The following is a 57,671-nucleotide window of genomic DNA, read 5'->3' on the forward strand; positions in this document are numbered from 1 at the left end:
TCCCTTTCCCCTATCCAGTTATAGAAAGGCACTGGACGCTCTTTATAAGGAGTTTCTTCTATATGTGATGAATTTTCAACTTTCTATTGGAACGCTTTACAGCCTTACTATATGCCCCTACAAATACGGCTCTTATTAATGTGGGAGATAGATAAAATATAAATGAGGATAACAAAATGAACAATTAGAACAAACAACTCAAGAATTACTGGAAGCTGGTTATACAATTGAGGAAATTAAAGCAGCCTTTGAGGAAGTAATTGAACAAGCTAAACAATCCAATACGGAGCATGAAACAGATAACTAACACAGTTATCTGTTTTTTAATTTACTGACACATATTAGGTAATTATTTGAATCTAAAAAGAACGCTTGTAATTACTATGATTACCGGGCGACTACTAACAACTTTTAGTTTTATTATTTTTCCTTTTATTCATAAATACTTTCCCATCGAGTATTATATTCCGTAGTCTAATTTTAAGGAGGACTATATTTTATGAATAAAGAGTTAAACGAAAAAGAAAAGCTCATTAAAGAAGAACAGTCAAACAATAAAAAAGCTTCAGTAGAGTCATAACAAACACATGTTCATGAATTCTTGGCAAGTACCTGAAGAAGGAGATGACTGACATAATCATCGTTTTGCAGGAGTTACAAGTGAAGTAATTCCTAAGGGAAATAGTCATATACATGTACTTATGACTAATACTGATTTTTTAGATCATCATCATGAGGTTGCAATAGAAACAGGCCCTGCTATCCGCGTTAGCGATGATAAACATGTACACTTTGTCAAAGGTACTACTACACTTGATGATGGGCATGTACATCAACTAGAATTTGCTACATTAATTCAAAAGCCTCTCGTATAAAAGGTATAAAAAAGCTGATTTTCTGTATGTTCAGAAACCGGCTTTTTAATTTCTCTTGTTCAATTACAATTTCCCTCCACCAGATGGAAACCTAATCGAAGTTTCCAACTACTATGTTCTAGTAATAAAAAAGCCCATGCTCAAATTAATTGAGTACTTGGGCATTTTTAGAGAATCAACCTATACAACTTCTTAACAAACGGTAAATTTATGATTGAATTCAACAGGTACCATACTTATTTTAATTACTTTTTATCATTTTTTCGCTGCTGAATCGTAATAAACAACCCAATTAAACGGTCAGTCGTCATTGGGGATGCACAATTTCCAAAAGGCTTTATCAAAAACAAATTTAAATACAACGTTGAGAGCTTATCGAAATTCAATCTATTATTAAAATTAGGCTGTAAAGATTGTTTCTATTAAAACAAAAAGGCAGTTGAAATTCAGATATCAACCAAACTTTCAACTGCCAAATTAAATATTAGATTTTTATCAGTACCCATTAAATATTCCAGTGTTGTTTTTTCCATCACATTTTTTAGTGAACTGCCTCTTTATTTGTTCTGTTCCTCAAAAAACTAAAGACTATTAAGGACTAGTAGGAGGAGTAAGTCCGAAAAGAACAGGCGTTATTACAGTACTACCAGCGCCAAGGCGGACTTGTTGAACTTGCAGTACTTTTACTGTAAGATCCAGAACAATTTTTTCACGCAATGTGCTGAATGTGCCTTCGGGTGCTGCCATAATTGGTGAAAAATCAAGTTCAAAGAAGTTTGCAGCGACTAACTCGCCAAATGGTTGTTCATTGTATTTAACGAGATTTTGGAAGAAAGCCTTATCCAATCGAGCATCCAATTGAGTTCTTTCATTCAGGAAGTTCGCTTCGGCAAACTCGGAAATTCCTAAGATTGGAGTAGTGCCTCCAGGTGTTTGTGGGAAAAAAAGTTCTGTAAAACCAGAAAACGGAACGTCTGCAATTCTATCTTGTAGTGCTCCATTACAAGCCGCTGAAGCATATTCTATATTTTTGCGAATATGCCCTGCTACAAACAATTTAGCTCTTGTTACCCTAAAAAAGTCTGTGTTAGCAATACGTGCAAATCTAACAGGTACTAATTTAACTTGATTTAGGAAAACATTTTTTTTCACTCTTTTGATTTCAGTTGCAGCAGGATTCAGCGTAATATCTGATTCTACAACTATTTGAAGTGTAGGTTCTGCAAGTACAACTGGAATTTTAATAGTTGGAGCTGTAACTGGTGTAGCGACTAGTGGAGTAACCTCATTAGCTAATGGTACTAGTTCAGTTGATTCTACTGGACAAGGTAATATTTGATTTAGATTTTCTGATTGTTCACTCAAAAAAATTCCTCTTTTCATTTTTTAGTATTAGAGAGCGCTCTCTATATTGCTAGAATATGTAGCGAATAAATCTATGTATGGACGTGTATACTAGTTTTTTCTGATTTTAAAAATGAGATTTTTGAGTTAAGAGATAAGAATGAGCACAAAATGCTAGGTATTCACCATTTTTAGCCCATTATTTTTAACTTATTTCCAATTCTGACTCACTAAACAAAAAGAGTATCCCAATTTTACTCCTGATATTTTTTATTAGGATGAATATCTCCTTAAATTTCTACAACTATACATATTATAGAATATAGAAAGGAGGGAAAATATTATGTCTCAAGATTATGGTAGTAATTATGGCGGCTCTCGTTCAAACTTTGCGCTAATTGTTGTTCTATTCATTCTTCTAATTATTGTCGGCGTTAGTTTCATCAAATATTAATACCCAATACCGCCTCTAATGCTCATAACAAATAAAATAATACAAACTTACCCTTTCTTTCTAAATCTTATTTAGGGGTCACTATCCTCCGTGTGACCCTTTTAAATTTTTTCTTGCGTAATTTAATATAGTATTAGATTAAACATTTTTATTTTAATAAATGTAATTTCTTGAAATAAAAAGCCCAGGTACTCTCCATTTATTGAGTACCTGGGCTTCGTATTATTTACAACGTCTTTGCTGAATAGTGATATACAACCCAATTAAACGATCAGTCGTCATGGCACCATTCTGTAAATCCTTCAAGTGCGATTCCTGAATAACACCATCTTTAACCGCCTGTGCAATAAAATTCTCCGTTTCAGTTTTCATAGCTGGTGATTATAGTTTGGTCGCTTTTTGGTCGCTTCGTATTTTCAGGGTCCTCAATCTCAATTGTAACTAAACGTTTTGGGGACTTAAAAACAAAACTTTATTCACTCTTTCAAAAACCAAAATATGGCAAGAACGAAATCAACTAAAATAAAGAAAACTGCAGTAATTTAGCGATTTTATCACTAAATCAAGCAGATTTCTTAATTTTCATTACTTACGAATCGCTTCAAAAGTAACCAATCCACTTTCTATAGAAGGCTTCTTATTATAGATATACTCAGCTGAACAAGTTATATCAGAAAAACCTATATTTTTTAATATTTGCTGAAATTCTTCAATTCCATACCATCGCAATGGGAATCTCTGCAGTTCTGTATCCACTAATTTCCCACTTTTCCATTTTTCATATTTTAAAACGGTAAGAGTGGTTTGATTGATCCAATCCATCTCTACGGATTTACTTTCTAACGCTATTCCCTCAGTGTCTGATAGCTGATAATAGGAGGTAGAAATTTCTCCTGTACGCCAATGTAATGGCAGTAGCAAGTCCACTATTAGACGACCACCTGGAACCAAATGATGATATATACATGTTAATGCATCAATTGCTTCCTTCGATTGCTCAATTAAACAAAATGACCCAGTTGGCATGACCACAGCTTCATATTTGGAATGCAATGAAAAATTGCTTAGATTACCTTCATAAAGCCTTGCAGGTAATCCTCTTTCTGCACATCGTTTTCGACAAGAGGCTAGCATCTCTGGTGAGTAATCAATACCCTCCGCATCAAAACCCTTCTCTAATAAAGGAATAAGAAAACGACCGGAACCTACCCCTGCTTCTAAAATCTTACCATTCGTTCCTGTTAAACGATGAAGATAATACTCGATATCCCCACTTATGGAATGGCCTACTGGTTTCGTAAAATCATAAAGCTCTGTACTTATTGGACCATAATAACTATACATGTTAATTCCTCCGATTTTATGCGGAAGAATCTAATAAATTTTAGTTCTTCCACACCTCAAATTTGTTTGATAGAAAAATAGAGCTGACTGTCATCATAAATCCCTCGCTTTCAGTAAAATATAACAAAATTATACATTTAAATTCGACTGTAATCAACATTAGATTTTAAAGAGCTGCATTGTCTTGATTTTACTTCCCTTATATTTCTATCAACCATTCGCTCCCATTTTCATTTACAATATTAGCACAAATTATCAAAAGGTAATGTTCGATTGCCGTTATCATTATTGACAGGAAGGGGCTGTGATATGGATTATTTTGAAAGAATACAAAACGCTATTGAATATATTGAGGAGCATCTACAAGATGAATTAGTCATTACTGATATATCAGCAAAGGCTTATTTCTCTGCATTCCATTTTCAAAGACTTTTTCAAGCCATTACTGGTTTTTCAGTACAGCAATATAGTAGAAATAGGAGGTTATCTGAGGCAGCCATACTATTAGAAACTACCTCCAACAACATTTTAGACATTGCAATTGCCTTTCAATATAGCTCACAGGAGGCTTTTACACGTGCTTTTGTCAATTACATTGGAATGACACCTGCAAAATATCGAAAAGAAAAAAATGTCGTTCCCCTTCAAAGTAAACTGAACTTTTTGGATTATAAAATGAAGGGAGATTTCATCATGAATAAACCAGAAATGATTTATTTACAGAAAAAGTTTATTATTGGATATGAATACCAAACAACCTTACTAGATGAAAAATATTTTATAGATATTCCTAAATTTTACACTGATTTTGGAAAAAATCATTATTATGAGCGAATTCCTCATAAGCTTACTCCCAATTTCGCATATGGTATATCTACTAACTTTCATGACGATGGACAATTTTCGTTTATTATTGGTGAAGAAGTAACGGGCAATACGGAATCAGTGGACAATGGCCTTGTCAAATTTGAAATCCCTGAGGGCAAATATGCGGTGTTTTCCATGAAAGGAACTTCAGAGGCAATTCAAAATATACGACGCTATATTTATGGTGTTTGGCTACCAAATTCTAATTATGAAAGAAATGAAGGCCCTGATTTTGAAATAACAGATGTAGTCAATTCAGCTTATCCAAACGATATGAAAATGGAAATTTACATTCCAATTAAAGAGTAACAAAGGAGAGAACATTATGAATTTAACAAAGGTGTTTGAGGAATTTCCAATATTAAGCTCAACAAAGCTAGAGCTTAAAAAAATTGAGGATCGCCATTTACAGGAGCTATTTGATATTTATGATAATGAAAAAGTATTTGAGTTTTGCGGGATTATTCCAAAGCACAATCTTCAAACTGTTAGTAAAATGATTGGCCATTTTGATAGAGACTATCAGAAGAAAAGCAGAGTAAAATGGGGTATTTTCCAAAAATCTCAGAATGATACATTGGTTGGCATTATTGAAGCAATGGATTTTAATCAGAAAGTGGATATGGTAACAATCGGCTACTATTTAGCTGAGGCGTATTGGGGTAAAGGCATTGCCACTGAAGCTGTACATATGATTGTAAAATATTTATTTGAGGAGGTTGCCATTAATCGGATACAGGCTGAAGTGATGCCATTGAATGAACCGTCGAAAAAGGTACTCCTAAAAAATGGCTTCCTCAAAGATGGACTTTTAAGACAGGCTTCACTTTGGTCTGGTAAAGGTATAGTAGATTTAGAAATATATAGTTATCTTAAAGAGGACTATGGTGCCAGCAAATAAATTTCTTACAGCTAGAGTTCTAGTCATTTTTATTAAATACCTATTTCTAGTTCTTCCCCCAATTTTCAAATCCCAAATGGACATTGTACCAGTTCCACTGTGCCTTCATATCATAGACTAATTATAGAACTGGTAACAGCAAATATTCCAACAATAAGGGAGAACATAAGGTATGGAAGATAAACGTTATCTTGAGCGTATCAATTGGAATTTTGACAACTATCATAAATTTGATAAATGTTACTGTCAATCCAAAACATATTATTGTAATTATGACAAAGGCTCTACTGAAGATAATGAGTTTGATGAAGCTGATACTAATAAAATAAAATATTATAATTCTAAGGATGTTAAGCAAAAACAGAAAAATGACAACCGGAATAAACATCATGGTCAAGAAATAAATACCCACAATTGCAAGGACTGTGCTTGTCATCTTTTACAATGTCTTGACCCTGGAACATTAGTAGATGTGTTTCTTGCAAAAGGTGGTAATTTTTTAAATGTTTACTTCTTGTATTTTGATAAACCAACTAGCTGTGCGTACTTCATTCAAATAGGATCAGCAACTATGCCTATTATTATAGATTGTGAAAGAATTGAGGCTATTCGTAAAATTTAAGGTGGACTAAGTAGTAAAAATAGAGAAATTAATAGGGCTCTTCCAAATGAGCTTTATGCCAAAGTGATGTTGGTCTTGGTCTCCCAGGTGTTTTCATGGAGGAAAAAATCGATTTAATCTGATGAAAATATTCTATAAAAAATGAACCAGTTATTCTCATTCTTTAGAAAATAACTGGTCTTTAGTAATCAATTATTTATTATTAATCCAGCTGATTAACTCTCTATCAAAAGTTTCAGGTTCTTCATACATTGGATTATGACCACTCTTTTCAAAAATAACCTTTTTGACATTTTTGTCTAGTCCATCTAATGAATCCCAAAGCGAAACAGGTGCAACTAAGTAATCATATCTACCTAATCCTACAAGAACAGGTTTTTCAACATCTGCCAATAAGTGAATCAAATCGCGTTCAGCAAATGCTACTCCCCAAAGATAATCAATGATTTGCATATTCGTATAGACGCCTTCCCACATATCAGCAGCATCAAATGTATAATCATAGAAACTATGTGCTCCCATTCGAAGACACATATGGACAAAGCGTCTTTCAGGGTCATTCCGAATATCATTTTCTAAAAAAGCAATATCATGCTCAAATTGTCTTTTTCGCTCAGTATCTGCTGTTTCGTTAAAATAAGAAAAGCTTTGCTGTTGTCTTTCTTGACTATTTGTCGGTGCAGAATTCAAGAGTATAACCTTGTCTATATATTGAGGATATTTTTTAGCATAGGCTAAGGCCATAAATGCATGTCCAGAATGTCCTAATATAATAAAATTTTCTAGCTTGAGAAATTGTCTGGCAGCCTCAATATCTTCTACAATTTTATCTAATGTATAATCCTCTTGTTTTAGTTCTCGAGGTGATTTCACAAATCCTCGGTGATCTAAAAAATAAAATTGAAAATGTTTATAGAGATTTTCAGAAAATAAGCGAGGGTAATAAACACTACTGCCAATTACCACTATTTTCTTCTCCCCTTGTCCCTTTACACAATATGCTAAATCGAAGCCTTCACGATTGATGTTATTCATACTAATAGTCCTCTTTTCTAATTGTTTTAGAAGAGCTATTATAAAACTCTTCCTTCTATCACTCCCTTTCCATTTTACATTCCCGTGTCTTTTCCATTGAACGTTCAAGCATTCATGCTCACCTCAAGCATTTTTATATCTATTATACACATTTAATTTTGACAAGCTATAATAGAAATTAAGATTTTTACAAAAAATGAAGAGGATAGAAAATGGATAAACAATTAAAACACATAATATCTCTGAGAGAAAATGGGCATTTAGAAGAAGCTAATCGACTCATGATAGCTCTCCTTAAAGAAAAACCTGAAAATGGGTTGTATCATTATCATTGTGCATGGACTTATGATTTATTGGGAAAGGAAAAAGAAGCTGTGCCTCATTATGAAAAAGCCATACAATTAGGGATGGGCCATGAAGATTTAGAGGGTACTTATTTAGGACTAGGAAGTACTTATCGCACATTAGGTCAATATGAACAATCAAGGAAAATTTTAGAACAAGCTATAAATGATTTTCCAGATGCCGAGCATTTAAAGATTTTCTATGCTATGACGCTCTATAACTTAAAGGATCATTCAAAATCAATGGAAATATTATTAAATACTCTCTTAACCACTTCGAATCATGAAGGTGTAAATGCATACAGCAAAGCCATTAAGTTTTATAGTGATAAACTTGATCAAATTTGGGAGTGATCAATAATGCATAGAAGATCAGGTCCCAATATGTAAACCTGATCTTCTTCTAATTAGTTCGCAATATTTGTCTTTCTTGATAAAATAGCTACAAATAAAAATGAAATTATACCACTCAGGAAAAACAAATAACTTAATGGTATTAAAAAGAAATTTCTTTCCACAATTGTTCCATCTGCTATTAATTCATCTCCAATCAATCCCTTTGTAACTAAACATAAAATCCCTAAACAAATTGGCAAAGTAGCAAATATATATTTTTTCATCCTTTATCCTCCGTTGAGCTTTTGCTCCTCTATCAAATAGTAAACCAAAATTGAAATCAGTTTTTAACACTTGCTATTGATATAGTAGCTATATTTACATTCTAAGTCAATATTTTTTTATCGAAAAACAATAAATAAATATTGTATTCACCCTTTCGTTAAATCCATAAATTCGTATGAAAATAAGAACATGCATTCCCCCTTTTTTAAGTATTTTTACGTGAATTTATTTTTTGTATTTAATTTGTATGGTGCGAGTGTAAACGTAGAAATTAATAACTATAGTGTCGGATAATCTGTAATATTAATAAAAAATACGGCTACTAATTAAAGCAACCGTCGGTGTAATAAAATTAACTTTTTTCTCATTAAAGTTACAATTCATTCTATATTGCCTTAGAAGCTTGTTGAATTAGTGCGGCTACCATTTTATCCATCTGTGCAAATCGGTCATCCTTTGTTTGACCTTTTACATAGCGGTAGTAAATTTGCTGACAAATCACAGCTAATTTAAAGTAAGCAAATGTAATGTAATAATCTATAGCAGAGACATCACGTCCACTTTTCTCTGCATAACGCTGTATAAATTCCTGACGTGAATAAAAACCTGGCAAAATCGTTACTGGTGGCTCTCCTAATGCGTATAATAGCATTTTAGGATCATCTGCATGCATCCAGTAGCTCATTGCCACGCCTAAATCAGCTAATGGGTCCCCTACTGTCGTCATTTCCCAATCAAAAAGTCCAATCATTTCAGAAAAGTCACTGGAAAACATAGCATTATTTAGCTTGTAATCATAATGAATAATCGTTGCCTCACTGTTAGTAGGAATATGCTTCTTTAACCATGTTGTCAACGCTTCAACCTCAGCATACTGTGCTGTTTTTGCTTTGTCATAGCGTTCGATCCAGCCCTGTACCTGCCGCTCCATAAATCCATCTGGCTTGACCATTTCCTTAAGTTTTGTCTCTTGATATGGGATTGCATGCAGTGCTACAAGTGAATCAACCATCTTTTCAGATATCTGGCGTGCTAGTTGCTTGCTATGCTCAATGCCTTTAGGAAAATGTGTATCTAGCACGATGCCCTTCTTCCGTTCCATTAAGAAGAAATCACTGCCGATAATTTCTCGGTCTTCAACGTAAACAAACGGCTCCGGAACAGCAGCTAAAAATGGATGCAAGGCAGATAAAATCGTAAATTCACGTTTCATGTCATGTGCTTTTTTGGCGACTGGTCCATGAGGAGGTCGACGAAGAACGACTTCAAAATCACCTACTTTTAGGCAATAGGTCAAATTTGAATGGCCTGCACTAAATTGTGAAATTTCGATAATACCTTCTGGTAAATCTGGAAATTGCCTTTTTAAAAATGACTGTAATTTCACTTCATCAAGACGTTCACTTGCCCTTACTTGTATCGTATCCATCCAAACCCTCCTTTAAATAATTGAGCTCATGCCACCATCTACAACAATAACATCTCCTGTTACATAATCTGAGGCAGCTGCCGCTAAAAATAACGCAACACCTTTTAAATCATTCTCAGAGCCTAAACGCTTTAATGGTGTGGCACTCATTAAATACTCTTGTCCACGTTCAATTAAAACATTTGACATTTTTGTTGGGAAGAATCCTGGTGCAATCGCATTCACATTGACGCCATATGGCCCCCATTTTACGGCTAAATCCTTTGTTAAGGTAATAACCGCTCCCTTACTCGCGTTATAGCCAATAGTATCCATAAAATCTGGTAATGTACCGCCTAGCCCTGCAATTGAGGCGATATTAATAATTTTGCCACTTTTTTGCGCCAGCATTTTTTTGCCAACTGCTTGACTCATTAAAAATGTACCGTTTACGTTAACATCAAATACTTTTTGCCAAGCCTCATATGGCATTTCAACAGCAGGAGTTCCCCAAGAAGCTCCACTATTATTTACTAAAATATCAATATTGCCGAATGTATCGATAGTTTTTGATACCACGTTTGCTACATCGTCTGATTTTGTTACGTCGCAGGCAAGAGCCAAGGTTTGTACACCTAATTTCGCTAGCTCTGCTGCTACCTCTTCACATGCCTCTACCTTTCGTGAGCACAGCACTACATTGGCACCAGCCTCTGCAAAGCCTTGTGCAATTTGAGCACCCAATCCACGTCCTCCGCCTGTTACGATGGCTGTCTTTCCTTTCAGACTGAATAAGTCCAGTACCGTCATTTCACCAGCTCCTCTAATTTTTTACCATGTTTTTTCAGCTCCAACTTAGCAATGGTATTGCGATGCACCTCATCTGGTCCATCTGCTAAACGCAATGTACGAGAATTGGCCCACTGTGCAGCAAGCGTTGTATCAGGTCCAACTCCAGCAGCACCAAATGCCTGAATTGCTCGATCAATAACTCTTAAAGCCATATTAGGTGCAACCACCTTAATCATGGCAATTTCTGCTTTTGCTTCTTTATTACCCACTGTGTCCATCATATATGCTGCCTTTAGTGTTAACAATCTCGCCTGCTCGATATCAATACGAGACTCGGCAATTCGCTCACGCATCACACCTTGATCTGCGAGTGGTCGATGAAAGGCCCGTCGCTCTTGCACACGTATACACATTTCCTCTAATGCTCGTTCAGCAGCTCCAATAAGACGCATACAATGATGGATTCGACCAGGACCTAATCTTCCTTGTGCAATGGCAAACCCCTTACCTTCCCCCCATAATATATTGTCCACAGGGACGCGAACATTCGTGAACGTTACCTCCCCATGTCCTTCTGGTGCATGGTCATAGCCAAAAGCCGTTAGCATGCGCTCTATTTTTACTCCAGGTGTGTCCATAGGAACGAGAATCATTGATTGTTGCTCATGGATAGGTGCTTCAGTGTCTTTATGTTTTCCCATAAAGATCGCGACTTTACAACGCGGATCTCCAGCACCTGTTGTCCACCACTTATGCCCATTTAAGATATAAAAATCCCCATCACGTTCAATGCTTGCCTCAATATTAGTCGCATCGCTTGACGCAACTGCTGGTTCTGTCATGGCAAAGCAGGAACGTATTTCTCCACGTAATAACGGTTCTAGCCACTGTTTTTTCTGCTGTTCTGAGCCATAGCGCACAAGCACCTCCATATTGCCTGTATCAGGTGCATTACAGTTAAAAACCTCTGGTGCAAGTAAAGAGCGTCCCATAATTTCACATAAAGGCGCATACTCTAAATTTGTTAAGCCTGCCCCATATTCACTATCTGGCAAAAATAAATTCCATAATCCTGCATCCTTTGCTTTTTGCTTTAGCTCTTCCATTATTGGTGGAATTGCGCCCCAACGATCCTCCATTGCATCAACCTGTGCTGCATACACTGCCTCATTTGGATAAATGTACTGCTCCATAAAATTAGTCAGCTGTGCCTGTAAATCTACTACCTTTTCACTATAAGAAAAAATCATAGAAAAGCCCCCTTTGTTTGAACATCACAATCAATTTCGCCTTAGCGTAATTGCGTCCGGATTTTAAATTGTTCTGACACGATGTCGGTATTTCGGTAATGCCACAGAACGTGGTGTTTTTACCGATGCAGGTCAGTTTGCCGTTTTCGTAGGATGCGAAGATTTTAGGCAAACATCCTTTTATTCATTCCTTTGAAAATCCGTGACAACCTGAAGATAAAAATGAATGAATGTTCATTTTATTTCTTACATTAAATGTTACCGCTATATTTCTTGTAAATCAATCATCTATTTCAGAAAAATTTGAATGATAGAGAAAATTTGGTCATTAATCAGCATTTTAGATAGGTAGGGAAATTTTCAAAACAAAAGCATTACTTTTAGTGATTAGGGCTCAAAAAATTCCACTATATTTGCTAATAAGTGACGAATGGCAAGGGGTAAATGACGATTTTTTAGAGAAATTAAGTACACATTGCGCCGTAAATTTGGACCATCTATTTCTTTTTGTACAATAGTTTTTGCGGTAGGACCTTGTAAGTAATTTTCCGGTAGGATTGTAATCCCTAAATTTTCTCGAACAAGCGATACAGCCGTTTCAAAACGTTCAATTTCATATTGGATATTCATCTTTACGTTAGCCTGCTCAAACGCACTTAAAATATCAAGCCTAGTTTGAAATCCTTCTGTGCTAATGATAAATGGATCATTGCATAAATCAGCAAACGTCAGTCGATCCTTTTCTGCTAATGGATGATTTAATGGCAAAACAGCAACAAGACGCTCTTCATATAAGCTCTGAACTTCTAGCTCGTCATCATCCATCCGCTGATTAGTAATAATTACATGTGTTTTATAGCTTTTTAGTGATTTTTTAACCCGCTTACTGCCTAAAATATCTACTAAGTGAATCTTCATTTGTGGATAGTCTCTTTTATAGTTTGCAATAACTTTTGGTAGCCAATGCTTGATGGATTCCATTACACCTATCGTCACTTCACTTGTACCATGCACAATCACTTCATCCATTTCTATTTTTAAAACTTCCATATTTTTTAAGATAACTTTTGCTCGTTCATATAAAAGCTCACCTGCTTCTGTTAGTTGGAGATTTCTTGTATTTCTTTTCAATAAGGGTGAGCCAATCTCTTGCTCTAATTTCTTGATGGCATTGCTTAGGGAAGGCTGCGAAATATGCAATTTCTCTGCTGCCTTTGAAAAATTCATTTGCTCTGTAACAGCAATAAAATATTGTAACTGTTTTAAATCCAACATAAAATCACTCCTATTTATAGTTAAAAGCTATAGATTAATAATAATTATATATTAGTAATTATAATTATGTGAATATATAATAAATTTACAACATTATTTACACTACAATAATATTGGAAATGGGGTTAAAAGGGTTATGTATGCAATGACAGATCAAAAACAATGGGAAGGCCGTATAGATTCCACTACTAATACGAGTAGTTTTCGTTTACATCAAAAGGTAAAAAGAATTCCTATTAATGATGTAAGCGCTTCAGATAATCAGCGTGCTGCTATTGTTGGCTTTATTTGTGATGAGGGTGTACGCCGCAACCAAGGTCGAATAGGGGCGGCAAGTGGACCAAACGCTTTACGCGCCTCATTATCTAGCCTTCCTTGGACTTTCACTGAGGAACAGCAAGTAATTGATGTAGGCAATATTCTGTGCCTAAATCATGCATTAGAGGATGCACAAAGTGAGCTAGGCGGAATTGTTCAAACACTACTCACTAAAAAATGTCAATGTGTTGTGCTTGGTGGTGGGCATGAAACATTATATGGTCACTATTTAGGAGTTCGTGCAGCACTGCCAAAGGATGCCAAAATCGGCATCGTCAATATCGACGCACATTTTGACTTACGACCTTATGATGAACAGCCATCTTCTGGTACCATGTTCCGTCAAATTTTAGAGCAGGATCCATATACTGATTATTTTGTCCTTGGAATTCAGCGCTATGGCAATACTAATGAGCTATTTGAAAAAGCAGATGAATTGCATGTGAAGTATATATTAGAAGAAAATATGACAGCTGAAAATAAAGTGCAAATTCTCAATGATCTTCAGCACTACATGGATAATCATGATTATGTGCTGTTAACGCTATGTATGGATGTGCTAAATGCTGCCTTTGCACCAGGTGTTAGTGCGCCCTCTCCGTTTGGGCTTGACACAACGACTGTACGCACAATACTGCAAAAGGTAACATCACATCCAAAGACACATTCTTTTGATATTTGTGAGGTAAATCCTTCTCTTGATGAGAACGGACGCACTGTTAAATTAGGTGCTTATTTTGTCTATGAAGCACTAAATAACTTACTGAAGGGGCAAGGTTCATGATCGAATTTAATCAAATTACAACTATCTTTTTAGCAGCTGCCCTATTAGGTTTAGGTAGCTGGCTAATAAGCAGAATCAGCTTTTTAGAACGTTTTTGCATTCCAGCACCAGTTGTTGGGGGCTTATTATTTGCCGCATTAGCAACTATTTTAAAGACAACGGGTACCTTAGAAATTTCTCTTGATACATCTTTGCAAAGTCTATTTATGATTACCTTCTTCACAACAATCGGCTTAGGCGCAAGCTTTAAACTAGTGAAGCTAGGTGGTAAGTTACTGATTATCTACTGGTTAGCGTGTGGCTTCCTTGCACTGATGCAAAATGTGATTGGTGTATCTCTTGCATCGCTAATGGGCATCCATCCATTAATCGGTATGATGGCGGGTGCTGTCTCCATGGAAGGTGGGCATGGAGCAGCGGCAGCGTTTGGACAAACATTAGAAGACTTAGGTATTTCTTCTGCCATGACAATTGGTGCAGCAGCAGCTACATGTGGATTAGTTGCTGGCGGCTTAATTGGTGGCCCTATTGTGAAGTACTTAGTTGGTAAATATAATTTAACACCTGATGAACAAGAAACGGAAGATATAGATTATGAAAATAAACATGAGCAAATTACATCTAATTCATTCTTTTCACAGGTAATAATCATTACATTTTGTATGGCTGTAGGTACGTATGTTGGAACATTGTTCTCAGAGGCGACAGGCTTTGTATTACCGGGCTATGTAGGTGCCATGTTTGTTGCGGTAATCGTACGTAATATTATGGATAAAGTAAAGCCAGCAGCGATTAATATGAAAAGCATTTCTTTAATCGGTGATGTGACATTAGGTATTTTCCTTTCAATGGCACTTATGAGCATTAAATTATGGGAAATTGCTGATTTAGCACTTCCACTATTTATTATTGTGTTCGCACAAGTCTTCTTTATCGTTGTATTCAGTACTTTTGTATTATTTAAATTACTTGGGAAAAATTACGATGCGGCGGTTATGGTTGCAGGCTTTGCAGGCCATGGTTTAGGGGCAACACCAAATGCAATGGCTAATATGTCAGCTGTTGTCCAACGCTTCGGTCCATCGAAAAAAGCATTTCTTGTTGTACCAATCGTTGGGGCATTTTTAATCGATGTCTTTGGTATACCAATAATTATCACAACGATTAATTTATTTAAATAATGAAAGAGCCGTGCAATCGTCTATATTGACAGATTGCACGGCTCTTTTATTGGGCTTTCATTATTGTAATATTTCACTAACAGTAACAAATTCGTAGCCTTGCTTTTGCAAGTAAAGAATAACGTTTTCAAGACCGTTTGCTGTTGACTGATGAATATCATGCATTAAAATAATGCTTCCATCTTTCACTGATGCTTTAACATACGCTAAAATCTTATCAGCGTTGCGATGCTTCCAATCAAGTGTATCGATTGACCATAGAATGGAGGGCATTGTTATTACAGAACGAACTTGCTCATTCGTGGCACCATAGGGTGGACGGAAAACCGTTGGGTACTGACCAATTGCTGCATAAATAGCATTACTTGTTCGATCCACCTCTTGCTTGACACTTCCTGCTGATAAGTTTGTCAATTTTGAATGATTCCATGTATGATTCCCTACTTCATGTCCTGCATCATAAATTTTTTCCACTAATGCAGCATTTTTAGTGACATTTTTACCAACCATAAAAAAGGTTGCATGAGCATCGTATTTTTTTAGTATTGCTAAAATTTGTGGCGTAACCTTTGCATCTGGACCATCATCAAATGTTAATGCTACTCGTTTCTTTTCCCCTTTTGCTACTTGAACACCTTTATTATAGACTTTATTATCTAGCTTTTTAATGTCCACTAGCTCTGAAGCCTTGACATAACCTTTTAGTGTATCTGTTTCTACATAGGCCCAGCCAGCAAGTATTGTATATTGCTTGACTTCTGTTTTATTTGCAATTGTACCAAGCACTTCACCACTGGGGCTAGCTGTTAAACGAAGAGTAGCTCCATTTTTAGTATTTACTTGCTTTTTTATTACAGCTGGCTTCTTTAAAGAATTCGTTGCTACATAGCCCATTTCCTGACCATATTGGACAAAGGACCAACCTCCGGGTGCTGATCCGTATACATAAATTAGGCTATTTTCATAAAGCTGTCCTGTTTTTTGTGAACTAGGACTAGGATATGTAAATAAAGATGTTCCACCCTTATTAGCTACTATATACTTTTCAGATGTCAGGCTTGCTAATACTGTCTTTTCTACGTAGCCCTCCAGCTGTTGCCCTTTAATGGATGCCCATTCCCCACTTACAGATACAACTTTTACATAGCTCCCCTTTGCTATATGACCGATTACGGCACTATCTACAGAAGGTTCAACGTTTACTGCTGAGTCTTTGGTTATTTGCTGGATTGGTAATGTACCCTCCGCATTTGCATCTGCTACAAATAGAAAGCTAATTAAAAATGTCAAAAAAATAGCATAGGGTAAAAGCTTTTTCATTGTTCTCCACCGTCCTTTATTATCATAGATGTCATTTCACATGCGTGTTTGTTCTGAAAAATAGAGATTTCTACTTACATGATAGAATAATAGATTATACCAAAAAATAGTAAAAATCAACTAGTTTTTGTGATTGAAAATTTCTTCATCAATATGCTTCGGTAGCTTGGATCAGCTGCATATTGTTGAATAGTTTGTTCATGTTTTGTTAAAAATTCTTCAACGATTTTTTCCTCAAAAAAATCATTTCCATGTGGTAACGTCGGCAAAAGAGACTCCATTTCAGTTATCAGCTCATCTCTAGGAACCTCATATAATTCTCCATCGATTTCAAAGCCATAGCCCTGTGCATTTGGAACTAAAATTGCACCCATCATCGCATTATAAACCAATGCTTTCTCTTTTGATGTGGAAGAAGAAAACCAAATATTTAAAGCCTCATTGTCATTTCGATAAATGACACGTAATACCTCCCCTCTTAAATCAAAATGGTCAACTGTATCCCCATGCATGAATACAGTATTTGCTATTTTACTGACCTTCATATGATCCCCCACATATGTGCCGATAAAAGGCTCCCAAGTAGCCTTCTCTTTTTTGGGTGCCTCTGTGGTGCATCCTACTAATAAGACGATTGTTAGGACTAAAAAAGTTACTAATTTTTTCATGTTTTTTTCCTCCTATAGTGCTTCATATGCTGTAAGTGCATCTTCAATATGCTGTGGTGGCGTCCATGCTTGCCCTGCTGCATTCGTTGTAATGAAGAGATAACGCTTACCATTTTTTTCGATAATAGATGCTAAGCAAAGACCCGCTTCAGGCGTGTAGCCCGTTTTCCCTCCTACGATTGCCCCATCTGCTTCAGCTATTTTCATAAAAAGCGAACTCGATATTGTCAGTTCATTTGGGACATGTGTTATATAGCTTTTTGAGGTTAAAATTTGATAAAAGGTTGGATTTTCAATAGCATAACGAAATAGTTTACTAAGATCACGCACACTTGAAACATGCGCATCATCATGTAGTCCACTGGCATTAACAAAATGTGTATTATCCATCTTCAATTCCTGTGCCTTATTATTCATAAGTGTCACAAAAGCTTCTTCACTGCCTGCCATAGCATCTGCCAATGTTCCTGTAGCATCTGCTCCAGAGGCTAGCAGTGTACCATATAATAAATCCTCCATCGTTACAAAATCACCTGCCTTAAAACCTGCCATAGAAGCATTTTGTGCAGTAAATTTTGTAATGGTTTGTGGTTCAACAATGGTTTGCTTTTGAAGATTGACACTCCCCTCAATAGCCACAATTGCTGTCATAATTTTCGTTAATGAGGCTGGATATATAATGGCATCTGCATTTTTTTCATATAAGACATCCCCTTTTTCGTTCAGCAGCAACGCATTTTTACTATGTAATGTAGGTAGCTCTATTTGTGTATTTTCCGAAGTGTTATCAAGATAATAAAAAAGGAAAGCTGCCACACAGATACAACAAAATAAGACAAATTTTTTCATAAAAAAACGCCCCCCACACATTATAATAGGAGGCAATTCTGAATATTCCTGTAGGTAATTTATGAAGAATTTCTTAAGATACGACCTAATCAATTTCGCCTTGGCGTAATTACGTCCTGTTCCGCTATTTCAGTAGGTGTTTGGACACCCACTGAAAAGGAACCCAAACCGCATTCATCTTACCACCTGTAGAGGTGGGAGTCTTCTGCTTAATGAAGATAAAAATCATCAAAATCTGAATAAATCGTGGTAATGGTGTTATTTGATAATTTAAAGAACATATCCTGTGATACTGCTAGCTTTAAGGCATCTTCTCTTCCTAAGCCAGTATAAAGCCCACGTAAAATGCGTCCTGTTAAGCCATGTGAAATCGCAATTACTTTTGGTTCGCGCTGTATCTCCTCTAGCCAATCACTTATTCTACTTGTAACAGCTTCATAGGTTTCTCCATTTGGTGCATGAAAATACCAGCTATAAATGTCTTCTTTGTGAAAGCGTTTTGGCCAATTACTTTCAATTTCAGACGTTGTTAGTCCTGCCCATTTGACCGACAGCGAGTTCAGCTAATCGTTTGTCCTGCTGAACATTTTGAACATCATATCCTATTGTTTCACAGATAATCTCAGCACTTTGCATGGCTCTTCCCAATGGGCTCGATACAATTTTCCAATCTTGAGGATTGCCAATGATACTTTTTAGCATACGCGCATTTTGCTGTACTTGCTGAATGCCAGCTTCAGTTAAAGGGGAATCAAGCTCACCTTGGTAACGACCCTGTAAATTAAATTCTGTTTCACCATGGCGAAATAGGTAAATCGTTTGACTCATTCTGATTTCCTCCTATGTATTCTTAAAATAACAGAATAATATAGGTTAAGCCCAAGAACAAGCATAATGGACTGTATATCCAAGTATCATATCGAGCAAACTGAGAATGCTTTATTTTCTTAAAAAATCCTAGATAGTTAAAATCACCAATAGCTCGAATCATAAAAACGGTAGCGCATACTATACTTCCAATCTTAGTAAGAGTATTTGTCTGAAGGCTCTCTAAGTAACCCGCTTGAAAAATTAGCATGGAACTAGCCAGCAAAATTAGAACAGCAACAAGTATGGTCCCAAGCTTTCTTGGCTTAAAAATAGGCTGTTGCTCTCCCTTTTTTACCGGAATGACTGCTGCTGTTCCCCAACGACCTCCAAAAGCCCAATAAATATGAAGCACACTGATAAACCACAGAAGACCAATTGCTATAAATGTTATTACTGTTGTCATGGTTACCTTCTTCTCCTCCATCATAACTTAATAAAACATTCACTACCGTATGTTATAGTGTAAAAGTAGTCCCTAATAAGGGTTTACACCATATTAGGGACCTTAGTGAATATGCATTAATAGCCTTAGCATTTTTTCAATCTCAAAATGGGGATTTGCTTCAAACCTTGTCATCCACCCCACATACGTCAAATAGGCAAGTCTTGCGCGATCTAATGATTCAACATCATCCATGCCCATTTTTCGATATAATTTTGCCACACAGGCAATTCTCTGCTCTTCAATATCGACTAATCTTGCTGCAACAGCCAAATCATATTTAGCCCATGCATAAATGCCAATCTCTATTTTTTTATCTCTGCTAAAGCTAATACGTAGCAGCTGTTCCAACGTAGCCTGCTCCTGCTCCATACTTTGAACAATCTGCTTTGTTGCATGTATTTCCCAATAATCAAGCATTGCATCCAACAGCTCTTGATGATCACGAAAATAATGGTAAAAGCTACCTTTGCTAATCTTTAGTAAGCGGGCAAGTGCTTCGATTCGAACTTTATGTATTCCTGCATCAGCTAGTTGTTGTAAGCCAGCCTTAATCCAATCTTCCCTTGTTAGTTGCATAGTCATTTCTCCATAAAAATACGATAGCGTATGTTTTGTGTTAGATTACTACTTTTCTTATTACTTGTCAATTATTCGGTTGGTTTATTTTTGAGAATTTTCATGCTATTACTGACTGTAATATTGATAGTTAATACCCTTGGTAAAATACAAGCACCTACTAAAATAATTGTCACAAGCTTTTTCATTTGCCATCCCCTTTTTTATTTAAATGACCAAAGTACTTACTATAAGCTACTTTGGTCCTTATCATTATCAAAATGTATTATCAAATAGATTTTCTGTAATACCAAGTAAAATATCATCCTCTGCAAATGTCATAAGCTCTTGCTTGGTAATTTTGTTTTGCTGAATTAGACGATTTGATTGGATGGTTACTAGCTTTTCGAATAAATTTCGAATATATCGCCCATTTGAAAAATTAGGAATCGACTCAATCGGAATTTTGTGAAGTTGATCTCTCATATGGTTTGCAAATGCTTCTTCATATTGATAATCATTGTTTTTACATAGCATAGCAAAAATATCATAAAGTTCCTCTGTGCTAAAATTATCAAATTGTACAAAATGATTAAAGCGTGATTTAAAGCCTGGGTTAGCTAATAAAAATTCCTCCATCAGCTCTGTATATCCCGCAACAATAACAACTAAATCATCCCGTAGATCCTCCATTGCCTTTAATAGGCTATCAATTGCTTCCTTCCCAAATGCATCTTGTTTATCATTAACCAGCGAATAGGCCTCATCGATAAAAAGCACGCCGCCTTTTGCCTTATTGACTACTTCCTGTACCTTTAGAGCTGTCTGACCAACATAACCTGCAACTAAGCCCGCACGATCTGTTTCTACAAAATGGCCGCTTGAAAGAACGCCGAGATGCTTATAAATTTGACCAATAATTCGAGCAACTGTTGTTTTCCCTGTACCGGGATTACCAGAGAAGACAAGATGATAGGTTATTGGGAAGCTTGTTAATCCATGATCGACACGTAAGCTTTGAATTTTAATAAAGTTAATGAGGTTATGTAATTCCTTCTTAGCATTTGGAAGTCCAACAAGATTATCTAATTGCTGTTGTAATTTCTCAATTTCTCGCTCAATTTCCGGTGTTATTCGTAACCGTTCTCCATTAATAAACTCACCGCTATAAATAATCTTGCCATTTTCATTAAAATAATCTCCGCGGCCATGCTTTTCTCCATTTACAAGCTCGCCGATATAGCACGCCTGTCCACTAGCATAATAAAGAGTACCATGCCCTGTCATAGCATCCTCTTTAAATTGGCCCTCTGCCTCAAGCACGCCTAGTCTTGAGTAGATCTTTCCCTTGCCATGCTTTGTGTCCTCGAAGAAATACCCTTCGTATTGAAGTGTAGATACCCCACTCGCCAGCTCCTCTGCACTTGGTGTCTCAGGTGCATAGTAAAGCTTGCCTGCCCCCTGCATATGATTCCATATAAAATCACCTTCATATTGTAAAAAGCCGTTTGGATAATATTGTTTCCCTTTTCCTTTCTTCATGCCATGGACAAAATCGCCTTCATATTGTGGCTGATCTAAATGGGGATACTGTGCTCGTAACTCCAGAAATGGAGCAATCAAATCTTCCTCATAATATAAAATCCCATAACCATCCATTAAATCATTACGAAAATGACCCTCGTAATAAATATGTCCATCTTTATATAAAATGCCATTTCCTTGCTTTTTGTTTTGAATAAATTCACCTTGGTAAATCATTTGACCTTTTAAATACATAATGCCATTTCCCTGCTTCATGTGATTGGCAAATTCACCCTCGAATAATAGTTCCCCGTCTTGATCGAATAATGTCCCCTTACCATCATAAATGTCATGTCCAAAATCGTTTTTTTTCACACCACCACGATACATTACTGTGCCGTCAGAATAATATAGCTCTTTTTCTTCATAATTATGTGTCATTTTATTGCCATCCTTTATCAATTCAGTATATGCTCAATTATAGCGTGGAAAAGTATACATATGTGCGAATTTTTTGAATTTAAGGAGTTTTTACATGAAAAAAAGATACAAACTACTAATTGGTATCCTTCTACCTCTTATCATCCTTTTCGTTTCAACATTATTAATAACGCGAGATTCAACTTTTGATAAGGAGGTAATAGAACGTCTTGATATTAATCAAGTAAATGAAATTGAAATTATTCGTGGCTCAGATGAAAAAACCATTACGATAACCGATGCCTCTCTTATTCATCAAATTATGGAACAATTTAACGGCCAACCACTTCGTAAAATACGCTTCAATAAATCTGAAGATGACGAGGTTTATTGGTTAACGTTACACATAAATGATGAACGTGAAATAGGTTTACGCTTAGATAATTCGAAGAATTTACTTGTTTATTTATATGAAGAAAACTATATGAAAGATTACAAATTTTTAGGGGATTTACAGTTAAGCTTTATTGAAGAACTATTTCAATAATTATTATAAACATCTAAATCCGCTTCGTCTTTTAGAAGATTTAGCGGATTTTTTCCTATCGATGAGTGTTGAATTATATATAGCGATAATTTTGCTGCATTGAATGAATGGTTTCAATCATTTCCTCTCTTAGCTCAATTGGCTCTATTACTTCAATATTTGCGCCTTGACTAAGCAGCCACATTTTAATGCCGCGTCCAAAAACCTCTGCCTCAAATAAATAGTGTCCATCTTTATTGGATAATATTTTAGCTGTTGGTAGACGATCTAATACAGCCTGTGGAGATGAGCCATTAAAGATAAATTTAATATGCATGAGCTCACCAGCATGCATAAATTGAATACGCTTGCGGAATTCCCCCTCCTGAAAACGTTCAGCATAGGGTATTTTAAATTTTTTATCCAGCTCCAACAGATGCTGTATACGGTCGACTCGGTAGACAATGGGCAAATCCCTCTCATGCTTACTATCATAGGCAATTAAATAAAAATAGTACTCAGAGAAAATAACAGCAAGTGGTTTTACTATTTTTACCACAGGGATTGTTTCTCCTTCACACAAATAATCAATTTGAATTGTTTTCTTTTTTTGAATGGCCTCTGAGAGATTCCAAATTACCTGAAGTAAGGACTTCCGATGATTTAAATCTACATATAAATGCTTTTCGTTTAAGATAATATTATGGATAAGCTCTTGTTTATCAGCCGCAACAGTCGAAATAAGCTTATCTATAATCTCACTCATTTCAGATTTTAAAAACGCTCTTGATTCAATAAGAATTTTGACTATTGCTAAAACTTGCTCTTTCGATAAAATATTTTCTCCGATATTTGTTAGCTTATAGACCTTTTCTGCTCGCACATATTCTAAATGACAGTTCAATTTAGCCTTTTCAATATACGTTCGTATTTGATCCAGATCGCGTTGTATGGTTTTTTCACCAACTTGATGTGTAAATGCCTCTTGTTTTTTATTTATTCCTTGACCATCCATCAATCTATCAAACATAGAAATGACGCGATAGCCTTTATTTTGTTGTGAATCTACCATATATCCCACTCTTTCTTCATCATTACCTCTCTATTATACAAATTGAGTTGGACACTATTAGTCCTTTTCACTATAAAATTTCTATATTATTGCTATAATTGGTACTATACTAATTTAACAAAAATTCGTCATACAACAGACTAAACAAACTATATTTTTGTCATAATTAAGGATATTTTTACAATCAATTACGCCTTGGATTAGCATAAAACATCTGCGGCTATGCTTTCGATACAAAAAATTTTTGTTGCTTCGCTTTCGCACAGATAAAACCGTGTTGCTGTCGCTTCGCTTTCGCACAGTTAAAACCGTGTTGCTGTCGCTTCGCTTTCGCACAGTTAAAACCGTGTTGCTGTCGCTTTGCTTTCGCATAGATAAAACCGTGTTGCTGTCGCTTTGCTTTCGCACAGAAAGAATTGCTGAATGAAGATAAAAAGGACTCCAATCTCGTTGATTGAAGCCCTTCATTATTTATTTCTTTAATTTTACGGCTGTTCCATACGCTAATACCTCTGAGGTACCGTCCATTACAGATGATGTCGAAAATCTAACGCCTACAACGGCATCTGCGCCTAGTTTTTTGGCTTCTTCCTCCATTGCACTAGTTGCTATTTCTTGAGAACGGACAAGCATTTCTGCATACTCCTTCATTTCCCCACCAACAATATTACGAAGTCCTGCCATCATATCACGACCAATATTTCTTGATTGCACAGAATTACCTTTTACTAAGCCAATTGTTTCTACAATTTCCTTCCCTGCTACAGCATCTGTTGTTGAGAGTAGCATACAAATTGCCTCCTATTTGTTAAATTTTTGAATGGCTTTGACAGCTTCTTCAATGGAAGTTGTAATGATTCCATTGCGTTTTATCAAGCCTACTACAAATAAATTACGATATACAAACTGGTTTTCAATGCCGTCCCTTACAAGTGCCTCTATTTTTTGCATGTTATCCCTTCCCTGTTGGCGAACATCTGTAAAGACACCGATAATTGGTCGATTCAGCATTGCAAATGCACCAATTTCAGCCGCCACACCAGAATCAATCTCTACACCATCTAAAACAGCTACAAGTACATCACTTTTTTGCAGCATCTCTAAATCTGCTTGTGCAATGGCTAGACTATCCGCATAGGCTGTTTTATCATTAATGGCATCATTTTCCTGTGGCACATACAATTCAATACTTGATATTGCGTCTCTTATAGCCACAGCCAGTTGCTCATTTACTAAACGATCTCCTAATGAAAATAATCCATTTGCTAAGTATGCCTTCATGTTAAAACTCCTATTCCAATAATTTTTCAAATACTATTTTATGGCGACCTTTGTCATCAACAAATGTTGAAACAATATCAAATCCGTGTTTAAGATTTGTGATAAGCATTGCCTTTCGCTCATTTCTACCATATGTACGAACTTTTTTAAAGCCCATTGCCAAAATACATGCATGCTGCTGACGCATAAGCAAACTAGCAATTCCCTGACCACGCTTTGCTGCATGAACACCGCCTAGCCAGCTATAAAAAACACCATCTGGATGGATATAGCCCAGTTTAAAGCCAATAATACGTTGAGCCTCAATAGCCAATAAACAAAGTAGGCCCTCTTTTCTTTCTAGCTTTTCTACTGGCAAATTAGCACCATCAAAGACATGTGCATGTATTTCCTGTAATTGGTTGATCCACTCATAAGGTACACCTTCAATCGTCATAATATGCATTTTTCATTTCACCTCTATCGTTAAATTATAACAAAATTAACATGCGATAGTGTTTCCTATGTCAGGTCCCTTAGAATCAATCTTTGTATTTTATCTGCTTCTAAAGCAATTAGCCTTCCTGTACTAATATGACTATTTTAACCATTTTTCAATTCTGCTATTTTCGTAACAATTGGATTTCAGTATACTTGACATCATCACTCAAAGTAGGAGGAAATCCAATTGTCAGCATTTACTAGTTGGTTAACAAATTCATTACGCCCATATTTTGGACTACATATCATTGAAGATCATTGGGACACGCTTCAAATTCGAGAGGATTATTTTATTTGCCTTGAGGGTGATCTCATAAAAAAAAGAATATTCATCAATGAGCATAACTTTCAAGAAGCAGATGTAAATATTTTAACACGTAATCGTGAGGTTATAGTCCCTCAAACGGCTCGAGGAAAAGAAAAGAAATTAAATTACACAAATATTTCCGCAGTAAAAGCAACAGGTGTTGTCTTCTCTGCTAATCTAGGCAATCAAAACCATTTATCTTGTAATATCATGGTTCGAAATGCCAAAACCTATTACCAGCTCCCACTAACTGGCTTTGAACACCTAACAACTAAGGCTGACATCAAAGAATGGCTAGAGCGATTTCCTTCGCGGCTACCAACGGATTATTCAGACAAGCTTAAAAAACTAACAGGTATGAAAAGTTTACGTTATAAAGCTGTTCCAGGAGATATTTTTCGTGTAGAGATAGATTTGTTCGTAGATGGCTATGTCCTTGTGGTGGGGGATTTGCGTCAAATGCAAAAGGATAATCTATTTGCACAGGATAGTATTTGGCATGATGTTATGACAATGCCATTATTTATCCGTCCTTATTTGCTTACAACAACAGAGCGGTCCCCTCATCTCGATGAAATCATATCCGCTCCTTTAGCCGTACAAACGCGAATTGTGATGGATGATCATTTTATGCGAGGATGCTATGAAAAGATTGGACACAAAGCATTAACTGAATCTGATATTGTATTCCCCATTGGGTATGGTTTAACTCTTGATCATGGCAAGGAGCCTCGATACCGCCTTTCATGGGGCACAGGAACCATTAGTAAACCAGAGTCCATAACTTCACTTAAAACTGGTAGCCGTTTTACTAATCACGGTGTTTGTGTTGGAGTTTCTAGTGATTGGTTGAAGCCAGAAGAGGATGATGAATTTGGATCACTGGATCACCCACAATATCAAAAAGAACGCCAGCAAGTATTAGCTGAATTTGGCTTTCCAGCAAACATCACTTATGATGAATTTAATCGTCAAACTGGTGGACTTACTCGCAATGAATATATCAATTATGTTAACTCTCACAAAAAATAGAAACCAGCCACAAAAAGGAGTATATCCATGATACTCCTTTTCATTTTGTCAGTAGTTGATTTCATCCAATAAATACTTATAATATAAAGATACAATTAACCCATTACATCATTGAGGTGCATGTTTTTATGTATTTTGGAATTATTCCGCTTATCCTTTTCATCATTTTTCTCATTTCTTATTTGAAAGACCCAAGAAAAATCATCAACGGTCTGCTATTTAATATTTTTATCTGTTCTTTTCTGTTATTCTGCGTTTTCGCATCCTTAGCATCTGATCAATATTTATTAAGGATGATTGTCATCATTCCACTTATCGCCCTAATTGTCCTTATTCCCTTTGCAATTATTGCTTTAATGTTTGGTTTATTTTTAAATGCAAGAGTGTTAATGAAACGAGAGGGAAGACGTTTGGCTAATTCTTTAACATTACTTGTGGCGCTGGGCATTTTATTATTTATATTATTACCAATTATCTATCCAGCAAGCTTATTTTCAAGCCACCTCCAACCGATTTTTGGAGGGATCTCTCTTATTACATTTTATTTTTTTATACACTTGTCTAATTTTTTATCAGCCTATTTTCTATACCAATTCAATCGACCAAGGTTAAATCAAGATTATATTATTGTACTAGGTAGTGGCTTAATTAATGACAAGGTTCCACCACTTTTAGCTAGCAGAATTCAGAAGGCAATTGATTTCTATCATAAGCAGGCCGCAGTTACTTCACCACCAACAATTATCTTTTCTGGTGGACAAGGTCCTGATGAGGGTCTCCCAGAAGCCGAGGCAATGCAAAAATTCGCAATTGAAAAAGGTATCCCCATCGAGCATACATTACAAGAGAACCAATCTGTTAATACATATCAAAATATGTTATTTTCAAAACAGATTATGGATGATAGTAAACAAGGTGAGGCCTATAATAGTATCTTCGCAACAAATAATTTCCATTTATTTCGTGCAGGTATCTATGCAAGACTTGCTGGCTTAAACAGTCAGGGCATTGGTGCGAAAACGGCCTTTTATTATTGGCCAAACGCGATGATTCGCGAATATGTTGCCATTGTTGTGATGGGGCGGAAAAGACATATGAAAATTGTTGGGCCTATTCTCAGCATCTCCATCTTATTTTCCTTACTTAGCTTTTTTATATGATTTCTGTTATATGGATTCGTGGTCCTTTGGCACGAATCCATTATTTTTTAATTTTTACCAGTACATACTCTCTCATTTGCTGCTCCTATGTCTTCTTACTTCTTGTAGTACCTGTAAAACTCATCGGAGCGAACATAAACTTACAATTATCATATAGAAAAAAATAATATTTCTCTAATCAATCTTGAAATCATATAAATCTTTTAATTTTATCTCCTCAATATTATTTTTAAATTGAATATTTATCTTATCCTCATCAGTTAATTCTCTTTTTTCACCATTATTGAGTAATAAAGTATTTTTATCTAAGAATGTATAAGTGATGTTAACACCATCTCTAGAGGACATTACTAATTCAGAGAAAATATTCAATTTTTTATCACCAAAAATATTCCAGTTTTCATACATAATAATATCATCTGTATATTCATTATTTGTAGAATCTTTCACAGCTAAGAGATAGCGATTGTTACTTTTTGATTGAAATGTTAGGGTAACTGCCGTGCCATGTCGTTGAATATTTTTTTGTACATTATTTTCATCTGCTATCCACATATAGACAAAAAGAAAATAATAACTCACAGTTATAATAATAAAGGAAGCTAATAATGATCCTGCGACTATGAAAATTTTTCTCCTATTTTTGAAACGTACCTTTTTTAAATAATCTATACTTTCCTTTTCAAAATTATGTTCATTGTTATTTTCTACAAAAATACCTTCCTGCATTTCCATAACATATTTTTTACATTCTTCACATTCCTTCATATGTTTTTCCATTTGTCTATTAGTTTCTTCACTAGTCAATTTTTCTAAATAGCTAGGTACTAAATCTTTAAAAATACTATGGTTCATATCTTATAACACCCTTCCTTAATTCTTCTTTCGCACGATAAAATGTAACTCTTGCCCAATTTTCTGTTTCACCAACAATGGAGCCGATTTCCTTAAAAGAAAGATCACCTAATAACCGTAAGTAGAGTATTTCACGTTTTTTATCACTCAGTTGATGAGCTTGCTTGAAAAAATTAACTTTATCTTCTTTTCTTAAATAGTCTTCTTCTAAGTTGGTGGTTACTTTAAAATCACTTAAAGACTCTACTAATTGATTTCTTTTTTTGTTATGATTCAGTTCCTGTAGCCAAACATTTTTTGCAATAGAACATAGCCATGTAGAAAATTTCACTGTTCCATCATCATGAAATTTGTTAATAGACTTAATCGCTTGATAGAAAGTTTCCTGAGTTAACTCTTCAGCAATTTGATGTTTATTGGTTAGTGCTAATAAATATCTAAAAACGAAATCGCCGTATTCTTGATATATATTATCTTTATTCACAGTTTACCTCCCTTCATCAGGATGAAAAATTTATTACTTCAAATAGCTTGAAAAACTCCAAATAAAGTTTGTTTGATAAGAAAGCTTCATAATTTTTCCTACTATAATTCAAGCTAGTTAAAAAGTTTATCATTCATATATCCAAAATTTTATGGATTCGTTACAATTTTTATAAAAAAATTCTTATTTTCTCTGTCTTTACCATATCCACCTCATTATTTCTGATTAAAGTTGTTTAGTTGTTTTATTAGGCTAAAATAAAATACCCATCTATCAGCTTAATGGATAGATGGGTATTTTCCTATTTTTGTTTGGTTAGAGCGAGAAATCAATATAACAGGTAATATTTCTACGCACTTTCTTATAAAAAATGTGTATTAATTGTTTATTTAATCTATTTTTATTTATGCAAATTGCTGATTTCTTGTTCAATTCTATCAATAAGATTTTTTAGGTTTGATTGCCAGGCATGCCAGTTTTTAGACTCGCGCCATAATTCTACAATCTCTCTACTACCATGCTCATCTGGCACCTCATCTCTAATATCAGTCAAATATCTTATGATAAATATCAAAGCATCCTCATCAGCTGTCAAAGTCAAAGATTGCACGTTTCCACATTTACTTTCATCACTCAGAAAATACCCTGTATCGAGGTAGGTGATATAGATTTCTGCTAATGCCATGGCACTAACATCATAAAAAAAATCTATGTCGTTAAAGGTTTCTCCAAAAAAGCCTTCATTTTTCATCGCCTTTACAATGTCAGTTAACAATAAATGATTTGAATTTATTTGATTTTCAATATAGTTCTGTAAAAAACCAGCTACATCGAGTCCCTCATCACTTTCCAAAGCTTTGTAGCCCCATGCTCCCACTTTATTGCTCCTCCCTTATTTATGATATCTAATGAAACCGTAGATACGGCTTCAGTCCATCAGAATATTGCTCCTTTTTTATAAGCAGGAGCTAAAACAGAACTTCATCTTTTCTAGCGAATGACCGTCCTTCCCTCTCCAAAGCGAACACCTTCCATTCCAGTGTGACTAGCTATTCTATTGCTCTACATGCTGCTACAAATCACACAATCTCACTTCCAAACCTAGAGAAAAATCTCTCGCTAAAAACGATAGTTTAGCAAGAGATCAATCTTATCCGATTGTTTTCACAACCTCTCCTTCTTGATTTTTAATATGCGTTTTCAAAATTTGAAAGCTGACACCAGCTAAAGACGTTAATTCAAATTGACTTTCTTGCGGCACTAGCTTTCGACTTAGCTCGTCCACCGCTGCCCTGTTCAATGTAATCGTAATTTCCTGTTCGTCCTCGTGAAAGCCTACTTGATCAGCCGCTTTAAATATAATCGTTATATTTTGACCAACTAAGCTAAGACTTCTGTCTTTTAAAATTCGTCCACGTAGTAATTTACTTATGACATCTGCTTGCTTTGCCCCTAACTGAATGACATGAGATTGTTTGTTAAACCAACCCTTTTTCTCCACTTGCCATGCCAGTTGACTTACAAAAAGAAAGCCAGTATTGGAGCCCTCTTTTTCCATTCCCTGTTCAGCGGCCTCTGCAATTTGTGGATTTTGTAACAAAGAAGCTCGCGTTAAATCAGTGATATAGTTTGGTATTTGTTGGATGCCTGCCTCTAGCATTCCAAGTGTATTCCACGTCTGCATCGCTTCTAGCTCATCCTCTGTAATACCCACCATTTGGATAAACTCCATCTTACCATTTGGCGTATCAATTTCAGCAAGCTCTGGATCATGTGTGAAGGCCAGCGCGGTTAATTGCGTATCGGCATCAAGACAAATAGGACCATTTGCATCTAAATAATCTCCTGCTCTAAAAACATTGCCACTATTAAAAACATATCTGCCCATATTTTGTAGTAAATTTAAGGCCCAAGCAGGTGGCTCCTCCTCGTTCTCCTTACGCACCAATCGAAATGTCAATTCAAATCCATAACCGCTGTATTCCTTATTTTCAAATTCTTTTTCATATAATTCCGAAAAACCATATGTAACAAAATGCCAATGTGGAATCGGTGTTTCACTTTTATAGGCACTAATCCCATCCAAAGGATCTTCTCCACCTAGTGAATATGGAATCATTGTTCCATAATGGCTTGGCTCCTGCTCACCGTACACCTGTAATAGTGCTTGATCAATCGCATCCCAACCTACTGCTGTAACCTCTTCACTCATCTCCTCATCCTCCTCGGTGTTGTTTTAATATCAGTACATACTAATCTAGTATTTTATAATACCAATTTTATGATAGCTCTATAACAGGAATAGGACTCATTTTCAGCTTTCCAGTATCTAGGTTTATTTTCATTCTAGTGAGGTAAATATTACTAAAAAAAACTCAGGCAAATCAACATTGCCTGAGTGGATAAATTACGACCCAATTAATATCATCCCAATTTTTTTAGCTTATTCCAAAAGCTCCTTCATAATCTAAACCATCTGCCGCGGTATTCCCATGGTTCAATGAGCAGTTGTATGCCTGCTGAATCATAGGAAATAGCTAGGTAATTATTCCTCTTTAGCCATACAACATAGCTGGCGTTCGCACATTATGTAAATAGTCTGCAAGCTTTCCAGCATAAACTTCTTCTAAATACGGTAGCTGAGCGATACAATGTGGCGTCATTAAAGCAGGGTTTTGATATATTTTTAAACCTCCCACCTTTAATAGCATTGCTACAAACTGCGAGCAAAAATAAGCACGCTCTCTGCGAACCTCTTTTTGCATCATCACGCCAAAGAGTCCAATAAAATTATATTTATAGCGATCTCGATTCCAATACATATAACGGACGATTTTCATCATTTCTAAGTATTGATAATGCGAGACTCTGCAACGATAGACGACACAATCTGCTGTCTCAAATAGTCCTCTTTCTGCATTTTCCCGCAAAAAACCACCACTTAACGGATTATTTAGCTGCCTACGCCCAAAGCTATACATTTCAAAAAGTTCTTCATCAAAAGCTATGGATGCATGATTCATTTCTTTTCCAGTATACATCCCGATAGCCTTCGATAATAATGTACCTGTTTTTGTTAGTACTATGTAAATGGTGTATGACATTTCCTCACCTACTTCAATATTCTTTACTACTACCAATACGTTTTTAATCTTCAAATGGTTTCGTTAATTTCCTTATATTATAAGTATAAAAAGGTAATCTTAAATTTTTCCTTAGTAGAATCTGAAGAATTTCTTAATTTTTAGCATGATTTACTCGTCAAGCGAATAGGCTAGCTATAACTACTAAATTTTTTAGATTTTATTTTTATTTATATGAATTTTATTATGTGCTTATGTGGGAGAGAATCGGTTTTTAGAATTTTTTTTGCCGAGTACACTAAAAAATCACTCATTATTTTTTAATGAGTGATTTCATAGTGTTGAAAAACTAAATGGTCAAGGGACTCTTTGTGAATATTTAGTCAAAAAGAAGGTGATTTCCGTTCCAGGCTACTCGCTTTCCAGTGGGCGAGCGACGAGCCGCTTCCTGCGCTGTCGCTCCGTGCAGGGTCTCATCTGTCTCGCTATCCCACGGGAGTCGAGTAGCCTTGCACTCCAATCAGCAATAGTGTAGAACTTTAAATATTTTCTTTCCTCAAAAGTAATGTAAAAGCATGTTACTCACCATCATTAAATGGATAGAATAGTGGTACAATTCTATAGCTGTCAACCTACATTTTATGCATAAAACTACTTTGTAACTTTACAAAATTCACTTATTAAAATGTTACCAAAGCTCCATTTTGCGCAAAATAGTGATGGTTAAGACTTCAAAATTTATCACTATACTTTTATGTGAAATGCCAGAAGAAAATACTATGAGCAGTGGTTGATTGGAGTGTAGACTGAGTGACTTCTTGGGGATTCAGCGTCACAGATGAGACCTGGAGCTTCACAACGCGAGTGAAGCGGTTCATCGGAAGCCCCCAGGAAAGCATTCAGTCGGAACAGAGATCAACCCCTTGTTTTAAAAAAGGCTATGCTTTTTAATTTGTCACCTTGATTTCATTGACATAATAGTATTTCAACAACATGAAATCACTCATTATTTTTTAATGAGTGATTTTCTATTTCAGATTCCTTGATTCCGCTGATATCAACTCCTTCTTCGCTTTTCAAGACCTTATAAAAAGCCCTCGTCCCTAAATGAGACAAGAGCTATAGAAAAATAGTCTAAGTTTATATATCAAAGAAGCCATCAAGCGATCGTATTTTCAATAACAATGCCTGAAGAAACAAGATTAACAGTATTTGCGATCGTATCACCTACTGGGCAATGTGCTTCAATAATTTTTTTAAATTCTTCCACCTTCTCTTCTGGTGCACTCGTTTCCATATGAAAAGTGTAGCGAATCGTTAAAAAGCCAGGTCTTACATCAGATTTCCCTAAAAATCCATCTATATCAAGGTCTCCCTCTAATTCAACCCAAAAATTTCTTAGATCTATCTTCAATTTATTTGCGTAAATTCTTGCGACTATGGATTGACACGCACCTAATGCAGAAAGAACGAGTTCTACAGGATTTGCACCTTGGTCATCTCCACCTAATTCTTTTGGTTCATCTATTATAATTTTATGTCCCCTTACATTGGCCTCTACTAATACTTTATCTTTTAAATATGTACTTGCCTTAAATGTTGTGACCGCCATTTTACATCTCTCCTTTTTTAATTCTTATTAAATCAATAAGAATACATATATTTCATCCTACTTGTAATCTCCTTTTTAGTCAATACTTTTTTGAAAATTATTAATTTTCAATCCAAAAACCAAAAATGACGAAGCAACTCGATGGCCACTTCATCATGTACTACTTAAGAATATAAAGCAATCATTATTCTATTCTTTTTGTTTGGAATATTGTTCTTGATTAGAATTCTTACTTTGTTCTTTTGTAAGATTATTCTCCTCACGTACATCTAAATCATCAGGACTCAAATCCTCTGTAAATTCTTCTTGATTTAATGCTCTTTGTTCTTGCTTTTTGTCAGTCAAAATAATCACCTCCAATCTATACTTTTTCCCTTTTAGCGTAATTTATACTTGTTACACATGTTGGGGATTAACATAAAGATTTATGTAGTTTATAGCCTACAAAACATTTTCAATATTAAAATGACCAGAATTTAATTAACTAGTGAATCCTGGTCTAAAATTTCTGTATAAATAAACTTCCATCTGATTGTATTTCAGCAAAAAATACCTCTTCAATTTCTTTTATATTAGCCTTTTTTAATTCATTATTTAACCAATCTATACTTTTGCCAACCTCTAATAAATTTCTCAATAATAATTTTCCATCTGTTATGATTTCTATAGGTATAAAAGCTGGAGCTGTAGGATAAATTTTAAAATCTCTTTTTTGTACTCCTTGAAACTCTGGTTTTCTGAGAATACTAAGTGTCCCATTAGGTTCTAAAATAGCATAATCTATTTCGGCGATTGAAAAAATTTGATATTGTCTAGTCATCATAGTTAAGTCATCAATATTAATGCCTGTTCTTTTTAATGCCTTTCTGTCTATCTTTCCGTGTTTTATTACAATCGTAGGCTGACCATCTAGAATTACTCTAATTTTTCCTGATTTAAGACTGATAAAACCAATAAGTATATTGAGTAAACACCAAATTACAAGACTGAGTAAATCTTTCAAATAATCTTTTGTACTTAGAACAATCATGTTTGCAGCAATGGAGCCTATTGTTATCCCTGTAACATAATTAAAAAAGGTCAGCTGACTTAATTGTTTTTTACCTAAGAAACGAGTCAAGGCTAGAAGAACAAAAAAGGTTATCATGGTTTCAATAGCTATTTGTAAGTAGCCTACATCTTTCATTTTTTCACTCCTATCTATATCATAGGATGCTTAAAATATTTAATAAAATACGCAAAAAATCCAAGTACTCGAATCTAATTGTCATTTGCTAATTCTGTTCAAACTCGTTCATTTAATTTATAATTAACCAAAATATAAATAGATTGGAGTTGATTTACATGATGTTTTCTCCGTTATTTGAACAGGATGTACCAACAATTCTTCTTCCTTAACGGTAGAAGAGATTTTCTCCGTTAAGGACATAGATTTCTATGAAAAACGGAGGAAAAAACATGAATAATAAAATAATAGGTGCCTTTTTTTTATCGTTTGCAGCAAGTATTTGGGGGGCAATGTATGTTGTCGTAAAAGTAGTTGTAGAGGTTGTTCCACCTTTGGAACTTGTGTGGATTCGTTATGTGATTGCTGTCATTACACTTGCTACTATTGGTATCTGTATGAAGCAATCATGGGCTATAGCTAAAAAAGATTGGTTAATGATTTTCCTTGTTGGTTTGATTGGTAATACGATCTCGATTGTCACACAGGAAATGGGTACAATGCTTTCTACTGCTCAAATGGGTGCTATTATTACATCCACTACACCTGCTTTTATGGTCCTGTTTGCACGCTTTATTTTGAAAGAAAAAATAACCTTCCAAAAATGTCTTTCCATTGTACTAGCAACAATTGGCGTTGGCATTATTGTTGGAAATGGACAAATTGATGTTAGCCAGCAATTAGGTGGATATTACTTATTAGTTGCCGCGTTGACTTGGGCACTCATGTCCGTTTTAGTGAAGAAAATTCCACAGCAATATTCACAGATTGTTATTACTACTTATACATCTTTGGTGGCTGTGTGTTCACTAACTCCTGTTGTTGTTCCTAGATTAAAATTTTTAGATATATCTAGTATTTTACAGCCAACAATTTCAGGCGGATTAATATATTTAGGTATTGTTTCTACAGCTGGTGGTTTTTTATTGTGGAACAAAGGGCTTCAATTAATGAATGCTTCTAGTGGAGGATTATTCTTTTTCTTCCAGCCAATTGTCGGAACCTTTTTAGGTTGGCTACTGTTAAATGAAACCATTGGACTTTCGTTTTGGCTTGGTACAATGTTAATTTTTAGTGGTGTTTTTTTTGTGATTAGAGAGGAACAATAAATAAAATTTGTAAAAAATACAATTCCATTCCACTCAAGAGAGAGTATAATTAAAGATAACGCTTAACTTAAGGGAGGATTTTTATGTTCCAAACAGTAGATCATTTTTTGCAATCTTGGGAGTTCGAAGCCGGTGCCACACAAAAATTACTAAATAATCTAACGGATGAATCACTTCAGCAGGAAATTACTTCACAAAATTGGACATTAGGTCGAATTGCTTGGCATATTGTTACGGCTATTCGTGTCATAACTTCCAATACAAATTTAATATTTGAGGCGCCAGCTAAAGATTTTCCTGTTCCCTCCTCGGCTCAATTTATCGCGGACAGCTACCAACAGGCAAGCAATGCACTTGTACAGGCATTAAAATCACAATGGTCTGACCAAACAATGGAAGAATGTATTGAATTCATCGGTCAACAAATGCCGAATGGATCACTATTGTTGTTCTTACTTCAACATCAAAGTCACCATAGAGGACAATTAACTGTTCTTATGCGACAGGCAGGATTAACTGTTCCAGGTATTTATGGTCCAGCAAAAGAGGAATGGGCAAAGTTTGGTATGGAAGCCCCACAAATGTAGTTCAAAAAACAAACCAAAATGTTTGAATCTATTTTGACTGTCTTTTTTCAAAATAGATTCTTTTTTCTCTCTTTAATCTAACGAATCGGTATATATGTCGGAAATCAAATGCCCGAAAAAGATTTGAATCGGTATTTTCCCTCCATCTGTACAATACTTTTCTTGGTTTATAATCCTCACATTTTTTGTCTAAACTAAAAACGTATCATTTAAGTATGAGTACCTCAAAAAACGGGATGAATACATGAAGAATATTATTTTACTATCAAGTTTAGTTGCTGCATTACTGCTTTCTGGCTGCTGGGATGTTTCCGAGCCTCAAAGATAGAAGATTCTATTAGTAAGCTCACTATTTATGTCAATAAAGTAAATCACGGTCGAAAAAAGTTTGATGAAACAATTAAAGAATAGCTTAAAGGGCCAGGTACTTATTTTACATGTACTCGGCTTTATATTTATTTGATTCATTTTTCTAGTCTCTACTATTTTTATTTTATTCAATTTTCAGGCAATTCACTAGATACAAAAAGCTATAAAACATATTAATAGTAGTGTAAAGCAAGTTAGCTTTGCACCTCCTGGTTTGTTGGCTTGGGTCACTTTGGTCAAGTGACCCTTTTATCGGTTACACTTGTGTCTAAGGTAACTTTTGCCCTACATAGAAATGGACAGTCAATTACTGTTTTCAATTGTCTCTGAAAATATATTTACTTCTATTCAGCACTCAAAACCTCTAAAATATCCAAAAAGTGTACCTTATAAACGTCCCCAGCTTCATTTTGAATATGAATCAACTTGGTATTTTGCATCCATTTTCATCACCATACCTGTTAAAGGTTCTTGCTGTTGATGAACTATAAAAACTTTAATTTTACCTTCTTCCTTTGCCTCACTTAATGCATACGCTATTTCCTCAAGCTCCAATTCATCTCGTTCTAAATGCACTTTTTTTGATTGTAGCATTGCCATAGTCACGTTCATCTCTCCTTTGAATAAGAACATTCGTTTGTCAATATATTAGAACAAGCATTCCTATTTTGGCAAGAATATTATTAGATAATTTTACTACCTTTTGTAATTTATTATCGTAAATCTCCCTAGCTTTGTTATTGTTTGTTTTTCGAACTATATGATATAATACCTTTACTGACTAACCTAAATAGGTGACTTGAAGCTGTAGCGCTACCGTACGCTACAGCTTTTTTTGATGATTACGCATTTGTTCTTTATATTTCGAAACTTTTCCAATAGCACTATCGTATAACGATTGAAAAGATTATTATGAGGAGCGTTATTATATGGAACAAAAAATACAAGCATTAATCACTGCAACAAAAGAAAAATTCGGATTAACTAATTATTATTTACATACCTCTTCATTCCGTAGAAGCTTAGATATATTTGAAGATACAACCTATATACTTACTACAGAGTGGCTTCCTTCTCATGCTAAAAAAGTTGAGGAGGATGATTTAAATCCACCAGGAACTGCAATTATCGATATAAATGTGCATACCGGTCAGCTTAAAAGTATCTTGTTTGTTGATAACAAGTCTTTTGCTGAAAAAAACATAATTGTCAGCACTTCCACAAATGATATTATTCAATGGATTGAGGAGGAAACTGGACTTACCTATAACGAGCAGTTCCAATTAGTGGAAGAAGGAAATGGAAGATTATTTTTTAAAGAATGTTTTATGGGTATTCCTGTGTCACCATCTGGCTCTATTGAGATTAAATATAGTCAGGATGGTCAGCTGACCCTTTTTTCAGCTATAGGTCAATTTCCTCCAAAAGATAAATTTAAACAAGACGTTCCTGCACTATCCTTAGAAAAAGTTGCTGATTTGTCAAAAAAACAAATAAAGCTAATTGAGTTCCCCTTAGAGAAGCAGAAGCAAATTCTTCCCTTCTATGGCTTAGAGGAAATTTACATAACAAATGATTTGACAAGGACAATCCCCTATGAATTTTTTGTAAATGATAAGATACAACTGGCAATCGATAAAATTATTTATTGGGATTTACCGACCAATCAATCATTCGAAAAAACTTTCCTTACATTTGCCAATGATGTCACGATAGAACAAGTTATATCTAAGGAGCGTCATCCGAATTTACTACCATTTACAAATCCTGAAAAAGAACAGTGTATAAGCACCGTTTCCGATTTTTTACGTCAAGAATATCCGAATGATACAGGGAAGTGGATACTAAAAACACTTTATCGTCAGGATAACTATATTTATGCAACATTAAAATATAATGAGCATTCCGATTTTATTTTCAAACGAAAGCTACTTGTTATTATTGATGCGGAAAATTTACAAGCAATCAATAGTATGGATAGTCAATTTATGTTAAACACATTTGAAGCTTATACTACCGTCAAAAAAAGGACAATCACCGAAAATCAAGCTTTTGATCAATTGAAAAATCATCTTGAGCTTACACCTATTTATGTCTACGATAAACGATTAGCGCAATATATTTTGTGCGGGAAATTAGATTGTGCATTTTCAGTCAATGCTACGAATGGCGAACTTGTAAAATTAGATGATTTATAAAAATCCTTATATAGATGGGAGTGGTATGGGTTACTTTTGTCCAAGTGACCCCCCTCCCCTTATTGTTTTAAGTGATTTTTTTAATAAGGTACACTTCCTTTTGATTTCCCCACCCTATTGACGAACATTTGTTCTTGTATTAGAATACGAAAAAAGGAGGTCATTTTTATGCAAGCTATAAACACACTTGAATTAGTACATTTCTCAGAAGATTATGTAGATGTTTTACATGACTTTGATCTTCCAGATGAGCAATCTCAATTTACGGCCCTTCCAAAGGATATTTCTATAGAAATGGTTGGACAGTACCCAATTGTTATTTTAAGTGACAATGTACCAGTTGGATTTTTTGTTCTCCATTCAACAGAGAGAGTGAAAGAGTACTCTAGCAATCCAAATGCTATGTTGCTTACAGCATTTTCTATTGACCATAAGCAACAAGGAAAGGGATACGCCAAAAAGGGCATGCTGGCACTGTCTAACTTTATTAAAAGGGAATTTAAGGAATGCAATGAAGTCGTTTTAGTGGTGAACCATAAAAATATTCCTGCTCAAAACTTGTATTTAAAAGCGGGCTTTGTTGATCATGGGGAAAGAAGAATGGGGCCTATTGGTGAGCAAATTGTGATGAATTTACATATTTAGTCGTTTTCGAATTTTAATGAATTGATTATGGATTTCTTGGCATATATGTGATTCTTCTGAATTCATTTCTCAACACTAATTTTACAAAATCACTCATTATGTAAGCTTAAATGAGTGATTTTGTAATACTGCTGCAATAGTTCTTCAACTTGTGTTTTAACGCTTAGTTTGCATAACGCAGGACTTCATCGTTCCCTGCTGTGGCAATTAAATTCTTTAACAAGGCATCCATTAATGGCAAAAAAACAAGCCTCATTTTAAAGTACATTGCCCTATGATTTTACTGCTAAATCCAGCAAAGATATTGCTGCAGTAAACTTCTCCGTTAATCATTATAATCATCTTCTATACGTGCAGCATAAATATGAAGGAATAGGCTTTGTGTTTGTAATTGTTTCTATCATAGCTCTTGATGCTCCTCATCAATGTCTTGAATGACCGTAAATAGTTAGCGTTCTCCTATTAAGTTAACATAATATTTTTATTTTGTACTATAAGTGCTCTATGCTTTGCTGTAATTCTTCCAGCTCCCATTCAGCAAGTTCACGCGGCAACTCAAAAGAAAGAGGATATATTGTTGGCTTTATTAATAAGGCGATAGAGTATTTCTCTAATCTTCCTTATGAAACTTGTAGCAGATACTAATAGGATTGAATTAGAGTGTAAGTACGACATTGCCGTTTGCCATCCTTTTTTATTACACATCTGAACCAAAAACAATACTTCAAAGAATGATCCGCTATTTTTCACCAATCTTTTATATAAACGTAATAAGATGTAAAATCAAAAACCTAGACTGCATCCATTTAGATGCAGTCATGTTGTTGAAATACTATTATGTCAATGAAATCAAGGTGACAAATTAAAAGTATAGTCCTTTTTCAAAACGAGGGGTTGATCTCCGTTCCGACTGAGTGCTTTCCTGGGGGCGTCCGATGAGCCGCTTCACTCGCTCCAGGGTCTCATCTGTGACGCTGAATCCCCGAGGAGTCACTCAGTCTACACTCCAATCAACCACTGCTCATAGTATTTTCTTCTGGCATTTCACACAAATTAATAGTGATAAATTTGAAGTCTTAGCCATCACTATATTGTGCAAAAATGGAGCTTTGATAACATTTTTCTATGTGAATGCAGAGCGACAGTAATAAGTGGCTTTTTATGTAATGTGAAAAAGTAGTTTTATGCATAGAATGTAGGTTGACAGCTATAGAATTGTACCACTATTCTATCCATTTAATGATGGTGAGTAACATGTTTTTATTTTACTTTTGAGGGAAGAAAATATTTAAAGTTCTACACTATTGCTGATTGGAGTGCAAGGCTACTCGACTCCCGTGGGATAGCGAGACAGACGAGACCCTGCACGGAGCGTCAGCGCAGGAAGCGGCTCGTCGCTCGCCCACAGGAAAGCGAGTAGCCTGGAACGGAAATCATCTTCATTTTGACTAAATATTCACAAAGGTATCCTTGACCATTTAGTTTTTCAACACTATGACTGCATCCATTTAGATGCAGTCTTATTTTTTTCTAATCAGTGTATCCCCAAGAGGAATTCCAACCACAACAACCAAAACCGTTAGAATTAATAGAGCTCTAAAAATAAAATACGCAACTTCATCGAACATCTCGTATCTCTCCTTCTTTTCTTAATAATCAATTCCTTATATACCTAAATTACCTAATCGTTATTGAATTTGTGCTTTATTAGTTTACTCATTAAAAACGTATGTATGCAGTCGTCATTTTTAATTATTTTGTGACCTTCAAAAATAGAGCGGGATTGTTTAATAAGTTCATCTTAAACTCCCATGAAAGAACATAATATCTTTCATTTTCTGTGGTGAAGTGCTGATTTTTATGCTATATGGATGGCTAATGGGGTGCTAACTCCATTTTGATCAATCTTTTTCAAAATGGAGTGTTTTTTTGCATTTGTTGATAAATATGGAAAGAGAATTTTTTAATCAGTCTTTATTCTAAAGCTACTTCTTATATGATTAATCAACAATTTTTCCACCTGTGATTTAAGAGCCTGATTAGCATAACGGAGTACTACATCATTACCTGCAGTAGCAACTTGCACGTCACTAAAGTATTCATCTACTGGCTGCCAACCTACTACTCGTATACGTTTTTGTGCAAGTTCTCGTTTGAGGTTAAAATATTCTTGCCTTAGATCCTTTAGCAATGAGTCCATCATTGGAAGAAATACCGTTTTCATTTTAAACTGCTCTAATTTACAATAGTCAACCTGCAATGATTTAATTGCTAGCTCTAACAAAAGATACTTATGAAGTAATTGTCTTTCGTCGGCTTTAATCATAGTAATCAGCATCCAGTTGAGCTGATTGAATACTTTGGATTGGAATACTTTTTGTTTTAAGTAGTGTTTCAAGTATGAGTTCATTAGTATTCATCGATTTAATTATTCCAGTCCATTGTGTGATTTTGCAGTCCTTCCACACGTCTAATTTTATGTCCAGTTGCTGATTAAAAGCTTGATCAATTGTTTTTTGTAGTTCTTCCAGTTCCCACTCAGTCAATTCTCTTGGCTGCTCTGTACGCCCTTGTTGTTTATACTCTCTAAGAAGCTCTAAATGCTCCGGCAACATCATCGATGCCCATTTAATATTACCTCTGTCTTGTATCATTAATAAATCACTCCTATGCCAAATGACCACCAACTAAGCGATCTCGATTAATAGCTGTACCAGCCTTTGTGAAAGAAACGGCTCTTAATATTGAGGTAGCTCCAAACCTGTTGCGTATTGCATCCATTGTAGGGCCGATTATTTGACGCTGCGGCTTACGATCATCGAATAAATCTAATTGGATACTATGCTCTCTTTCCAGGTTAGATATTCGAACAGATAACTGCCGAGCTGGTTCACCTGCAAAATGTTTATCCAGTAATTCAAGACAGGTTTTATACATTACAAGTGTTTCGCTTGTTGGTACGGCAATTGTTTTAGACCGATGAAACCCTTTGGTCATGGCGTTTCGACTATAAGAAAGACCAATACTAATTGTACGACCCACATAACCTGCATCCCGCATTCGCTTCATTACGTCCTCACACATTTCAAGGAGCACTACCGAGATTTCTTTTCGTGTGTGATAATCCCTCATCAGCATTTGACCCTTCCCAAAACTTAAAGCTCCGTTTGTTATTAACGGCTCCCCTAATTTGGATAGATCTATTCCCCATGCATGGTGATAGAGTTGATTGCCCATTACACCAAAGTGCTTTTCTAATTCTTTTAGATTTGTATTAGCCAAACCACCGACTGTTTGTATACCCATAGCATTTAGATTGGCTTCCATTCGTTTTCCTATGCCCCACATTTCGGATAGAGGTCGTACAGGCCATAATTTCTTTGGAATATCCTCATAAGCCCATTTGGCAAAACCTGTTTTCTTTGCTTCAAGGTCTAAAGCTAGTTTGGCTATTAACATATTTGGTCCCATACCTACTGCACTAGGTATATTAAATTGGTCAAGAATAGCCCTTTGTATTTCCTTAGCCGTTTCTTCAGGTGAACCCCAAAGCTTTTCAGTGCCGGTTAAATCAACAAAGCTTTCGTCTACACTATACACATGTATAGCATCAACTGGGACGTAATTAGAGATTAATTTTGTAATCGTCATCGACATTTGAATAAAAAAACCCATTTTAGGCTCAAACAATCTAATGTCAGGATGTTTAGGTATTTCATAACGACGACTACCAGTTTTGATACTAAATTTTTCTTTCATTAAGGGGGATGCAGCAAGCACTACGCTACCTGGTTGATCAAAATTTGCTACTACTGCAACTGGAGTTTTTAAAATATCTAGCCCATGTAACATCGCTACGATACTAGCGTAAAAGCATTTCATATCGATACACATAATAGGTCTGTTGGGCATGCTCTCATAATTCATACAACTTCACGTCCCCTACTAACAAAAGGAATAACGGCTAGAACGTTACTGATCAAAAAAGTACGTTTGGCATGTCTGGTAAAACAAAATGCTTGAAATGAATCACCAACAATTTTAATGACTTTTACACGCCTTTTTGTAATGGAACCATCTTTCGCTACATACATCATGTTCACTAATTGATTACGTTGCATGGCTTTAATCAGTTGCTCTCTCATCGTAATTCCCTCCCATTACCTCTCGTAATTTCAATATTTCACCACTATATACCAATAAGATTAGATTGGGATATACACATCATACTGGCTATTTGTTGACGCTACATTACCTTTATTAACTATTCTTTCACCTTTTCTTTCCTCCTCAAAAACCAACACAGAACAGGTGTTTGTTTTTTCATTATACGCACGTACGTTCTTAATTAGAAGTGGTAATTTTAGCTAATTTGATCTTTTAACGCGGAAACCAAACATAGGCTTTTGTTTAAGCCTAAAATAACTTTGTACATATGCTTATGATGAGTATTTCATTTTGATTTAGAAGGGATGTCATTATTAGTTCAACAATTGATTATACGTCACCGTCTACACAGTTCACTTTTGATGTCAATAAAAGTACGCTATTTAAAAAAGATAATCGAAATTATATAAATGTTCTTGGAGTAGAACAATTAAATACATTGGAAAATGTGTCCTTGCTTGATATTTTTCTAAGTAAAGACAATGTGATTGAACCACATTATCATCAAAATGCAGGAGAGCTTATCTATTGTATTGCTGGTGCAGCTATCATATCTATACTGAATCCTTTTACCAAGAAACTTCAAAACTATCCTATAGAACCAGGTCAAGTGGCAAATGTACCACAGGGCTGGTGGCATTATGAGGTGGCTACTGAGGATGACACGCATTTACTAGCTATTTTTGATGCCCCAACCCCTGAGGTTATTTTAGGCTCAGATATATTAAGATTTACACCTTCTAATATTATGGCTCACACTTATTGCTTAGATGAAAATCGGTGGAAAAAAGCTATAGCACCGGTTGTACCATCAACATATATTGGACCAGCCAAAGATTGTAATCGTGTAAAATCAGCTTCTGATAAACCAAAAGATTCTCATCATCATAAACACAAGTATCAATATCCACAGTATACAAATCCGTATTCATGCCCACACCGTAGCCCATATATGTATCCATATGGCTCCTATTACTAAACAATAAAGTAGGAGCACTCAAGGATACCAACTTTACACATTCTGTCGCATAAAAATAAATAAAAAGGAAATCTTATATATAAAAGTCGCTTTGTTTTTACTAAATGAGGTGTAGAGAATGGAATTATTTCCACTGATCCATACAAATTTTTGGGATGCTGTGATAGCCGTTCCAGCCGTTTTACTTATTACACAGCTAATTAAGGTATTTATGCATGTTCAGCCTAAATATGTTCCAGCAATTGCCCTTACTATCGGCTTGATTATTTCTATCTTCATAAGCCATCGACATAGTCTTCTTGCAGGCGTATTTATGGGCTTTTTTTATGGGTATGCAGCAATTGGAAACTTTGCCGCATTGAAAACAACCATTAATAGCTATAAAAATAAGAAGAAAAATAACCCTTCAATGTAAATAAATGATTAAAATATCAATTTGAAACACATCCTAATTTTAAACAAATGCGATGAGGATTAGGAAGTGTAATTATGGAATTGGTAAATAATAATTTAGAGTCATTACGTTTTAAGGAAATTTTTCATATTTGGACACAGCTTGGTGTTAATAATAGCTATATAGCGTCCAATCATGCATTTTTTAAACATGTTGTCGATAAAAATCTGAAGGTGATTATCGTAGAATTTATTCAATGTTTAAAGGAGGAAAATAAGCAACTACAAGCTTTATTAAAGGACAATGGTGTGCTCGCTCCTTCTGCATCTATTGAATATAAAAAATTAAAAATGGGAGATATACGAGGGAAAACGGCCATCAATGATACTGAAATCAGTGCCATCCTATCGATGAATATTGCTTCCTCATTTATTTCAGTTAGCCAATCCTTTGAAAAAGCTGTAAAAAAGAAATACGTGTCAAAATATAGGGAGCTTCATATGAGATATGCTATATTAGGTGCTAAGCTCATACAGTTAAGCAAGGACAAAGGTTGGTTACTAGCTCCAGCAGCAAATAGATAAAACAAGCTCTCGTTTCAAAAAAACGAGAGCTTGTCATGCTGTTGAAAAACTATTATGTCCACAAAAGTCAAGGCATGACGAAATTGATCTCTGCTCTGACTAAGTGCTTTTCCGGGGGCGTCCGATGAGCTGCTTGGGCAACAGATGTTTTTGCACGAAAGCGAAGCGGTAGCAGCAAAGCGATTAGCCTCGAACAAAAATCACCCTCATTTTGAATTCCTTGATCATTTTCTTTTATCACCTATTATCTAGTTCTCACAAAAAATAGCTTATACCACTGATTAACAAGGAATGGTAGAACAGACAGACTATAAATAAAACCTAATTGTGCCAAACTTAATGTAGCAACCTCAAAAACGCCTGTAAGCATTGGCATAAATAATACGGCATGTAAGCTTAAAAAGCCAATAAAAAATGCCACCCAAGTATATTTATTAGAAAATACGCCAATGGTAAAAATAGATTCTTTTGATCTAGAGTTAAAACCATGAACTAATCGTGATAAACATAATGTAGTAAATGCCATCGTGCTCGCAGTTAAAGTATCACCCGTTGACAATCCAATTTCAAAGGCAATAATGGTCGAGATGGCAATTAATATCCCTTCAAGCACCACCTGCGTGGTAAATACTTTATTCAATAACGGTTGATGGATATCCCGAGGCTTGTCCTTCATTGTTTTTTTGTTATTTGGCTCTAGACCAATTGCAATAGCCGGTAAGCTATCCGTCAACAAGTTAATAAACAAGAGATGCACAGGTGCAAAGGGCACTGGTAAGCCTAAAATAGTGGCATATAACACAACAAAAATGGCACCTGCATTCCCCGATAATAAGAACAAAATAGCGTTTTTAATATTCGTATAAATACTTCTGCCATTTGCAATAGCCTTGACAATCGTTGAAAAATTATCATCGGTTAAAATCATTGAGGAGGCATCTTTAGCTACTTCTGTGCCTGTAATGCCCATCGCCACACCAATATCGGCTTGCTTTAGGGCAGGACCATCATTAACGCCATCTCCAGTCATGGCAACGACCTTCCCTGAATCTTGCCATGCTTTTACAATGCGAATTTTTTGCTCTGGTGTGACACGTGCATAAACTGAAAAATCTTTCACCTTTTCCTGCAGTTGTTGATCTGTTAAACTTGCAATTTCATGCCCCTCAATCGCCTCTGAAGGATCTTTTAAAATGCCAATTTGCGTGGCGATAGAAGTCGCCGTTATTTTATGATCCCCAGTAATCATTACTGGCTTTATACCAGCCTTTATACAATTTTCAACAGCATCTTTGGATTCTTTTCTTGGTGGATCCATCATAGCGACAAGCCCCACAAAGATTAAATCTCGTTCAGCTCTGACATTGATAGCTTGTCTATCCCTTACCTCCTTATAGGCAATGGCTAGTACCCTTAGCCCATTCATAGAGAAATCACGATTCGCTGCTTCAATTTTTTGACGATGGTGCGGTTTCATATCAAGAATTCCTGCAGATGTTTGAATTTTTACGACTTTAGGTAAAAGAACATCTACTGCTCCTTTGGTTATCATAATTGATTGCTGATCCATCCTATTTACAGTACTCATCAGCTTTCTATCTGAATCAAAAGGAATTTCCGCTATTCTTGGATAACGTTCCCTAATAATGGCTTCATCAAAGCCATATTGCTTCCCCAATTTCACAAGAGCAATTTCAGTAGGGTCACCTATTTCCTTTCGATTTCTTTCCACCGCATCATTACATAGTAATCCCTTGATAATTAAATCTTTCTCGACTGTATTCGTTGTGTGTAGCCAATCATGTGGAATCACTTTTTGGTCTACATAGACCTCTTGAACCACCATTTTATTTTCAGTTAATGTGCCGGTTTTATCCGAACAAATAACGGATACACTTCCCAAGCTTTCAACGGCATAGAGCTTTCGTATAATAGCATTTTCCTTAGCCATTTTTTGCGTACCAAAAGCCAATACGATGGTAACAATTGAACTTAAAGCCTCTGGAATTGCTGCAACTGCAAGCGATACAGCAAACATAAACGATTCTACTAGTGCTCGTCCACGAAACAGGTCAATTATAAAAATGGCTAAACAGATTAATGTAATACCTAAAGCTAATTTTTCTCCAAATTGATCTAAACTTATTTGTAGAGGTGTCTTCTTTTCTTTCGCCGTATCTAATAGATTGGCAATTTTACCGATTTCAGTTTGCATGCCAATCGCTGTAACCATGACAATACCACGCCCATTGGTCACAAAGCTTCCAGAGTACACCATATTTTTTTTATCAGCCACTGTGACATTGCTATCCCTGATTGGATCGATATGTTTGGCCACAGCAATGGATTCACCCGTTAAAGAGCTTTCATTGATATGCAAATTATGGCTTTCTAATAATCGCCCATCTGCATTGATATAATCACCAGCCTCCAAATACAGAAGATCACCAACGACTATATCTTCCGAAGAAATCTCTATTAGCTGATTATTGCGCATAACTTTGGCAATTGGAGAGGTTAATGCTTTTAAGTTATCCAAAGATTGTTCAGCCTTGACATGTTGTACAGTGCCTAGAATTGAATTTAAAATAACAACAACCATGATAACAATTGTACTTTCTACTTCCCCTAATAAAAAAGAAACGAATGCAGCAATGATTAAAATAATCACTAATAAATCTTTAAACTGACCAAGGAAAACGGCTATAGTACTTGTCTTTTTCCCTTCCTCCAATACATTATAGCCATAAACTTCCTGTCTCTTTTGAACGTCATAATCACTCAATCCTTGTTCTGTTACATTCAATGTTTTCATAACTTCAGCTGATGACTGTTGATGATACTCTGACATTCGATTCCCCCTCCATTTGAAATGATTAGACGAGCCGTACCCTTTTTAAAGCTTATTATGCTAAATCCCCTCTCACTGACTAGCAATTCAGGAGAATAGTTTATTAGTGGCTCTATCCCTTTTAATAGGTAAAATTTTTGTTTTTTGGCGTTTCCTCTTAAAGCTAATAAGATTTAGATTCTCATCAGTAGTTTTCTTTCAACTAATATCAAAAAATAGTATTACATTAGCCGGATCTCTATCTCCTTGAGCCCCTAAAATACTTTAACTACAACAATCTATTCCTTGTCCTATTCCAGTATGATAATAATCAATAGAGAAATTAATTATTTATTTGATAGCTGAACGATACGCCATAACAATTTGAGCAGTAGTCAACTAATATTCGCCATGAATATCGTATCCATACAAAAAAGGCATTTGGAATATGGCTACTCCAAATGCCTCAATCACATGCATAGATTCTCCCAAAGGACATTATTTTAACTGCTTCTCTTTATTCGCCACTAGTAAATAATCAAGTGCACTCATTCTAGTGAGTTTATGTGTAAACTTTATGGCATCAGCTTGAGAATCAAACATAAAGTTTTCGAGTTCGTCTGTTGGTATATATTGATTGGCGATTTTTCTTTTTAGTTTGCGGACAGATAAAGTATGTGAATCCTCTTCATACAAAACAATAGCACCCACATTTCGATAAAACGTCTGATCAATTGTTGCAACTACTTTGACATTTTTAAATTCTGTTAAATCTATCTGCATATATTTACCAACCTCCCTTACACTTACATTCTATCTCTAGCTATGATTGTCCTTCTTTTCAAATGACTTTTTTGGTCATTTTCCCCAAAACTAGATATATAAAAATTTCTATGAATGATGCTGAGCAGATGTTATGTCTAGCTCATGCTCTTGAGAAACTGGTGCTCTTTTTAAAGAGAAAATAGCACAGCCTAATGCACATAAAACTAAAATGGCACCAAAGCTAGATAAATGCATAACAGACCCCGTTACAGCAAACATTGCTCCTCCAACAGCAGAACCTAAAGATATTCCAATCTGTAAGGCGGCTGTATTTAAGCTTTGTTGAATATCAGATGTTTTCGGATCAATTTGTATTAAATAATTTTGTAGCGGAGGAGTAAGTGCCCAGCTAAGTGCCCCCCATAAAACCGTGACAATTAGAAACAGTGGTAAGGCAATAATTGTATAAGGAATACTAAATAATACAACCGCAAATGCTGAGACAACCATGATAATCGCTTTCCCAGTACCAATCTTATCACTCAACCAGCCACCAAGTGCATTCCCACTGACAGATGCGATTCCAAAGATTAGATAACAAATACTAATCCATGAAGCATTCATATGAAATGCTTCTACTAAAAACGGTGTGAGGTATGCATAGAGCATATAATGACCTGCCAGCATAAAAAGTGTAGTTAGTTGAGCACTAAAGATTTTTAAATTAGCCAATGATTTAATTTGAGCCTTTAATGGGACTACTTCGACCACTGGCATTTTTTCAAGCAGCAACGCAATAAGAATCATGGATAGCGTTGAAAGAAGAGCAATTCCTAAGAACACAGCTCGCCAGCCAAATGCCTCTGTCACAAAAATGCCCATTGGTACACCAATAACAAGTGCGGAACTAACACCAACAAAAACAAGCCCCAATGCTTTCGCACGATGTCTTGGTTCGACAATCTTTGTTGTAATCGTTAAGGATAAGACAATCACTAACGCTGTGCTCATCGCTGTGAAAATTCTAGCAACCATCACTGTCAGGAATGTTGTACTAAAAAATGTCATGATATTCCCAATAGTGAAGATTAATAAAGAAATAAGATATAAACGCTTCCTTTCCACTTTTGCTGTTAATGATAAAAGGACAGGCGCTGAAATTGCATAGACAAGCGCAAAAATGGTAATTAATTGACCTGCCGTTGCTAAGGACACATTTAAATCCTCCGCAATTTTTGGTAATATACCACCAACAATTAACTCCACTAATCCTACTGCAAAGGTAGTAGCAGCAAGAATGTAAACTCTCCAATTCATCGTAATCACCCTTCCATTAGATATCATTTCTGTAGAGGATTCTAGGCTAACAAAAACAAAAAAATCCTGACTACAAAAATGAAGCACAATTTTTGTAGTCAGGATTTTATGGTTCCTGGTAGAGACCCTCAATCCATATTATTGAGGTTATACAGATCAAATATTTACCCTAGCTATATTAGCATATTGAATTTTACATGACAACAGTTTTTTAGGATTCTAATTTACATTCACTATACAAAAATGGTTATAAATAGAATTTTATACCATTTATCTGTACATGTAGCTAGCAACTTACAATAAAAAATGCCATTTACAGAAGAAAGATTTTAGATTTAGCTTATATTTTTTCAAATTTGACCATACATAATACTAGAAAGAATATTGCGAGGTGATTGTTTGCGTATAGTAGGTTTAGTATGCTATTTCTTAGTGTTGTTTTATGGCGTTGAACTAGTAATAGAAGAGCTTGCAATCAATGAACCAGCAAACATTTCCTCTAAACTAGGAAAACAGCCAATTCCCCTCAAAGAAACTGTAGAAAATTCAACGGTTTGTGTCTATTATCCCACTTATAAAGAATGTACGGCTCTATCAAATAACTAAAAAGACAAAAAAATAAATTGCAAAAGGCAGAAATATTGATTGAAAACAATATTTCTGCCTTTTCAGTTTTACATATTTATTATTTAGGCATTCTTTATTTTTTTGAACCAATATGGAATTGATTAAACGGATAGAGTGTGACCTTAGCTTCACCGTAAATGGCATCTTTAGAAATTAAACCATAATGACGGCTATCGTAACTTTTTAGGCGATTGTCACCAAGAACAAAATACATTCCCTCAGGCACCTTTTTTTCATTGACCAGTTGCTCTAAGGAAAAATTTTCTGTAATGCGTAATTGATTCGGATCATCCGTTTGACGATTTACATAATCCTCTTTATAGGCCTTACCATTAACATAGAGAACATCATCCTTCATTTCAACCGTGTCACCAGGCAAACCAATTACCCGTTTGATATATAACTCGTCCTCTGTTGGTGATTGAAAAACAATTTGATCAAAGCGTTCAATTTTACTCGTTTTACTAACAATAATGATATCCTTATCATGATAAGTGGGATACATCGAAGCACCCTGCACTTTAATCGGTGCGAATAAAAATTGCTTACAGCCTAATACAACAATAGCTGTAATCACAATAATTTTAAGATAGGATAGTATTTCTTTTTTTAAATTTGTTTTTTCCTCTTGCATACTCATTCCCCGATACTGTTTTCTTATAGTATAACATTTTCTAAAGTGTATTGACGAATGATTCACATAAATTGTTTCATAGCCACAAAAAATAGACAAAGCCTTTTTTACTTTGCCTAGATTGATTCATATTTGTTTTAATTATCAATGGTTACTTTGCGTAGCAGAGTGGTGTTGTTCATTGAATAAGTCTACTGCTAAAAAAATACCAACAGGTAATGCAACTGCTAATAAAATTGTGCCTATGATCATCACAATCACTCCCTTAACCATTTCTAAATAAAAGTATACACTAAATTTTCTGACATTTCAATTCAATTTCGCCTTGGCGTAATTGTAGCTGCCACTTTGCTTCGCTACAGATAAACAATGCGTCCGGATTTTGAATTGTGCCCAGGCCTGCAGATGTTTTTTGCGCGAAAGCGTAGCGACAGCAGCACCGAGGCAGGTCAGTTAGCCGTTTTCGCAGGATGCGAAGGTTTTAGGCTAACATCCTTTTATTCATTCCTTTGAAAATCCGTGACATCCGCCGGGAGCTTTGGGCCAACAGATGTTTTTCGTGCGAAAGCGTAGTGCTAACGCAGCGGCAGCAACATGATGTTTTTCGTGCGAAAGCGTAGTGCTAACGTAGCGGCAGCAACATGATGTTTTTTGTGCGAAAGCGTAGTGCTAACGTAGCGGCAGCAACATGATGTTTTTTGTGCGAAAGCGTAGTGCTAACGTAGCGGCAGCAACATGATGTTTTTTGTGCGAAAGCGTAGTGCTAACGTAGCGGCAGCAACATGATGTTTTTTGTGCGAAAGCGTAGTGCTAACGTAGCGGCAGCAACATGATGTTTTTTGTGCGAAAGCGTAGTGCTAACGTAGCGGCAGCAACATGATGTTAGTCACTCAGGCGTTTTCACAGGAAGTGAAGTTCTTAGCCTGAGTTCCTCTATTTCAGTAGGTGTTTGGACACCCACCAAAAAGGAACCAAAACCGCATTCATTCCACCACTTGTAGAGATGGAGTCTTCTGCTGAACGAAGATAAAAAAGAAAAAAATCATTCAACTAGGCATGCACCCTACCTGAATGATTTTTTATGTTTACATAAAGATTTTTAAGCACAATAGTTGTAACTGCTGTATAGAAGATCTGATTGGATGTTTTTGAGCCTTACGTTTAGGTACATAGCTTTGCATGCAATTATTGAGAGCTGTATACCTAAGCACCTGGGTCCTCCCATTCATTCATCTCCCTCCCCTTCACGATCAAATTTTTACAGCTACATTACTCAAAAAATAACCTTTCAACCTCCTTCCCGTTTATTTTAAATGCTCTTTTAACTCTGCTTGAATTTTTTGAAGCTCTGCATCATTTGGAATATAGTACCATATATGATTGATTTTTGTGCCATCTCCCTCTTCAAATGACAGCTGATCAATATTGCGATCCATTTTTTTATAAATACTTTGTAATTGAATTAAATCTTTCATGGTGAAATTCATACGGACATTATCCCCGACAACTTCCAGCATATCTGTAGCCTTTAGTATAGATGATGTGGAAGAAGCCTTTTTCATAACTGCCTCAATAATTTGCCGTTGACGAATTTGTCGACCAAAATCACCACGCGGATCTTCATATCGAATGCGAGAAAAAATGAGTGCCTCATCACCTGTTAAAGTGACATCTCCCTTTGGAAAATGATAGGAATTATAGGTTAAATCCATGTCATTTTCGATGGTAACGCCACCAATCGTATCAATGATTTGAAGGAAGCCATCCATATTAATAAACACATAATAATCAATTGGAATATCTAAAAAATGCTCTACCGTATCGACTGCCATGGGAACTCCCCCAAATGCATAGGCATGATTAATTTTGTCAACAGAATCATGACCTATAATCTCCGTCCGTGTATCTCGTGGTATACTAAGCATTTTCATCGTTTGTTTTTCAGGATTAACCGTTACAACAATCATTGTATCTGAACGTCCACTATCATCTTTACGCTCATCCACTCCAAGCAGTAATACAGAGAATGGTTCCTTTTTTGTTACTGTTTTTTGCTCTATCCCCCCATTGTCCGCTGATTCAATTAAGGGTGTATTTATTTTATTCATCGTTTTCTGAATGGCATAATAAGCAGTACCTATAAAAATTAAAAAAATTGCTACTAGGCTGCCTAATATCCAAAGCCATATTTTCTTCTTGCTCTTTTTCTCTTTAGAGCGCTTCATATTTTTTTCCATACATAAGTCCTTTCTTGCTAAAAAAGTTTACCCCTCTTTTTGACGTTTTAAGTTGGAAAAAAGTTAATATAGTCTATTTATATGCATATTGGACGAAAAAAAGACGTACACTAGTATTTGCTAATTATACGCCAATCTATTCCTTAATTGGTAGTTATCTACCCAATCTTTTGAAAAGTTAAATACCTACTGCCTGATTTAAAAATCTTTGTAAACCATATCACCATGAAATAATTTTCTGATTAATTGAAAATTCATTATTGTTGATATATACTATTTTTAAAATTTATAGATACATTGTCTCTATAAACGAAACAATATTGAGTGATTTTACTAACATTTAGGAGGTATTTTCAATGTATACAAAAAGAAGAGAAAAATTAGTCTCCCTTATGAAGAAAAGCTCTATCGACATGGCTGTATTGGTTCCAGGACCCAATATGTACTATTTTACGGGCTTACATTTAAAACAAAGTGAACGCATAGCTTTAGCAATAATCACGAAAGACGAAAAACTATATTTTTTAATGCCGCAAGTAGAGTTAAATAAAATGGATACCCAAAACAGTAATGCTACTTTCTCTTATTCAGATGAAGAAGGACCTTTTCATGCGCTTCAGCAATTAAAGCAACAAATAGGCTTATTGGGTATTGTGGGAGTAGAATTCGATTCCATGCATGTGAAAGAGCAAAGAACAATTGAAGGACTTACATATGAGCATTTATATGATATAGGAGAAGTGATTCGAGAACTTCGTATAAATAAAGATAGCAACGAAATTCAATTAATGAGACAAGCTGTGAACATTGTAGAGGAAAGTCTCAAAGCAACATTACCAATGATTAAAGCTGGGATTTCAGAAATGGAGGTGGCTGCGCAATTAGAGTATGAAATGAGACGTCGTGGATCTGAAGGAACACCATTTGGGACAATTGTTGCCTCTGGCTATAGAGGTGCACTTCCACATGGTAGAGCCTCTACGAAAACAATTGAAGCTGGTGAATTAATTGTTTTAGATTTTGGCTCGATTTATAAAGGCTATGTGGCGGATATAACAAGAACAGTGGCAGTAGGAGAAATTTCACCAACGTTAGAAAAAATCTATAGTATCGTTAAGCAAGCAAATGAAGCTGCCATAGAGACTATTAAACCCGGAATAACGGCTCATGAAATTGATGATACTGCAAGAGCTATTATTCAAAATGCTGGCTATGGAAGGTTTTTTACTCATCGACTAGGTCATGGGGTCGGACTAAGTGCTCATGAGGAACCATATTTAATGCAGCAAAATAAGGTAGTTTTAAAAACTGGCATGGCTTTTACCATTGAGCCGGGGATATATGTAAAGGATGTGGGCGGTGTCCGTATTGAGGATAACTTAATCGTCACAGAAGATGGCTATGAAAATTTAATGACGTTTTCCAAAGAATTAATCAATTTATAAGGCTGGGATAGACATGACAATTGATATAAAAAAGATTCAAAAGGATATGCCGCTACTGGACAAATATATCTATCTTAATACAGCTGCTGCTTCTGCAATGCCGCAGCCAGTAGTAGATGCCATGACAAGCTATATACAGAAACAAGCTAGCATTGGCCCCTATTTGCCGTCATTTCGTCAGGAAACTTATGAAAATATTGATATCGTTCGTGAAAAATCAGCAATATTTATAGGCGCAAAAAAAGAAGAAATTGCCTTTGTCCCAAACGGTTCAATGGCTATTAATTTTGTTTCAGGTGGTCTGCCATGGGAAAAAGGCGATGAAGTCATTGTTTTGGATACAGAGATGCTAAGTAACTATGTGCCTTGGCTTGCACTTAAGCAACAAGGAGTTCATTTGAAGGTTTTTAAAACAAACTTAAACTATATGGTGGATCTAGAAAAATTAGAAAAATTCATAACACCTAAAACAAAAATGATTGCATTTGCACATATGTCTAATGCTTCAGGTGCTCTTCAGCCGGCAAAGGAAATATGTCAGCTAGCCAAGAAAAAGAATATTTTAACATTAATCAATGCTAACCAAACAGTGGGCTTGATTCCTATCGATGTCAAAGATCTTGACTGTGATTTTTTACTTACCAGTGGACGAAAGTGGCTCCGAGGTCCAGAAGGCTCAGGTATTCTTTATGTTCGTGAAGAGCTTATTCAAGCACTAACACCGATTATGATTGGGTGGGGAAGCACCAATTGGGACTATCGCAACGATGACTATTCTTTTGTAGCAACAGCCAAACGCTTTGAACCTGGATGCCCTGTCATTCCTAGTATTTTAGGATTAGGTGCGGCTATCGATTATGCAAATGATATTGGCATTCATGCCATTCATCAGCAAGTAAAGCGACTAACTACTTATTTGCTAGAGCAGCTTCAATCTATAGAAGGTATGATCATATATGGGCCCCAGCAAGTAGCAAACCGTTTATCAATTACCCCTTTTAATATTGAAGGTATTTCACCAGATGATGTGACCGATTATTTAGCACAGCATGGAGTTATTATTGAGGCAGGCACCTTTATGGCAAATACAATTATGGAACGTAACAACATCAATAAGATGGCTCGTTTCTCGCCACATTATTTTAATACGTTCAAGGAAATTGATGATGCCATTTCATTGATAAAAGAATTTCGATAACTAACAAAAGCAAGGGCTCAGCATAGAGAAAACATCTGAGCCTTTTGTGGATTACTCATGATATAATTTAAAGCTAAATTGATCGAAATATCGTTGGATACTCATCGCTGCATATTGGAGCACTTTGACCATATCAGGTAGCTTTTCCTCTACTGGTTTACGATAATTAGGGCCAGCAATGGTTAATGAAGCAATAATCTCACCTTTATTATTAAATAGTGGTACACCGAGACCAAATACTGAATGAGCATACTCTCCTGTAGTGAAGCACCAGCCCTGCGTTCGAATCTTGTCTAAATCAATTAACAGTTCCTCAGGGTCTGTAATTGTTTCAGTTGTTAACTTTTTCATGCCACTATTCATAATGTCCTTCTGCTTCTCTTCTGGAAGGTAAGCCATAATG

At 35.5% G+C, this 57,671-nt stretch carries 63 protein-coding genes and 1 riboswitch (1 of these 64 running past the window's edge); of the genes, 21 read left to right on the plus strand and 42 right to left on the minus strand.

Annotation, left to right across the window (positions count from 1 at the left end; all coding sequences use genetic code 11):
* Positions 1-689 precede the first annotated feature (689 nt).
* Entirely contained in the window at positions 690-875 is a 186-nt protein-coding gene (locus QNH24_RS14240; protein ID WP_283872847.1) for a YmaF family protein, read from the plus strand.
* A 591-nt stretch (positions 876-1,466) separates the two neighbouring features.
* Here QNH24_RS14240 and QNH24_RS14245 read toward each other — a convergent pair.
* Positions 1,467-2,258 (minus strand): CsxC family protein, encoded by a 792-nt coding sequence (locus QNH24_RS14245; RefSeq protein ID WP_430673827.1) that lies wholly within the window; start codon positions 2,256-2,258, stop codon positions 1,467-1,469.
* Positions 2,259-2,562: 304 nt separating this feature from the next.
* Here QNH24_RS14245 and QNH24_RS14250 point away from each other — a divergent pair, with 304 nt between their 5' ends.
* Positions 2,563-2,673 (plus strand): YjcZ family sporulation protein, encoded by a 111-nt coding sequence (locus QNH24_RS14250; protein ID WP_283868239.1) that lies wholly within the window; start codon positions 2,563-2,565, stop codon positions 2,671-2,673.
* A 222-nt stretch (positions 2,674-2,895) separates the two neighbouring features.
* Here the strand turns inward: QNH24_RS14250 and QNH24_RS14255 are convergent, their stop codons facing one another.
* A complete protein-coding gene (locus QNH24_RS14255) occupies positions 2,896-3,045 on the minus strand; it encodes a hypothetical protein (RefSeq protein WP_283868240.1) in 150 nt (49 codons plus the stop codon).
* 213 nt (positions 3,046-3,258) lie between these two features.
* Entirely contained in the window at positions 3,259-4,017 is a 759-nt protein-coding gene (locus QNH24_RS14260; RefSeq protein WP_283868241.1) for a class I SAM-dependent methyltransferase, read from the minus strand.
* Between the two features lie 309 nt (positions 4,018-4,326).
* Between QNH24_RS14260 and QNH24_RS14265 the strand changes: the two genes are divergently transcribed.
* The 3 genes from QNH24_RS14265 to QNH24_RS14275 all read left to right on the plus strand — a co-directional run bounded on the left by QNH24_RS14265 (position 4,327) and on the right by QNH24_RS14275 (position 6,407).
* Entirely contained in the window at positions 4,327-5,193 is an 867-nt protein-coding gene (locus QNH24_RS14265) for an AraC family transcriptional regulator (protein ID WP_283868242.1), read from the plus strand.
* 16 nt (positions 5,194-5,209) lie between these two features.
* The gene (locus tag QNH24_RS14270) at positions 5,210-5,785 is read left to right on the plus strand and encodes a GNAT family N-acetyltransferase (protein WP_283868243.1); all 576 of its coding nucleotides are present in this window, start codon (positions 5,210-5,212) and stop codon (positions 5,783-5,785) included.
* 172 nt (positions 5,786-5,957) lie between these two features.
* Positions 5,958-6,407 carry a hypothetical protein gene (locus tag QNH24_RS14275; protein ID WP_283868244.1) on the plus strand — a complete coding sequence of 150 codons (450 nt, stop codon included), beginning with the start codon at positions 5,958-5,960 and terminating at the stop codon, positions 6,405-6,407.
* A gap of 192 nt (positions 6,408-6,599) precedes the next feature.
* On the opposite strand, the gene QNH24_RS14280 is transcribed toward QNH24_RS14275, so the two are convergent.
* Positions 6,600-7,442 (minus strand): alpha/beta hydrolase, encoded by an 843-nt coding sequence (locus QNH24_RS14280; protein WP_283868245.1) that lies wholly within the window; start codon positions 7,440-7,442, stop codon positions 6,600-6,602.
* 212 nt (positions 7,443-7,654) lie between these two features.
* Between QNH24_RS14280 and QNH24_RS14285 the strand changes: the two genes are divergently transcribed.
* Positions 7,655-8,140 carry a tetratricopeptide repeat protein gene (locus QNH24_RS14285; protein ID WP_283868246.1) on the plus strand — a complete coding sequence of 162 codons (486 nt, stop codon included), beginning with the start codon at positions 7,655-7,657 and terminating at the stop codon, positions 8,138-8,140.
* A gap of 53 nt (positions 8,141-8,193) precedes the next feature.
* Here the strand turns inward: QNH24_RS14285 and QNH24_RS14290 are convergent, their stop codons facing one another.
* The 5 genes from QNH24_RS14290 to QNH24_RS14310 form a co-directional block, all read right to left on the minus strand.
* Positions 8,194-8,406 carry a DUF3955 domain-containing protein gene (locus QNH24_RS14290; protein WP_283868247.1) on the minus strand — a complete coding sequence of 71 codons (213 nt, stop codon included), beginning with the start codon at positions 8,404-8,406 and terminating at the stop codon, positions 8,194-8,196.
* 386 nt (positions 8,407-8,792) lie between these two features.
* Positions 8,793-9,836, minus strand: a complete 1,044-nt coding sequence (locus QNH24_RS14295; RefSeq protein WP_283868248.1) for a phosphotransferase family protein — start codon at positions 9,834-9,836, stop codon at positions 8,793-8,795.
* Positions 9,837-9,848: 12 nt separating this feature from the next.
* Positions 9,849-10,625 carry an SDR family oxidoreductase gene (locus QNH24_RS14300; RefSeq protein WP_283868249.1) on the minus strand — a complete coding sequence of 259 codons (777 nt, stop codon included), beginning with the start codon at positions 10,623-10,625 and terminating at the stop codon, positions 9,849-9,851.
* Entirely contained in the window at positions 10,622-11,857 is a 1,236-nt protein-coding gene (locus QNH24_RS14305) for an acyl-CoA dehydrogenase family protein (protein ID WP_283868250.1), read from the minus strand. Before QNH24_RS14305 ends, QNH24_RS14300 begins: the two co-directional genes overlap by 4 nt.
* A gap of 387 nt (positions 11,858-12,244) precedes the next feature.
* Positions 12,245-13,129, minus strand: a complete 885-nt coding sequence (locus tag QNH24_RS14310; protein WP_283872848.1) for a LysR family transcriptional regulator — start codon at positions 13,127-13,129, stop codon at positions 12,245-12,247.
* Between the two features lie 139 nt (positions 13,130-13,268).
* Between QNH24_RS14310 and hutG the strand changes: the two genes are divergently transcribed.
* Positions 13,269-14,234 carry a formimidoylglutamase gene (gene hutG / locus QNH24_RS14315; protein WP_283868251.1) on the plus strand — a complete coding sequence of 322 codons (966 nt, stop codon included), beginning with the start codon at positions 13,269-13,271 and terminating at the stop codon, positions 14,232-14,234.
* Positions 14,231-15,415 carry a sodium/glutamate symporter gene (gene gltS / locus QNH24_RS14320; RefSeq protein ID WP_283868252.1) on the plus strand — a complete coding sequence of 395 codons (1,185 nt, stop codon included), beginning with the start codon at positions 14,231-14,233 and terminating at the stop codon, positions 15,413-15,415. Before hutG ends, gltS begins: the two co-directional genes overlap by 4 nt.
* A 60-nt stretch (positions 15,416-15,475) precedes the next feature.
* On the opposite strand, the gene QNH24_RS14325 is transcribed toward gltS, so the two are convergent.
* The 8 genes from QNH24_RS14325 to QNH24_RS14360 form a co-directional block, all read right to left on the minus strand.
* The gene (locus QNH24_RS14325; RefSeq protein ID WP_283868253.1) at positions 15,476-16,735 is read right to left on the minus strand and encodes a polysaccharide deacetylase family protein; all 1,260 of its coding nucleotides are present in this window, start codon (positions 16,733-16,735) and stop codon (positions 15,476-15,478) included.
* Positions 16,736-16,851: 116 nt separating this feature from the next.
* Positions 16,852-17,403, minus strand: a complete 552-nt coding sequence (locus QNH24_RS14330; protein WP_283868254.1) for a hypothetical protein — start codon at positions 17,401-17,403, stop codon at positions 16,852-16,854.
* 12 nt (positions 17,404-17,415) lie between these two features.
* On the minus strand, positions 17,416-18,252 hold the full coding sequence (locus QNH24_RS14335) for a D-alanyl-D-alanine carboxypeptidase family protein (RefSeq protein ID WP_283868255.1): 837 nt from the start codon (positions 18,250-18,252) through the stop codon (positions 17,416-17,418).
* A 209-nt stretch (positions 18,253-18,461) separates the two neighbouring features.
* Positions 18,462-18,815, minus strand: coding sequence for a histidine phosphatase family protein (locus tag QNH24_RS14340; RefSeq protein WP_347342977.1), 354 nt, complete (start codon positions 18,813-18,815; stop codon positions 18,462-18,464).
* Positions 18,772-19,080: a histidine phosphatase family protein gene (locus QNH24_RS14345; protein ID WP_283868256.1), complete on the minus strand. Its 309-nt coding sequence runs from the start codon at positions 19,078-19,080 to the stop codon at positions 18,772-18,774. Before QNH24_RS14345 ends, QNH24_RS14340 begins: the two co-directional genes overlap by 44 nt.
* A 22-nt stretch (positions 19,081-19,102) precedes the next feature.
* The gene (locus QNH24_RS14350) at positions 19,103-19,525 is read right to left on the minus strand and encodes a DUF3995 domain-containing protein (protein ID WP_283868257.1); all 423 of its coding nucleotides are present in this window, start codon (positions 19,523-19,525) and stop codon (positions 19,103-19,105) included.
* A 102-nt stretch (positions 19,526-19,627) separates the two neighbouring features.
* Entirely contained in the window at positions 19,628-20,143 is a 516-nt protein-coding gene (locus QNH24_RS14355) for a TetR/AcrR family transcriptional regulator (protein ID WP_283868258.1), read from the minus strand.
* A gap of 255 nt (positions 20,144-20,398) precedes the next feature.
* Positions 20,399-22,087 carry an AAA family ATPase gene (locus QNH24_RS14360; RefSeq protein ID WP_283868259.1) on the minus strand — a complete coding sequence of 563 codons (1,689 nt, stop codon included), beginning with the start codon at positions 22,085-22,087 and terminating at the stop codon, positions 20,399-20,401.
* Between the two features lie 94 nt (positions 22,088-22,181).
* On the opposite strand from QNH24_RS14360, the gene QNH24_RS14365 reads away from it, so the two are divergent.
* Positions 22,182-22,613 (plus strand): hypothetical protein, encoded by a 432-nt coding sequence (locus tag QNH24_RS14365; RefSeq protein WP_283868260.1) that lies wholly within the window; start codon positions 22,182-22,184, stop codon positions 22,611-22,613.
* A 73-nt stretch (positions 22,614-22,686) separates the two neighbouring features.
* On the opposite strand, the gene QNH24_RS14370 is transcribed toward QNH24_RS14365, so the two are convergent.
* The 5 genes from QNH24_RS14370 to QNH24_RS14390 all read right to left on the minus strand — a co-directional run bounded on the left by QNH24_RS14370 (position 22,687) and on the right by QNH24_RS14390 (position 25,390).
* Positions 22,687-23,664 carry a helix-turn-helix transcriptional regulator gene (locus QNH24_RS14370; protein WP_283868261.1) on the minus strand — a complete coding sequence of 326 codons (978 nt, stop codon included), beginning with the start codon at positions 23,662-23,664 and terminating at the stop codon, positions 22,687-22,689.
* A 220-nt stretch (positions 23,665-23,884) separates the two neighbouring features.
* Positions 23,885-24,109 carry a hypothetical protein gene (locus QNH24_RS14375; RefSeq protein ID WP_283868262.1) on the minus strand — a complete coding sequence of 75 codons (225 nt, stop codon included), beginning with the start codon at positions 24,107-24,109 and terminating at the stop codon, positions 23,885-23,887.
* A 26-nt stretch (positions 24,110-24,135) separates the two neighbouring features.
* Positions 24,136-24,453, minus strand: a complete 318-nt coding sequence (locus QNH24_RS14380) for a YbjQ family protein (protein WP_283868263.1) — start codon at positions 24,451-24,453, stop codon at positions 24,136-24,138.
* Positions 24,454-24,465: 12 nt separating this feature from the next.
* The gene (locus tag QNH24_RS14385) at positions 24,466-24,945 is read right to left on the minus strand and encodes a nucleoside 2-deoxyribosyltransferase (protein ID WP_283868264.1); all 480 of its coding nucleotides are present in this window, start codon (positions 24,943-24,945) and stop codon (positions 24,466-24,468) included.
* 10 nt (positions 24,946-24,955) lie between these two features.
* A complete protein-coding gene (locus QNH24_RS14390) occupies positions 24,956-25,390 on the minus strand; it encodes a GNAT family N-acetyltransferase (RefSeq protein ID WP_283868265.1) in 435 nt (144 codons plus the stop codon).
* A gap of 222 nt (positions 25,391-25,612) precedes the next feature.
* Between QNH24_RS14390 and QNH24_RS14395 the strand changes: the two genes are divergently transcribed.
* Entirely contained in the window at positions 25,613-26,764 is a 1,152-nt protein-coding gene (locus QNH24_RS14395; RefSeq protein ID WP_283868266.1) for an immunity 26/phosphotriesterase HocA family protein, read from the plus strand.
* A 128-nt stretch (positions 26,765-26,892) separates the two neighbouring features.
* A complete protein-coding gene (locus tag QNH24_RS14400; RefSeq protein WP_283868267.1) occupies positions 26,893-27,924 on the plus strand; it encodes a YdcF family protein in 1,032 nt (343 codons plus the stop codon).
* 174 nt (positions 27,925-28,098) lie between these two features.
* On the opposite strand, the gene QNH24_RS14405 is transcribed toward QNH24_RS14400, so the two are convergent.
* From QNH24_RS14405 to QNH24_RS14440, 8 genes are all read right to left on the minus strand, one after another.
* Complete coding sequence (locus QNH24_RS14405) at positions 28,099-28,779, minus strand: zf-HC2 domain-containing protein (RefSeq protein ID WP_283868268.1); 681 nt, start codon at positions 28,777-28,779, stop codon at positions 28,099-28,101.
* Entirely contained in the window at positions 28,769-29,263 is a 495-nt protein-coding gene (locus QNH24_RS14410) for an RNA polymerase sigma factor (protein ID WP_283868269.1), read from the minus strand. Before QNH24_RS14410 ends, QNH24_RS14405 begins: the two co-directional genes overlap by 11 nt.
* Before the next feature lie 400 nt (positions 29,264-29,663).
* Positions 29,664-30,140 (minus strand): DUF4259 domain-containing protein, encoded by a 477-nt coding sequence (locus QNH24_RS14415; RefSeq protein ID WP_283868270.1) that lies wholly within the window; start codon positions 30,138-30,140, stop codon positions 29,664-29,666.
* A gap of 273 nt (positions 30,141-30,413) precedes the next feature.
* Positions 30,414-31,475 (minus strand): suppressor of fused domain protein, encoded by a 1,062-nt coding sequence (locus tag QNH24_RS14420; protein WP_283868271.1) that lies wholly within the window; start codon positions 31,473-31,475, stop codon positions 30,414-30,416.
* 343 nt (positions 31,476-31,818) lie between these two features.
* Positions 31,819-32,367: a hypothetical protein gene (locus QNH24_RS14425; RefSeq protein ID WP_283868272.1), complete on the minus strand. Its 549-nt coding sequence runs from the start codon at positions 32,365-32,367 to the stop codon at positions 31,819-31,821.
* Positions 32,368-33,505: 1,138 nt separating this feature from the next.
* Positions 33,506-33,958: an OsmC family protein gene (locus QNH24_RS14430; RefSeq protein WP_283868273.1), complete on the minus strand. Its 453-nt coding sequence runs from the start codon at positions 33,956-33,958 to the stop codon at positions 33,506-33,508.
* Between the two features lie 189 nt (positions 33,959-34,147).
* Positions 34,148-34,303, minus strand: coding sequence for a hypothetical protein (locus QNH24_RS14435; protein ID WP_283872960.1), 156 nt, complete (start codon positions 34,301-34,303; stop codon positions 34,148-34,150).
* A 154-nt stretch (positions 34,304-34,457) separates the two neighbouring features.
* Entirely contained in the window at positions 34,458-35,144 is a 687-nt protein-coding gene (locus tag QNH24_RS14440; RefSeq protein ID WP_283868274.1) for a DUF421 domain-containing protein, read from the minus strand.
* A gap of 272 nt (positions 35,145-35,416) precedes the next feature.
* Between QNH24_RS14440 and QNH24_RS14445 the strand changes: the two genes are divergently transcribed.
* Positions 35,417-36,292 carry a DMT family transporter gene (locus tag QNH24_RS14445; RefSeq protein WP_283868275.1) on the plus strand — a complete coding sequence of 292 codons (876 nt, stop codon included), beginning with the start codon at positions 35,417-35,419 and terminating at the stop codon, positions 36,290-36,292.
* Positions 36,293-36,375: 83 nt separating this feature from the next.
* Complete coding sequence (locus QNH24_RS14450; protein ID WP_283868276.1) at positions 36,376-36,879, plus strand: DinB family protein; 504 nt, start codon at positions 36,376-36,378, stop codon at positions 36,877-36,879.
* A 774-nt stretch (positions 36,880-37,653) separates the two neighbouring features.
* Here QNH24_RS14450 and QNH24_RS14455 read toward each other — a convergent pair.
* Positions 37,654-37,854, minus strand: a complete 201-nt coding sequence (locus QNH24_RS14455) for a hypothetical protein (protein WP_283868277.1) — start codon at positions 37,852-37,854, stop codon at positions 37,654-37,656.
* Positions 37,855-38,177: 323 nt separating this feature from the next.
* On the opposite strand from QNH24_RS14455, the gene QNH24_RS14460 reads away from it, so the two are divergent.
* Entirely contained in the window at positions 38,178-39,446 is a 1,269-nt protein-coding gene (locus tag QNH24_RS14460) for a hypothetical protein (RefSeq protein WP_283868278.1), read from the plus strand.
* A gap of 168 nt (positions 39,447-39,614) precedes the next feature.
* Positions 39,615-40,091, plus strand: coding sequence for a GNAT family N-acetyltransferase (locus QNH24_RS14465; protein WP_283868279.1), 477 nt, complete (start codon positions 39,615-39,617; stop codon positions 40,089-40,091).
* A 1,963-nt stretch (positions 40,092-42,054) separates the two neighbouring features.
* Here QNH24_RS14465 and QNH24_RS14470 read toward each other — a convergent pair.
* The 4 genes from QNH24_RS14470 to QNH24_RS14485 are packed head-to-tail and all read right to left on the minus strand — an operon-like array spanning position 42,055 to position 44,236.
* On the minus strand, positions 42,055-42,417 hold the full coding sequence (locus QNH24_RS14470; protein ID WP_054772439.1) for a YhjD family protein: 363 nt from the start codon (positions 42,415-42,417) through the stop codon (positions 42,055-42,057).
* Positions 42,410-42,745, minus strand: coding sequence for a YolD-like family protein (locus tag QNH24_RS14475; protein ID WP_283868280.1), 336 nt, complete (start codon positions 42,743-42,745; stop codon positions 42,410-42,412). Before QNH24_RS14475 ends, QNH24_RS14470 begins: the two co-directional genes overlap by 8 nt.
* A 13-nt stretch (positions 42,746-42,758) precedes the next feature.
* On the minus strand, positions 42,759-44,018 hold the full coding sequence (locus QNH24_RS14480) for a Y-family DNA polymerase (protein WP_283868281.1): 1,260 nt from the start codon (positions 44,016-44,018) through the stop codon (positions 42,759-42,761).
* Complete coding sequence (locus tag QNH24_RS14485) at positions 44,015-44,236, minus strand: transcriptional regulator (protein WP_283868282.1); 222 nt, start codon at positions 44,234-44,236, stop codon at positions 44,015-44,017. The genes QNH24_RS14480 and QNH24_RS14485 overlap by 4 nt, the downstream gene beginning before the upstream one ends.
* 335 nt (positions 44,237-44,571) lie before the next feature.
* Between QNH24_RS14485 and QNH24_RS14490 the strand changes: the two genes are divergently transcribed.
* From QNH24_RS14490 to QNH24_RS14500, 3 genes are all read left to right on the plus strand, one after another.
* Complete coding sequence (locus QNH24_RS14490) at positions 44,572-45,237, plus strand: cupin domain-containing protein (protein WP_283872851.1); 666 nt, start codon at positions 44,572-44,574, stop codon at positions 45,235-45,237.
* 118 nt (positions 45,238-45,355) lie between these two features.
* Positions 45,356-45,652: a hypothetical protein gene (locus QNH24_RS14495; protein ID WP_283868283.1), complete on the plus strand. Its 297-nt coding sequence runs from the start codon at positions 45,356-45,358 to the stop codon at positions 45,650-45,652.
* Positions 45,653-45,726: 74 nt separating this feature from the next.
* Positions 45,727-46,215, plus strand: coding sequence for a DUF3231 family protein (locus QNH24_RS14500; protein ID WP_283868284.1), 489 nt, complete (start codon positions 45,727-45,729; stop codon positions 46,213-46,215).
* Positions 46,216-46,459: 244 nt separating this feature from the next.
* On the opposite strand, the gene QNH24_RS14505 is transcribed toward QNH24_RS14500, so the two are convergent.
* From QNH24_RS14505 to QNH24_RS14515, 3 genes are all read right to left on the minus strand, one after another.
* Positions 46,460-49,066 carry a cation-translocating P-type ATPase gene (locus tag QNH24_RS14505; protein WP_283868285.1) on the minus strand — a complete coding sequence of 869 codons (2,607 nt, stop codon included), beginning with the start codon at positions 49,064-49,066 and terminating at the stop codon, positions 46,460-46,462.
* 477 nt (positions 49,067-49,543) lie between these two features.
* Positions 49,544-49,828 carry a hypothetical protein gene (locus QNH24_RS14510; protein ID WP_054772440.1) on the minus strand — a complete coding sequence of 95 codons (285 nt, stop codon included), beginning with the start codon at positions 49,826-49,828 and terminating at the stop codon, positions 49,544-49,546.
* Positions 49,829-49,936: 108 nt separating this feature from the next.
* A complete protein-coding gene (locus QNH24_RS14515; RefSeq protein WP_283868286.1) occupies positions 49,937-51,127 on the minus strand; it encodes an MFS transporter in 1,191 nt (396 codons plus the stop codon).
* 75 nt (positions 51,128-51,202) lie between these two features.
* A riboswitch (purine riboswitch) is annotated at positions 51,203-51,302 on the minus strand.
* Between the two features lie 224 nt (positions 51,303-51,526).
* Between QNH24_RS14515 and QNH24_RS14520 the strand changes: the two genes are divergently transcribed.
* The gene (locus QNH24_RS14520; protein WP_283868287.1) at positions 51,527-51,733 is read left to right on the plus strand and encodes a hypothetical protein; all 207 of its coding nucleotides are present in this window, start codon (positions 51,527-51,529) and stop codon (positions 51,731-51,733) included.
* 94 nt (positions 51,734-51,827) lie between these two features.
* Here QNH24_RS14520 and lepB read toward each other — a convergent pair whose 3' ends face one another.
* The 3 genes from lepB to QNH24_RS14535 form a co-directional block, all read right to left on the minus strand.
* Positions 51,828-52,388 (minus strand): signal peptidase I, encoded by a 561-nt coding sequence (gene lepB, locus QNH24_RS14525; RefSeq protein ID WP_283868288.1) that lies wholly within the window; start codon positions 52,386-52,388, stop codon positions 51,828-51,830.
* Positions 52,389-52,532: 144 nt separating this feature from the next.
* Positions 52,533-52,640, minus strand: a complete 108-nt coding sequence (locus tag QNH24_RS14530; RefSeq protein WP_283868289.1) for a transcriptional regulator — start codon at positions 52,638-52,640, stop codon at positions 52,533-52,535.
* A gap of 1,052 nt (positions 52,641-53,692) precedes the next feature.
* Positions 53,693-54,625 carry an LCP family glycopolymer transferase gene (locus tag QNH24_RS14535; protein ID WP_283868290.1) on the minus strand — a complete coding sequence of 311 codons (933 nt, stop codon included), beginning with the start codon at positions 54,623-54,625 and terminating at the stop codon, positions 53,693-53,695.
* Positions 54,626-54,981: 356 nt separating this feature from the next.
* Here QNH24_RS14535 and QNH24_RS14540 point away from each other — a divergent pair, with 356 nt between their 5' ends.
* Both QNH24_RS14540 and QNH24_RS14545 read left to right on the plus strand, forming a co-directional pair.
* Positions 54,982-56,070, plus strand: a complete 1,089-nt coding sequence (locus QNH24_RS14540) for a M24 family metallopeptidase (protein ID WP_283868291.1) — start codon at positions 54,982-54,984, stop codon at positions 56,068-56,070.
* Positions 56,071-56,083: 13 nt separating this feature from the next.
* Positions 56,084-57,268 carry an aminotransferase class V-fold PLP-dependent enzyme gene (locus QNH24_RS14545; protein WP_283868292.1) on the plus strand — a complete coding sequence of 395 codons (1,185 nt, stop codon included), beginning with the start codon at positions 56,084-56,086 and terminating at the stop codon, positions 57,266-57,268.
* Positions 57,269-57,319: 51 nt separating this feature from the next.
* Here the strand turns inward: QNH24_RS14545 and QNH24_RS14550 are convergent, their stop codons facing one another.
* Positions 57,320-57,671: the 3' portion of an IclR family transcriptional regulator gene (locus tag QNH24_RS14550; RefSeq protein WP_283868293.1), read on the minus strand. 422 nt of this gene lie beyond the right edge of the window; the window shows 352 of its 774 coding nt (coding positions 423-774); the start codon falls outside the window, past its right edge — the gene reads right to left on this strand; its stop codon occupies positions 57,320-57,322.

The sequence above is a fragment of the Lysinibacillus pakistanensis genome, from assembly GCF_030123245.1.
In the GTDB taxonomy this organism is placed as follows: domain Bacteria; phylum Bacillota; class Bacilli; order Bacillales_A; family Planococcaceae; genus Lysinibacillus; species Lysinibacillus pakistanensis.

What these genes read in the sequence shown, in the direction of transcription:
- gltS (WP_283868252.1), top strand. Translation starts at nt 14,231, where the DNA reads ATGATCGAATTTAATCAAATTACAACTATCTTTTTAGCAGCTGCCCTA.
- QNH24_RS14465 (WP_283868279.1), top strand. Translation starts at nt 39,615, where the DNA reads ATGCAAGCTATAAACACACTTGAATTAGTACATTTCTCAGAAGATTAT.
- hutG (WP_283868251.1), top strand. Translation starts at nt 13,269, where the DNA reads ATGTATGCAATGACAGATCAAAAACAATGGGAAGGCCGTATAGATTCC.
- QNH24_RS14505 (WP_283868285.1), bottom strand. Translation starts at nt 49,066, where the DNA reads ATGTCAGAGTATCATCAACAGTCATCAGCTGAAGTTATGAAAACATTG.
- QNH24_RS14400 (WP_283868267.1), top strand. Translation starts at nt 26,893, where the DNA reads ATGTATTTTGGAATTATTCCGCTTATCCTTTTCATCATTTTTCTCATT.
- QNH24_RS14495 (WP_283868283.1), top strand. Translation starts at nt 45,356, where the DNA reads ATGGAATTATTTCCACTGATCCATACAAATTTTTGGGATGCTGTGATA.
- QNH24_RS14255 (WP_283868240.1), bottom strand. Translation starts at nt 3,045, where the DNA reads ATGAAAACTGAAACGGAGAATTTTATTGCACAGGCGGTTAAAGATGGT.
- QNH24_RS14405 (WP_283868268.1), bottom strand. Translation starts at nt 28,779, where the DNA reads ATGAACCATAGTATTTTTAAAGATTTAGTACCTAGCTATTTAGAAAAA.
- QNH24_RS14330 (WP_283868254.1), bottom strand. Translation starts at nt 17,403, where the DNA reads ATGAAAAAATTAGTAACTTTTTTAGTCCTAACAATCGTCTTATTAGTA.
- QNH24_RS14335 (WP_283868255.1), bottom strand. Translation starts at nt 18,252, where the DNA reads ATGAAAAAATTTGTCTTATTTTGTTGTATCTGTGTGGCAGCTTTCCTT.
- QNH24_RS14260 (WP_283868241.1), bottom strand. Translation starts at nt 4,017, where the DNA reads ATGTATAGTTATTATGGTCCAATAAGTACAGAGCTTTATGATTTTACG.
- QNH24_RS14535 (WP_283868290.1), bottom strand. Translation starts at nt 54,625, where the DNA reads ATGGAAAAAAATATGAAGCGCTCTAAAGAGAAAAAGAGCAAGAAGAAA.
- QNH24_RS14355 (WP_283868258.1), bottom strand. Translation starts at nt 20,143, where the DNA reads ATGCAACTAACAAGGGAAGATTGGATTAAGGCTGGCTTACAACAACTA.
- QNH24_RS14480 (WP_283868281.1), bottom strand. Translation starts at nt 44,018, where the DNA reads ATGAATTATGAGAGCATGCCCAACAGACCTATTATGTGTATCGATATG.
- QNH24_RS14285 (WP_283868246.1), top strand. Translation starts at nt 7,655, where the DNA reads ATGGATAAACAATTAAAACACATAATATCTCTGAGAGAAAATGGGCAT.
- QNH24_RS14275 (WP_283868244.1), top strand. Translation starts at nt 5,958, where the DNA reads ATGGAAGATAAACGTTATCTTGAGCGTATCAATTGGAATTTTGACAAC.
- QNH24_RS14245 (WP_430673827.1), bottom strand. Translation starts at nt 2,258, where the DNA reads ATGAAAAGAGGAATTTTTTTGAGTGAACAATCAGAAAATCTAAATCAA.
- QNH24_RS14390 (WP_283868265.1), bottom strand. Translation starts at nt 25,390, where the DNA reads ATGCATATTATGACGATTGAAGGTGTACCTTATGAGTGGATCAACCAA.
- QNH24_RS14540 (WP_283868291.1), top strand. Translation starts at nt 54,982, where the DNA reads ATGTATACAAAAAGAAGAGAAAAATTAGTCTCCCTTATGAAGAAAAGC.
- QNH24_RS14475 (WP_283868280.1), bottom strand. Translation starts at nt 42,745, where the DNA reads ATGATACAAGACAGAGGTAATATTAAATGGGCATCGATGATGTTGCCG.
- QNH24_RS14500 (WP_283868284.1), top strand. Translation starts at nt 45,727, where the DNA reads ATGGAATTGGTAAATAATAATTTAGAGTCATTACGTTTTAAGGAAATT.
- QNH24_RS14510 (WP_054772440.1), bottom strand. Translation starts at nt 49,828, where the DNA reads ATGCAGATAGATTTAACAGAATTTAAAAATGTCAAAGTAGTTGCAACA.
- QNH24_RS14325 (WP_283868253.1), bottom strand. Translation starts at nt 16,735, where the DNA reads ATGAAAAAGCTTTTACCCTATGCTATTTTTTTGACATTTTTAATTAGC.
- QNH24_RS14545 (WP_283868292.1), top strand. Translation starts at nt 56,084, where the DNA reads ATGACAATTGATATAAAAAAGATTCAAAAGGATATGCCGCTACTGGAC.
- QNH24_RS14295 (WP_283868248.1), bottom strand. Translation starts at nt 9,836, where the DNA reads ATGGATACGATACAAGTAAGGGCAAGTGAACGTCTTGATGAAGTGAAA.
- QNH24_RS14470 (WP_054772439.1), bottom strand. Translation starts at nt 42,417, where the DNA reads ATGATTAAAGCCGACGAAAGACAATTACTTCATAAGTATCTTTTGTTA.
- QNH24_RS14265 (WP_283868242.1), top strand. Translation starts at nt 4,327, where the DNA reads ATGGATTATTTTGAAAGAATACAAAACGCTATTGAATATATTGAGGAG.
- QNH24_RS14365 (WP_283868260.1), top strand. Translation starts at nt 22,182, where the DNA reads ATGAAAAAAAGATACAAACTACTAATTGGTATCCTTCTACCTCTTATC.
- QNH24_RS14250 (WP_283868239.1), top strand. Translation starts at nt 2,563, where the DNA reads ATGTCTCAAGATTATGGTAGTAATTATGGCGGCTCTCGTTCAAACTTT.
- QNH24_RS14350 (WP_283868257.1), bottom strand. Translation starts at nt 19,525, where the DNA reads ATGACAACAGTAATAACATTTATAGCAATTGGTCTTCTGTGGTTTATC.
- QNH24_RS14445 (WP_283868275.1), top strand. Translation starts at nt 35,417, where the DNA reads ATGAATAATAAAATAATAGGTGCCTTTTTTTTATCGTTTGCAGCAAGT.
- QNH24_RS14370 (WP_283868261.1), bottom strand. Translation starts at nt 23,664, where the DNA reads ATGGTAGATTCACAACAAAATAAAGGCTATCGCGTCATTTCTATGTTT.
- QNH24_RS14290 (WP_283868247.1), bottom strand. Translation starts at nt 8,406, where the DNA reads ATGAAAAAATATATATTTGCTACTTTGCCAATTTGTTTAGGGATTTTA.
- QNH24_RS14425 (WP_283868272.1), bottom strand. Translation starts at nt 32,367, where the DNA reads ATGTCATACACCATTTACATAGTACTAACAAAAACAGGTACATTATTA.
- QNH24_RS14270 (WP_283868243.1), top strand. Translation starts at nt 5,210, where the DNA reads ATGAATTTAACAAAGGTGTTTGAGGAATTTCCAATATTAAGCTCAACA.
- lepB (WP_283868288.1), bottom strand. Translation starts at nt 52,388, where the DNA reads ATGCAAGAGGAAAAAACAAATTTAAAAAAAGAAATACTATCCTATCTT.
- QNH24_RS14280 (WP_283868245.1), bottom strand. Translation starts at nt 7,442, where the DNA reads ATGAATAACATCAATCGTGAAGGCTTCGATTTAGCATATTGTGTAAAG.
- QNH24_RS14530 (WP_283868289.1), bottom strand. Translation starts at nt 52,640, where the DNA reads ATGATCATAGGCACAATTTTATTAGCAGTTGCATTACCTGTTGGTATT.
- QNH24_RS14430 (WP_283868273.1), bottom strand. Translation starts at nt 33,958, where the DNA reads ATGGCGGTCACAACATTTAAGGCAAGTACATATTTAAAAGATAAAGTA.
- QNH24_RS14360 (WP_283868259.1), bottom strand. Translation starts at nt 22,087, where the DNA reads ATGACACATAATTATGAAGAAAAAGAGCTATATTATTCTGACGGCACA.
- QNH24_RS14440 (WP_283868274.1), bottom strand. Translation starts at nt 35,144, where the DNA reads ATGAAAGATGTAGGCTACTTACAAATAGCTATTGAAACCATGATAACC.
- QNH24_RS14450 (WP_283868276.1), top strand. Translation starts at nt 36,376, where the DNA reads ATGTTCCAAACAGTAGATCATTTTTTGCAATCTTGGGAGTTCGAAGCC.
- QNH24_RS14485 (WP_283868282.1), bottom strand. Translation starts at nt 44,236, where the DNA reads ATGAGAGAGCAACTGATTAAAGCCATGCAACGTAATCAATTAGTGAAC.
- QNH24_RS14380 (WP_283868263.1), bottom strand. Translation starts at nt 24,453, where the DNA reads ATGCTACTCTCAACAACAGATGCTGTAGCAGGGAAGGAAATTGTAGAA.
- QNH24_RS14515 (WP_283868286.1), bottom strand. Translation starts at nt 51,127, where the DNA reads ATGAATTGGAGAGTTTACATTCTTGCTGCTACTACCTTTGCAGTAGGA.
- QNH24_RS14420 (WP_283868271.1), bottom strand. Translation starts at nt 31,475, where the DNA reads ATGAGTGAAGAGGTTACAGCAGTAGGTTGGGATGCGATTGATCAAGCA.
- QNH24_RS14305 (WP_283868250.1), bottom strand. Translation starts at nt 11,857, where the DNA reads ATGATTTTTTCTTATAGTGAAAAGGTAGTAGATTTACAGGCACAGCTG.
- QNH24_RS14300 (WP_283868249.1), bottom strand. Translation starts at nt 10,625, where the DNA reads ATGACGGTACTGGACTTATTCAGTCTGAAAGGAAAGACAGCCATCGTA.
- QNH24_RS14460 (WP_283868278.1), top strand. Translation starts at nt 38,178, where the DNA reads ATGGAACAAAAAATACAAGCATTAATCACTGCAACAAAAGAAAAATTC.
- QNH24_RS14385 (WP_283868264.1), bottom strand. Translation starts at nt 24,945, where the DNA reads ATGAAGGCATACTTAGCAAATGGATTATTTTCATTAGGAGATCGTTTA.
- QNH24_RS14345 (WP_283868256.1), bottom strand. Translation starts at nt 19,080, where the DNA reads ATGAGTCAAACGATTTACCTATTTCGCCATGGTGAAACAGAATTTAAT.